This window comes from Tsukamurella sp. DT100 (assembly GCF_049844855.1).
GTDB lineage: Bacteria > Actinomycetota > Actinomycetes > Mycobacteriales > Mycobacteriaceae > Tsukamurella.
Window position 1 is genome coordinate 272,712 of the sequence record NZ_JBNCLV010000004.1, and the last position, 54,126, is coordinate 326,837.

General features: G+C 71.5%; 58 protein-coding genes (2 of these 58 running past the window's edge). 25 read left to right on the plus strand and 33 right to left on the minus strand.

Features of this window, described 5'->3' with window-relative positions; all coding sequences use genetic code 11:
- On the minus strand, positions 1-172 hold the 5' end (the start) of the coding sequence (locus ACLQ3K_RS11520) for a GlcG/HbpS family heme-binding protein (RefSeq protein ID WP_425999389.1). It extends 227 nt beyond the left edge of the window; 172 of the gene's 399 nt are visible here — the first part of the coding sequence; it begins with the start codon at positions 170-172; the stop codon falls past the left edge of the window.
- A complete protein-coding gene (locus tag ACLQ3K_RS11525; protein ID WP_425999391.1) occupies positions 165-941 on the minus strand; it encodes an SDR family oxidoreductase in 777 nt (258 codons plus the stop codon). Before ACLQ3K_RS11525 ends, ACLQ3K_RS11520 begins: the two co-directional genes overlap by 8 nt.
- 119 nt (positions 942-1,060) lie before the next feature.
- Here ACLQ3K_RS11525 and ACLQ3K_RS11530 point away from each other — a divergent pair, with 119 nt between their 5' ends.
- From ACLQ3K_RS11530 to ACLQ3K_RS11555, 6 genes are all read left to right on the plus strand, one after another.
- Entirely contained in the window at positions 1,061-1,621 is a 561-nt protein-coding gene (locus ACLQ3K_RS11530) for a TetR family transcriptional regulator (RefSeq protein ID WP_425999393.1), read from the plus strand.
- 429 nt (positions 1,622-2,050) lie between these two features.
- A complete protein-coding gene (locus ACLQ3K_RS11535) occupies positions 2,051-2,833 on the plus strand; it encodes an LppX_LprAFG lipoprotein (protein ID WP_425999395.1) in 783 nt (260 codons plus the stop codon).
- A 22-nt stretch (positions 2,834-2,855) separates the two neighbouring features.
- Positions 2,856-3,224, plus strand: coding sequence for a DUF4189 domain-containing protein (locus tag ACLQ3K_RS11540; RefSeq protein ID WP_425999397.1), 369 nt, complete (start codon positions 2,856-2,858; stop codon positions 3,222-3,224).
- A 53-nt stretch (positions 3,225-3,277) separates the two neighbouring features.
- Entirely contained in the window at positions 3,278-4,189 is a 912-nt protein-coding gene (locus tag ACLQ3K_RS11545) for an alpha/beta hydrolase family protein (RefSeq protein ID WP_425999399.1), read from the plus strand.
- A gap of 4 nt (positions 4,190-4,193) precedes the next feature.
- Entirely contained in the window at positions 4,194-5,060 is an 867-nt protein-coding gene (locus tag ACLQ3K_RS11550; protein ID WP_425999401.1) for a DUF4436 family protein, read from the plus strand.
- 55 nt (positions 5,061-5,115) lie between these two features.
- Complete coding sequence (locus tag ACLQ3K_RS11555) at positions 5,116-5,631, plus strand: hypothetical protein (protein WP_425999403.1); 516 nt, start codon at positions 5,116-5,118, stop codon at positions 5,629-5,631.
- 16 nt (positions 5,632-5,647) lie between these two features.
- On the opposite strand, the gene ACLQ3K_RS11560 is transcribed toward ACLQ3K_RS11555, so the two are convergent.
- The 3 genes from ACLQ3K_RS11560 to ACLQ3K_RS11570 all read right to left on the minus strand — a co-directional run bounded on the left by ACLQ3K_RS11560 (position 5,648) and on the right by ACLQ3K_RS11570 (position 10,080).
- Positions 5,648-7,414 carry a helix-turn-helix domain-containing protein gene (locus ACLQ3K_RS11560; RefSeq protein WP_425999405.1) on the minus strand — a complete coding sequence of 589 codons (1,767 nt, stop codon included), beginning with the start codon at positions 7,412-7,414 and terminating at the stop codon, positions 5,648-5,650.
- Positions 7,415-7,417: 3 nt separating this feature from the next.
- A complete protein-coding gene (locus tag ACLQ3K_RS11565; protein WP_425999407.1) occupies positions 7,418-8,587 on the minus strand; it encodes a polysaccharide deacetylase in 1,170 nt (389 codons plus the stop codon).
- A 185-nt stretch (positions 8,588-8,772) separates the two neighbouring features.
- Positions 8,773-10,080, minus strand: coding sequence for a phytoene desaturase family protein (locus ACLQ3K_RS11570; protein ID WP_425999409.1), 1,308 nt, complete (start codon positions 10,078-10,080; stop codon positions 8,773-8,775).
- A 38-nt stretch (positions 10,081-10,118) separates the two neighbouring features.
- Here ACLQ3K_RS11570 and ACLQ3K_RS11575 point away from each other — a divergent pair, with 38 nt between their 5' ends.
- Positions 10,119-11,276, plus strand: coding sequence for a pyridoxal phosphate-dependent aminotransferase (locus tag ACLQ3K_RS11575; protein ID WP_425999412.1), 1,158 nt, complete (start codon positions 10,119-10,121; stop codon positions 11,274-11,276).
- Positions 11,277-11,289: 13 nt separating this feature from the next.
- On the opposite strand, the gene ACLQ3K_RS11580 is transcribed toward ACLQ3K_RS11575, so the two are convergent.
- A complete protein-coding gene (locus ACLQ3K_RS11580) occupies positions 11,290-12,276 on the minus strand; it encodes an LLM class F420-dependent oxidoreductase (protein ID WP_425999414.1) in 987 nt (328 codons plus the stop codon).
- A gap of 61 nt (positions 12,277-12,337) precedes the next feature.
- Between ACLQ3K_RS11580 and ACLQ3K_RS11585 the strand changes: the two genes are divergently transcribed.
- Together ACLQ3K_RS11585 and ACLQ3K_RS11590 are read left to right on the plus strand one after the other, a co-directional pair.
- Complete coding sequence (locus tag ACLQ3K_RS11585; RefSeq protein WP_425999416.1) at positions 12,338-12,931, plus strand: alpha-ketoglutarate-dependent dioxygenase AlkB; 594 nt, start codon at positions 12,338-12,340, stop codon at positions 12,929-12,931.
- A 37-nt stretch (positions 12,932-12,968) separates the two neighbouring features.
- On the plus strand, positions 12,969-13,694 hold the full coding sequence (locus tag ACLQ3K_RS11590; protein ID WP_425999418.1) for a GntR family transcriptional regulator: 726 nt from the start codon (positions 12,969-12,971) through the stop codon (positions 13,692-13,694).
- Between the two features lie 9 nt (positions 13,695-13,703).
- On the opposite strand, the gene ACLQ3K_RS11595 is transcribed toward ACLQ3K_RS11590, so the two are convergent.
- Complete coding sequence (locus tag ACLQ3K_RS11595; RefSeq protein ID WP_425999420.1) at positions 13,704-14,408, minus strand: MerR family transcriptional regulator; 705 nt, start codon at positions 14,406-14,408, stop codon at positions 13,704-13,706.
- A 54-nt stretch (positions 14,409-14,462) separates the two neighbouring features.
- Here ACLQ3K_RS11595 and ACLQ3K_RS11600 point away from each other — a divergent pair, with 54 nt between their 5' ends.
- Positions 14,463-15,674 (plus strand): DUF418 domain-containing protein, encoded by a 1,212-nt coding sequence (locus ACLQ3K_RS11600; protein WP_425999422.1) that lies wholly within the window; start codon positions 14,463-14,465, stop codon positions 15,672-15,674.
- A 6-nt stretch (positions 15,675-15,680) separates the two neighbouring features.
- On the opposite strand, the gene ACLQ3K_RS11605 is transcribed toward ACLQ3K_RS11600, so the two are convergent.
- Genes ACLQ3K_RS11605 through murQ form a run of 3 tightly spaced genes read right to left on the minus strand, consistent with a single transcriptional unit; the run spans position 15,681 to position 19,149 of the window.
- Positions 15,681-16,724: a MupG family TIM beta-alpha barrel fold protein gene (locus tag ACLQ3K_RS11605; protein WP_425999424.1), complete on the minus strand. Its 1,044-nt coding sequence runs from the start codon at positions 16,722-16,724 to the stop codon at positions 15,681-15,683.
- A gap of 22 nt (positions 16,725-16,746) precedes the next feature.
- Positions 16,747-18,228, minus strand: a complete 1,482-nt coding sequence (locus ACLQ3K_RS11610; RefSeq protein ID WP_425999426.1) for a PTS transporter subunit EIIC — start codon at positions 18,226-18,228, stop codon at positions 16,747-16,749.
- A gap of 21 nt (positions 18,229-18,249) precedes the next feature.
- A complete protein-coding gene (gene murQ / locus ACLQ3K_RS11615; RefSeq protein WP_425999428.1) occupies positions 18,250-19,149 on the minus strand; it encodes an N-acetylmuramic acid 6-phosphate etherase in 900 nt (299 codons plus the stop codon).
- Between the two features lie 50 nt (positions 19,150-19,199).
- Here murQ and ACLQ3K_RS11620 point away from each other — a divergent pair, with 50 nt between their 5' ends.
- Entirely contained in the window at positions 19,200-20,147 is a 948-nt protein-coding gene (locus ACLQ3K_RS11620) for a MurR/RpiR family transcriptional regulator (RefSeq protein ID WP_425999430.1), read from the plus strand.
- Here the strand turns inward: ACLQ3K_RS11620 and ACLQ3K_RS11625 are convergent.
- From ACLQ3K_RS11625 to ACLQ3K_RS11640, 4 genes are all read right to left on the minus strand, one after another.
- Complete coding sequence (locus tag ACLQ3K_RS11625) at positions 20,144-20,974, minus strand: Abi-alpha family protein (protein ID WP_425999432.1); 831 nt, start codon at positions 20,972-20,974, stop codon at positions 20,144-20,146. The genes ACLQ3K_RS11620 and ACLQ3K_RS11625 overlap by 4 nt on opposite strands.
- Positions 20,971-22,245: a DUF445 domain-containing protein gene (locus ACLQ3K_RS11630; RefSeq protein WP_425999434.1), complete on the minus strand. Its 1,275-nt coding sequence runs from the start codon at positions 22,243-22,245 to the stop codon at positions 20,971-20,973. The genes ACLQ3K_RS11625 and ACLQ3K_RS11630 overlap by 4 nt, the downstream gene beginning before the upstream one ends.
- 159 nt (positions 22,246-22,404) lie before the next feature.
- Positions 22,405-22,860, minus strand: a complete 456-nt coding sequence (locus ACLQ3K_RS11635) for a PTS sugar transporter subunit IIA (RefSeq protein WP_224646869.1) — start codon at positions 22,858-22,860, stop codon at positions 22,405-22,407.
- The gene (locus ACLQ3K_RS11640; protein ID WP_068524062.1) at positions 22,857-23,084 is read right to left on the minus strand and encodes a PTS transporter subunit EIIB; all 228 of its coding nucleotides are present in this window, start codon (positions 23,082-23,084) and stop codon (positions 22,857-22,859) included. The genes ACLQ3K_RS11635 and ACLQ3K_RS11640 overlap by 4 nt, the downstream gene beginning before the upstream one ends.
- 105 nt (positions 23,085-23,189) lie before the next feature.
- On the opposite strand from ACLQ3K_RS11640, the gene ACLQ3K_RS11645 reads away from it, so the two are divergent.
- Genes ACLQ3K_RS11645 through ACLQ3K_RS11660 form a run of 4 tightly spaced genes read left to right on the plus strand, consistent with a single transcriptional unit; the run spans position 23,190 to position 26,285 of the window.
- Positions 23,190-24,425, plus strand: a complete 1,236-nt coding sequence (locus ACLQ3K_RS11645) for a PTS transporter subunit EIIC (protein ID WP_224646868.1) — start codon at positions 23,190-23,192, stop codon at positions 24,423-24,425.
- Positions 24,422-25,576 carry an N-acetylglucosamine-6-phosphate deacetylase gene (locus ACLQ3K_RS11650; protein WP_425999437.1) on the plus strand — a complete coding sequence of 385 codons (1,155 nt, stop codon included), beginning with the start codon at positions 24,422-24,424 and terminating at the stop codon, positions 25,574-25,576. Before ACLQ3K_RS11645 ends, ACLQ3K_RS11650 begins: the two co-directional genes overlap by 4 nt.
- Positions 25,577-25,605: 29 nt before the next feature.
- Positions 25,606-25,875, plus strand: coding sequence for a hypothetical protein (locus ACLQ3K_RS11655; protein ID WP_224646866.1), 270 nt, complete (start codon positions 25,606-25,608; stop codon positions 25,873-25,875).
- Positions 25,863-26,285, plus strand: coding sequence for a type II toxin-antitoxin system VapC family toxin (locus tag ACLQ3K_RS11660; RefSeq protein WP_425999440.1), 423 nt, complete (start codon positions 25,863-25,865; stop codon positions 26,283-26,285). The genes ACLQ3K_RS11655 and ACLQ3K_RS11660 overlap by 13 nt, the downstream gene beginning before the upstream one ends.
- Here ACLQ3K_RS11660 and ACLQ3K_RS11665 read toward each other — a convergent pair whose 3' ends face one another.
- Genes ACLQ3K_RS11665 through ACLQ3K_RS11680 form a run of 4 tightly spaced genes read right to left on the minus strand, consistent with a single transcriptional unit; the run spans position 26,286 to position 30,004 of the window.
- Positions 26,286-27,134, minus strand: coding sequence for a PhzF family phenazine biosynthesis protein (locus ACLQ3K_RS11665; RefSeq protein WP_425999442.1), 849 nt, complete (start codon positions 27,132-27,134; stop codon positions 26,286-26,288).
- On the minus strand, positions 27,121-27,753 hold the full coding sequence (locus tag ACLQ3K_RS11670) for an MSMEG_1061 family FMN-dependent PPOX-type flavoprotein (RefSeq protein WP_425999444.1): 633 nt from the start codon (positions 27,751-27,753) through the stop codon (positions 27,121-27,123). The genes ACLQ3K_RS11665 and ACLQ3K_RS11670 overlap by 14 nt, the downstream gene beginning before the upstream one ends.
- A 50-nt stretch (positions 27,754-27,803) precedes the next feature.
- The gene (locus tag ACLQ3K_RS11675) at positions 27,804-28,559 is read right to left on the minus strand and encodes an amino acid ABC transporter ATP-binding protein (RefSeq protein ID WP_425999446.1); all 756 of its coding nucleotides are present in this window, start codon (positions 28,557-28,559) and stop codon (positions 27,804-27,806) included.
- Complete coding sequence (locus tag ACLQ3K_RS11680) at positions 28,556-30,004, minus strand: ABC transporter substrate-binding protein/permease (protein WP_425999448.1); 1,449 nt, start codon at positions 30,002-30,004, stop codon at positions 28,556-28,558. Before ACLQ3K_RS11680 ends, ACLQ3K_RS11675 begins: the two co-directional genes overlap by 4 nt.
- Before the next feature lie 152 nt (positions 30,005-30,156).
- Between ACLQ3K_RS11680 and ACLQ3K_RS11685 the strand changes: the two genes are divergently transcribed.
- From ACLQ3K_RS11685 to ACLQ3K_RS11700, 4 genes are read left to right on the plus strand one after another with little or no spacing between them, the layout of a single operon-like run.
- Positions 30,157-30,513 carry an ArsR/SmtB family transcription factor gene (locus ACLQ3K_RS11685; protein WP_425999813.1) on the plus strand — a complete coding sequence of 119 codons (357 nt, stop codon included), beginning with the start codon at positions 30,157-30,159 and terminating at the stop codon, positions 30,511-30,513.
- Entirely contained in the window at positions 30,510-30,995 is a 486-nt protein-coding gene (locus tag ACLQ3K_RS11690) for an SRPBCC family protein (protein ID WP_425999450.1), read from the plus strand. The genes ACLQ3K_RS11685 and ACLQ3K_RS11690 overlap by 4 nt, the downstream gene beginning before the upstream one ends.
- A 16-nt stretch (positions 30,996-31,011) precedes the next feature.
- On the plus strand, positions 31,012-31,785 hold the full coding sequence (locus ACLQ3K_RS11695; RefSeq protein ID WP_425999452.1) for an enoyl-CoA hydratase: 774 nt from the start codon (positions 31,012-31,014) through the stop codon (positions 31,783-31,785).
- A gap of 20 nt (positions 31,786-31,805) precedes the next feature.
- The gene (locus ACLQ3K_RS11700; protein WP_425999454.1) at positions 31,806-33,431 is read left to right on the plus strand and encodes an adenylate/guanylate cyclase domain-containing protein; all 1,626 of its coding nucleotides are present in this window, start codon (positions 31,806-31,808) and stop codon (positions 33,429-33,431) included.
- On the opposite strand, the gene ACLQ3K_RS11705 is transcribed toward ACLQ3K_RS11700, so the two are convergent.
- From ACLQ3K_RS11705 to ACLQ3K_RS11715, 3 genes are read right to left on the minus strand one after another with little or no spacing between them, the layout of a single operon-like run.
- A complete protein-coding gene (locus tag ACLQ3K_RS11705) occupies positions 33,326-33,865 on the minus strand; it encodes a GNAT family N-acetyltransferase (RefSeq protein WP_425999456.1) in 540 nt (179 codons plus the stop codon). The genes ACLQ3K_RS11700 and ACLQ3K_RS11705 overlap by 106 nt on opposite strands.
- Entirely contained in the window at positions 33,862-34,218 is a 357-nt protein-coding gene (locus tag ACLQ3K_RS11710; protein WP_224646856.1) for an RNA-binding S4 domain-containing protein, read from the minus strand. Before ACLQ3K_RS11710 ends, ACLQ3K_RS11705 begins: the two co-directional genes overlap by 4 nt.
- A gap of 2 nt (positions 34,219-34,220) precedes the next feature.
- Positions 34,221-34,433, minus strand: a complete 213-nt coding sequence (locus ACLQ3K_RS11715) for a hypothetical protein (RefSeq protein ID WP_068524038.1) — start codon at positions 34,431-34,433, stop codon at positions 34,221-34,223.
- 40 nt (positions 34,434-34,473) lie between these two features.
- Here ACLQ3K_RS11715 and ACLQ3K_RS11720 point away from each other — a divergent pair, with 40 nt between their 5' ends.
- From ACLQ3K_RS11720 to ACLQ3K_RS11730, 3 genes are read left to right on the plus strand one after another with little or no spacing between them, the layout of a single operon-like run.
- On the plus strand, positions 34,474-34,926 hold the full coding sequence (locus ACLQ3K_RS11720; protein WP_425999459.1) for a SixA phosphatase family protein: 453 nt from the start codon (positions 34,474-34,476) through the stop codon (positions 34,924-34,926).
- A gap of 10 nt (positions 34,927-34,936) precedes the next feature.
- The gene (locus tag ACLQ3K_RS11725; RefSeq protein ID WP_224646854.1) at positions 34,937-35,368 is read left to right on the plus strand and encodes a SixA phosphatase family protein; all 432 of its coding nucleotides are present in this window, start codon (positions 34,937-34,939) and stop codon (positions 35,366-35,368) included.
- 9 nt (positions 35,369-35,377) lie between these two features.
- Entirely contained in the window at positions 35,378-37,012 is a 1,635-nt protein-coding gene (locus tag ACLQ3K_RS11730; RefSeq protein ID WP_425999461.1) for a dihydroxyacetone kinase family protein, read from the plus strand.
- A gap of 16 nt (positions 37,013-37,028) precedes the next feature.
- Here the strand turns inward: ACLQ3K_RS11730 and mftG are convergent, their stop codons facing one another.
- Genes mftG through mftA form a run of 7 tightly spaced genes read right to left on the minus strand, consistent with a single transcriptional unit; the run spans position 37,029 to position 43,418 of the window.
- The gene (gene mftG, locus ACLQ3K_RS11735) at positions 37,029-38,309 is read right to left on the minus strand and encodes a mycofactocin system GMC family oxidoreductase MftG (protein WP_425999463.1); all 1,281 of its coding nucleotides are present in this window, start codon (positions 38,307-38,309) and stop codon (positions 37,029-37,031) included.
- A gap of 1 nt (position 38,310) precedes the next feature.
- Positions 38,311-39,723, minus strand: coding sequence for a mycofactocin biosynthesis glycosyltransferase MftF (gene mftF / locus ACLQ3K_RS11740; RefSeq protein WP_425999465.1), 1,413 nt, complete (start codon positions 39,721-39,723; stop codon positions 38,311-38,313).
- Entirely contained in the window at positions 39,720-40,448 is a 729-nt protein-coding gene (mftE, locus tag ACLQ3K_RS11745) for a mycofactocin biosynthesis peptidyl-dipeptidase MftE (RefSeq protein WP_336670138.1), read from the minus strand. The genes mftF and mftE overlap by 4 nt, the downstream gene beginning before the upstream one ends.
- Entirely contained in the window at positions 40,445-41,662 is a 1,218-nt protein-coding gene (gene mftD / locus ACLQ3K_RS11750; protein ID WP_425999467.1) for a pre-mycofactocin synthase MftD, read from the minus strand. Before mftD ends, mftE begins: the two co-directional genes overlap by 4 nt.
- A gap of 18 nt (positions 41,663-41,680) precedes the next feature.
- Positions 41,681-42,979, minus strand: a complete 1,299-nt coding sequence (gene mftC, locus ACLQ3K_RS11755; RefSeq protein WP_425999469.1) for a mycofactocin radical SAM maturase — start codon at positions 42,977-42,979, stop codon at positions 41,681-41,683.
- A gap of 5 nt (positions 42,980-42,984) precedes the next feature.
- Positions 42,985-43,326, minus strand: coding sequence for a mycofactocin biosynthesis chaperone MftB (mftB, locus tag ACLQ3K_RS11760; RefSeq protein ID WP_425999471.1), 342 nt, complete (start codon positions 43,324-43,326; stop codon positions 42,985-42,987).
- Positions 43,326-43,418, minus strand: a complete 93-nt coding sequence (gene mftA, locus ACLQ3K_RS11765) for a mycofactocin precursor MftA (RefSeq protein ID WP_114515824.1) — start codon at positions 43,416-43,418, stop codon at positions 43,326-43,328. The genes mftB and mftA overlap by 1 nt, the downstream gene beginning before the upstream one ends.
- 153 nt (positions 43,419-43,571) lie before the next feature.
- On the opposite strand from mftA, the gene mftR reads away from it, so the two are divergent.
- Positions 43,572-44,198, plus strand: a complete 627-nt coding sequence (mftR, locus tag ACLQ3K_RS11770) for a mycofactocin system transcriptional regulator (protein ID WP_425999474.1) — start codon at positions 43,572-43,574, stop codon at positions 44,196-44,198.
- Here mftR and ACLQ3K_RS11775 read toward each other — a convergent pair.
- From ACLQ3K_RS11775 to ACLQ3K_RS11785, 3 genes are all read right to left on the minus strand, one after another.
- Positions 44,195-45,628: an acyltransferase gene (locus ACLQ3K_RS11775; protein ID WP_425999476.1), complete on the minus strand. Its 1,434-nt coding sequence runs from the start codon at positions 45,626-45,628 to the stop codon at positions 44,195-44,197. The genes mftR and ACLQ3K_RS11775 overlap by 4 nt on opposite strands.
- A 712-nt stretch (positions 45,629-46,340) precedes the next feature.
- Complete coding sequence (locus ACLQ3K_RS11780) at positions 46,341-47,060, minus strand: 3-hydroxybutyrate dehydrogenase (RefSeq protein WP_425999815.1); 720 nt, start codon at positions 47,058-47,060, stop codon at positions 46,341-46,343.
- Between the two features lie 5 nt (positions 47,061-47,065).
- Positions 47,066-48,427, minus strand: a complete 1,362-nt coding sequence (locus ACLQ3K_RS11785) for an MFS transporter (protein ID WP_425999478.1) — start codon at positions 48,425-48,427, stop codon at positions 47,066-47,068.
- A gap of 121 nt (positions 48,428-48,548) precedes the next feature.
- On the opposite strand from ACLQ3K_RS11785, the gene ACLQ3K_RS11790 reads away from it, so the two are divergent.
- Both ACLQ3K_RS11790 and ACLQ3K_RS11795 read left to right on the plus strand, forming a co-directional pair.
- On the plus strand, positions 48,549-49,466 hold the full coding sequence (locus ACLQ3K_RS11790; RefSeq protein ID WP_425999480.1) for a LysR family transcriptional regulator: 918 nt from the start codon (positions 48,549-48,551) through the stop codon (positions 49,464-49,466).
- A 38-nt stretch (positions 49,467-49,504) separates the two neighbouring features.
- A complete protein-coding gene (locus ACLQ3K_RS11795; protein ID WP_425999482.1) occupies positions 49,505-52,738 on the plus strand; it encodes an SNF2-related protein in 3,234 nt (1,077 codons plus the stop codon).
- A 396-nt stretch (positions 52,739-53,134) separates the two neighbouring features.
- Here ACLQ3K_RS11795 and ACLQ3K_RS11800 read toward each other — a convergent pair whose 3' ends face one another.
- Together ACLQ3K_RS11800 and ACLQ3K_RS11805 are read right to left on the minus strand one after the other, a co-directional pair.
- Positions 53,135-53,509, minus strand: coding sequence for a VOC family protein (locus ACLQ3K_RS11800; protein ID WP_224646839.1), 375 nt, complete (start codon positions 53,507-53,509; stop codon positions 53,135-53,137).
- A 68-nt stretch (positions 53,510-53,577) separates the two neighbouring features.
- Positions 53,578-54,126, minus strand: the 3' portion of a protein-coding gene (locus ACLQ3K_RS11805; RefSeq protein ID WP_425999484.1) for a TIGR03086 family metal-binding protein. Its footprint extends 39 nt past the window's final position; 549 of the gene's 588 nt are visible here — the last part of the coding sequence; its start codon lies off the right edge, out of view; its stop codon occupies positions 53,578-53,580.

The following is a 54,126-nucleotide window of genomic DNA, read 5'->3' on the forward strand; positions in this document are numbered from 1 at the left end:
TGGCGACGGCGAGCTCGTTGGACGCGAGCCAGGCACCGTCGGTGCGGGCGAAGGCGACCAGGTTCGCGCCCTTGTCGAGCACGGCGAAGACGGCCTTGACGCCCGCGTCCCGGGCGGCGCGATCGGCGGCCGCGATGAGTTCCTGTGCACGGGCGAGGGTGATGTCAGGCATTCTGCGTCCACTCCGTCTCCTGCCACTGCTTCGCGGCATCGATGGTCGCCAGCGGCCGCATGGTGCGATACAGGTGCTCGTCGGCGGGAATGATCTCGACCATGGCGTCGATCATCTCCTGCGGATCCGCCTGGTCGACGAGGCTGTCACCGAAGTCCGGCATTGGCACCACCGCGGTCTCGGCGTCGTACCACTGCACGTAGCTCTCGGCGCCGGTGTCGTTGAAACCCGTGCCGAAGACGCCGGGGTTGACGGTCGCCACCTGGACGCCGTGCGGCGCCAGCTCCGCCTTCATCGAGCCGGCGATCGCCTCGATAGCGTGCTTGGTGGCGCAGTAGGCGCCGACGAAGGGCACCACCAGGATTCCGCCCATCGAGGACGTCCACACGACCTTGCCGGACTTGCGCGCGACCATCTTCGGCACGATTCCCTGCACCAGGGCCAGGTGACCGAAGACGTTGATCTCGAACGACTCCCGCACGCGGGCGAGGGGCACGTCGACCATCGACCCGCCCTCCATCACGCCGGCGTTGAGCACCAGCACGTCGGGGTCGTAGGTCGCGGCATGCGCGATGTCGATCTCGTCGGTCAGGTTCAGCTTGATCACCTCAAGGCGCACGCCGGCCTCCGCCGCAGCGGCACGCAGGCTCCGCACCTGCGGCCAGGTCTCCGCGGCAGCGACCACCTCGTGCCCCTGCCGCGCCAGCTCGAGGGCTGCGCCGGCACCGAAACCCGAACTGGCCCCGGTGATCAGAATCTTCTTCGGCATCGTCTCTCCTTCGTTCCGCCCACGCGCCGCGGGCGTCATCACCGAGGGTGCAGCACGAGCAACCGTTTGTCAATAACTAGTTAGTTACCTATGGGTCGAAAGAGCGGTACTCTCCTCCTGTGCCACCCGACGCGACGGAGACGAAGCGGCGGATTCTCGACGCCGCGCGCCGGGAGTTCGCCGAGTTCGGGCTGGCCGGGGCACGTATCGACCGCATCGCCGAGCAGGCGTCCGCCAACAAGCGCTCGATCTACGTGCACTTCGGCCCCAAGGAGGACCTGTTCGACCTGATCGTCGTCGACGCCCTCCGGACGATGGCGGACGCGGTCCGGTTCGACGCCGACGACCTGCCCGGCTACGCGGGCCGACTGTACGACTACCTGCTCGCCGAGCCTTCCACCCTCCGGCTCTCGACGTGGGCGAACCTCGAGCGGCCGTCGACCACCGACGACGAGGGCACCACCTACCGGGAGAAAGTCGACGCGCTGCGGCCGCGCTACGGCGACGGCGCCGTCGACGCGCTCGTACTCACGCTCGGCCTGGTCACCGCGTGGCTCGCCGCCTCCCCCGCCCTGACCTCCCTCGCCTCGACGGATGACGCCGCCGGGCGCCGAGCGATGGTCGTAGCGGCTGCCACCGCGGCCACGGCGGCGATTCAGACCGGTTCCGAGTCCTGCTAGACGCTTGTAGTTCCACGGTTCCGACGGTGCCCGCGACGCGACCCGCATGAGCTCGTGTATCCCCACTCCGGGGAGGTAGGCGGCGGTGAGGTCAGGGCGAGGTAGCCGCGCGTGACGAGGACGGTCATCACGGCGACGATCAGAGCCTTCTCCGCGTGACCGGACCCGAAGACGTCGCGCCGTAGGCGAACGGACACTCCACACTCCTTCCGTTCGCCGGCCGGTCGGTCGGACCTCCGGATCTGCACACTGGCGCGATCACGACACAGCTCCGGGTGTCTCGTTCCACCACTCGGGACAGTGAGCGGTGTGACCCCTTCATACTCGCGAAATTTGCAGCAACACAACCTATCTGACGTTCATGGTCGGTCGTTGAAATGTGGTTAGCATGAGGCGGATCCGAGCGGATCCACCAACGAACGGAGCACCATGAGGTCCCTTCCCCGAGCCGCGATCGTCGCAATCACGGCTGCGTCATCCATCGGCCTGAGCGCCTGCGGGAGCGCCGGCGATGGTGCGTCACCGAGCAGCTCCGCGGCGGCTGGCGACGCCGCCACCGCCCTCGTCCGTTCCGCCCTCGACACCGCGACGACGGTCGAGTCCGTGCACTTCACCCTCACCACGTCGGGCAAGCTCGACCGCCAGCAGGTCGTCTCCGCGGCGGGCGACTTGATCGTCCGTCCGAAACCGAGCGCGCAGGGCACCGCCACCGTCCGTGCGAGTGGGGACAAGCCGGCGGCGTTCGTCCTGCTGGACGGCACCATGTATGCGGACGTCGGCGGCTCCGGTTTCGTCGCGCACCGCGCGGGAACGTCGTTCTACGACGTCGGCGCGCTATTCGACCCGAAGGACGGCATCCCGGACATCCTGCGGACTCTGCGGGGTGCCGCGATCGCCGGCGAGGAGCAGATCGACGGTACCGCGAGCACGCGCGTGACCGGAACCGCGAAGTCCTCCGATCTCGCTGAGCTGGCGGGGATCCGAGCCGCACACGGAAGCTCGTCGGCACAAGCGCCGGTGAGCATCTGGATCCAGACGTCCGCTCCCCACAACGTCCTCCGCATCTCAGGGACGCCGCAGGCGGACACCAGGGTGCAGGTCGCGCTGTCGAACTGGGGCAACCGCCCGTCGATTGCCGCCCCCGCCACCCGCTCGGTCCCGTCGGGCGCCCCGTCCACCCCGCCCGGAGTCAGCGCCAAGCCGGCCAAGTGATCGTTCGAGACAAGGACACTCCATGAAGCAACACATCATCACCCTCGCCGTTGCGGCGGCAACCGCCGCGATGGTCGTCGCAGCACCGGCACCGGCGCAGGCGGCCACCCTGTGGGGCGCGATCGCGGTCGACGACGACGGCACTGCGTGGCCCACGGCGAACCTCCCGACCGCCGAGGCTGCCGAGGCCGACGCGAAGGCGTACTGCGGGGGTCGACGTGGATGCGACGTCCTCGTGACGTTCGCAGACGGATGCGGCGCAGTGGCCTGGAGCGACGAGCAGTGGCACGGCGGGCACGGCGCGACCCTCGCGGCCGCGCAGGAGTCGGCCCTGCGTCTCAACGGCGGGGGCACCATCCAGGCATGGGTCTGCACCGACGGCCACGGATGAGAACCACCCGGGACACGTCACCGTCCATGAGCCCCCAACGGTGGGCGGCAGTCATGGTCGTCGCCCTTCTCCTCCTCGCCGCGGCGGTCGTGGCGCTCTTCGGCCGCATGCCCCCCGACCACGAACCCACCCCTTCCGGTTCCGTGATCGAAACGACGCACCAGTACCTCACCGTCCCCGGCGTGGATCCGCAGACGTTGAGCGGCTTCCTGTTCCGGCCGGCCACGCGCCGCGCGGACGGAACGACGCCGACGATCGTGCTGATCCACGGCGGCGGATGGCTCAAGGGCGCGACAGCCGAGTACGTGCGTCCCGCCGCACAAGCGCTCGCGGAGCGCGGTTTCGTGGTGTGGAGCCTCAACTACCGGCGGGTCGGCGACGGCGGCGGCTGGCCGACCACGTTCACCGACCTCGCCGCCGGAGTCGATCACCTCGTCCGCCTGCAGGAATCCGTGCCCGAGATCGACCTGGGTCGGGTTACCGTCGTCGGCCACTCCGCGGGCGGGCAGCTCGCCGCGTGGACCGCGGGGCGCGCGACCCTTCCGGACGGCGCGCCCGGAGCGAAGCCCGCGATCCGGCCCCATGCCGCGGTCTCCCTCGCCGGCGTCCTCGACATGCGGTTGTCACTCACCAAGAACGACCACGTTCTGCGGGTCATGGGCGGTACGCCGGAGCAGTTCCCAGATCGCTACCTATTGGTGGACCCGCTCGAGCGGATGGACCCTAGGGTTCCCGTCGTGGCGATCACCGGCACCGATGACACCGTCGTGCCGCCCGGTGAGGCTGCCGAATACGTCGAGGCCCTCCGTCGCAAAGGCGGCAGCACGGCTCTCATCGAAATCCCTCAGACAGGACACGGCGAAGTCGTCGACGTCCGGAACTCGTGGTGGCCCATGATCGCCAGCGCGATCGCCACGGTGGCGGAACACGGACCACGGGCGGTGCCCGTCGGCACGGGGGCATGAGACCGTGAGCGCTCGACACATCGTCTTGACGGTGGTCGCGTTGCTCGTCATCGTGACCGCGACGACGGGTCTCTTCCTGCTCGATCGGGCGAACAGCGGCGTGGGCGCCGCGGCAGGGCCCACCGAGGAGGAGCTCGCGAGCGTCGACGCGGTGCGGATCACCCTTCTCCTCAAGCGGATCGACACCTCCTCGAGCACCGCCGTCGCCGACGTCCTGGTCGAACCCCTGGGCACTCTCGCGGACCGGAACGGCCGGTTCGCGCGCGCCGCCTCCGTCGACCTGTCGACCTATCGCACTGATCCGATCACTGCGACACCCGGCCGGATCCCGTCCGTGGAGGAACGCCGGATCGCGGTCACGGGAACGGCCATCGACTACCCGTTCGACCGTTACAGAATGAGCGTCGTCGTCGCCGCCAACGACCCGAGCGGGCGGCCGGTCGCGGCGACGATCCTGGTGGAGGACTCTGCCGATTCCTTCGCCGTCAAGCCGATATCCCAGTCGTCCGACGCCGGTGAGCTCGAGGTCGACCTCACGGCCAAGCGCACCGTCCCGTCGATCGTCTTCGCAGGCTTCGTGATGCTGCTGATGTACGGCGTCGCAGCCGCCGCCGTCACGGCGACCTTCTACGTCCTGCACGTCCACCGCGGCCTCCTCTTCCCCGCATGCTCGATGCTCGCTGCGATGCTCTTCGCGCTCCCGCCCCTACGGCACCAGGTACCCGGAGACCCCGAACCACCGATGGGCTCGCTCATCGACTTCATCGCCTTCTTCCCCGCGGAGGCGGTCGTCGCCCTGTCTCTCATCTCAGCTGTCCTCGGAGGCTTCGTCGTTGAGCGGCGGAGCGCCACCTCGGTCGAGGGTGGGTGATCGACGGAACAGTCACGGATCGACCGCAGAGAAGACAACCAGGGAAAGGAACACCATGGTGCGCAAGCACACCACCGCGATGATCGCGAGCATCGCCGCTCTCGCGCTGCTCAGTGCAGGCTGCTCGGACGACTCGAAACCCGCGTCGACCACCTCCTCGACAGCACCGCCGAGCTCCGTCGCCGCGACCCATCATCAGAGCCCCGCCACCACACAGCCCGGCAAGCCGGTGACGGGAAGCGGGGGAAACACCGGACCGACGAAGACCGTCACCCAGGTTCCCGGGCCGACGCGCACCGTCACGAAGCCCGCGCCCGCCACACCGCGGACGCCCGACGACGGCGGTTCGAACGACGTCCAGTGCACCGGTCCGGACCAGGGCACCGTCTGCACGAACCCGAACCACGGCGCGGGCGACGATCCGACGGAGAACGGGACGGCGCCGACCACCACCACTCCGAAGGTCCGCGACGACGACCCGGGCGGGAAGCCGTGCACCACCGGGATGGGCGACGCCGGCACGTACGTGTACTCGGATGACACCAACAGCTGGGTCTGCCAGATCGGCTGACACGCTTCGAGATCGGTTAGTCGATCCCGGTTCCGTGGGCGAGGCCGTGGAGGTTCAGGGCGATCCGGATCGCGAGCGATTCCGGACCGCCCTGCCACCGCGGTCCGAGCAGGTCGGTCACGCGGCGGAGCCGCTTGATGATGGTGTTGGGATGCAGATCTAGCGTCCTCGCGGTCGCTGCGGTGTTCATGTTCTCGGCGAAGAAGACCTGCAACGTTCGCACCAGCTCCGACGACCCGTGGCGGTCGAACTCGACCACCGGCCCGATGGTGTTGTCGAGGAAACGCACCACCGAATCGACCGTCACGGATCGAAGGAGCGGTAGGTGCGCGGGGAACTCGTCGACATCGAACGCGCCGCTGGTCCGGCCGAGCGACTGCAACAGCCCCACCGCGGCGTCCGCCGCCCGGAGGGCGTCCGCGAGCCCCCCTGCCAGCGGATCACGCACAACGGTGGAACAGACCAACAGTGCCACGCCCGCCCGGCGCCGCACCGCCTCCGCCACCGCGTCCGCGTCCGCGACCCCCTGTGCCGCATCGTCCGCCGCGAGGATCACCACCCTGTGGTCGATCACGAGGACGACGTCAGACGCGGGCCGGTCGGCGCGCAGGACGCCGGCGACCTGCTCCGGGTCACTCCGTGGCGGGAGCGCAGCGACCGCGAGGACGCGATCCACCCCGAAGTCGAAGCCCAGACGCACCAAGCGCGCCCGCGCATCGTCCGTCACCGGCCCCACCGCGGTCAGCAGACTGCGGACCTGGTAGGCGTCGATGCCGCGACCTGGGCCTTCGACCGGGTCGAGCCTGCGCACGGCCACGAGCGCGAACAGGGTCACCAGGCGCTGAACCGCGCGGATGTCCGCATCGTCGACGGCGCGCCTGAAGACCGTCAGGACCGTGCCCACGTACTGGCCCGCGGCAGTGGCCGGAACGAACAGCGCGAAGCCGTCGCCGTGCTCGACGAGCACGGTGCCCTCGGTCCGGCGCACGTCCGCGATCCCGTCCAGGATCCACCGGTCGCGCAGCGGATCCAACGCCGAGTCTTCGGGCGCGGTCGCCACTGCCCTGTCGGCGGCATCGACGCCGAGCGCGGCCACGGCACCGTCGCAGGTCCCGACGATCGTGTCGATCACCTCGGCTCTCCCCGCGCCGTGGAGGATCCGCACCAGCAGGTCGTCATGCACGGCTACCGACCGGGTCAGCCGGTTCCGGGTCGCGGCGATGCCGGAGATCGCGGCCTCCACTCGGGCAAGGGAGGCGGCGCGCCGGATCACGGGTGCTGCGGCATAGGCGATCTCGGCGAGCCTGGTCATGTCACCCTCGTCGAACATGTCGACGGCGCGACCGTTCGTGAACACGGCACCGATCGCCGTTCCGCCGACGACGAGTGGTGCGCACATGGCGGAGACCACGCCGTCCGCCCGGCACGCACCGTCGAGGATCTCGTCGTGCTCGAAGGATCGATCCGTCGCGTACTGGCCGGTACGAACCGGTAGTAGTTGCGCCGCCGCCCGTCCCCACAGACCGCGGCCGTGCGGCGCCCGGCCGAACCGGAACTCCGGCGAGATCAGACCCGTCGATGCCGCGACGGCGAGATCGCCCGTCTCCTCCGAGGCGAGCGCGACGAAGAAGATCTCCGCGCACGGCACCGCCCTGGCAGCGGCCTTGACGAGTGCGCGACAGGCCCCTTCGACCCCGTCCGCTGCGCTCACTTCGCGGACCGCGTCGACGACCGCACCCAGCTCTGCGATGCGCCGCGCGGCACTGTCCACCTGCCGTGTCACCACTCATCTCCTCTCGTCGACCGCGGCCAGCGGTGCCCGCGCGAGCGCAGCGAGAACCGCCGGATCCTGGAGCTCGAGCCACGCGACGAGGTCCGTATGCGTGACGCACAGTGTCGCCGCGCGGCCACACACGTCCGCCATGAAATCAGCCGTGGCCGGGTTGAAGGCGTTGCCGTTCCACTCGTTGAAATGGTTCGCGATCACCAGCGGTGCGCGATTGCCCGCGTATGCCCGGTCGTACATGTAACGGTAGGTCTCCCTGACGATTCGCCGCAGTCGATTCGCATCACTCGGCACGTTCTTCGCACCGTTGACCGAGAACCAGAAATTGTAGACGAGAGCAGTCTGTGCGCGTTTCAACGGCGGTGAGTAGGCGTACGGGATCGCGAACTCCCAGATCCCGCCCGTCCGCTGCGGCCAGGCGAGCCCTCTGACCCGCGAGGGCTGGGAGGAATCCCAGGTCATGCAGTGCTCACGCAACGCGAGGAAGAGCCGATTCGGCGATCCCTCGAGGCACTGCGTCCGCCCACCCCGGACGACGCCGGTATCGAATACCAGATCCTCGCCGGCGAATATTCCGGTGTTCTGCCGCCAGTTCTGCATCAGCGCGAAGAACTGATCCAATTCGCGATTCCAATCCGCCGCGGACCACCGTTCTCCTGGATAGCGATCACCGCGACAGAAATGCCCTACGAAATGCGTTCCGAGCTCGTGCCCGGCGAACCAGGTCCGGTTGAGCTGGGCGATCTGCTGCACCACCTCCGCCTTGGTGCCGCCGAATCCGATCGCCGCCTCCCCCGCCGCGTGACCGGGCCCGCGGTAGTGCCGACGCGCCTCGTCGATGAGGAAGTACAGGCCTGTCATCAGCGCGGTGAACCGGGCATTGCTTCGCTCGGCCGTCCGGAGGAACAGACCCCAGTTCGGGCTGGCTCCCACGCCGTCGAAAGAGAACAGAACGAACTGCGGCGGGCGCTCTCCCGGCGCGAGGCGGCGCAGCGGAAGGTTGCTCGCGCGCCGCGCCGGTGGGGACGTCGGCCGCATCGAGCCGACGCCCACCGTCGGCACTACCTCCGGGTGCGCCGCCCCTGGCACGGCGCACCCCGACCCCAGAATCGCGACCGCCAGGACGGCGATGGCGAGCACCTCGGGCACACGCCGACGCCCCAGTTCCACGACGACTCCTACCCCAAACAATCCGCCGGGACGGAGTCCTCCCCCCAGTCCCTCCGCTTCTAAGCCTAGAGCGGAGTTCACTGCAGTGCATCGTCGAACCTCGCCACCGGAGAACGCCTTCGGTGGAGATACTCACCACCGCGAATGAGATCGCAATTTCTTTGTCAGACTATGTTTTTCGGTAGTCACAGCGAGCGCAACGCCGACGCCGCGGCGTGCCATCCGACCATCCCATGCACACCCGGAGCGCCTGCGGCGGAGGAGCACAGATAGACGCGGTCGGTGAGGCGGTACGGGTCCACCAGCTTCGGCCGCCGCACCAACTGCGCGGGCACGGCGGCGCCGGCTGCGATGTCGCCTCCGACGAGGTTGGCGTTCACCGCCTGCAGCCCCGCGGGGCCGACGGACCGCGTCTCGATGATCCGCTCCCGCACCCCGGGCGCGTGCCGCTCCACCTCGGCCACGATCGATTCGGTGAGATCGCCGGGGAAGCCGTTGGGGCAGTGGGCGTACATGGACACCGGCGCCAGCGAACCGGCGCAGCGCGACGGATCCGCCAGGTACTGCTGCGACAGGATGATCACGGGCCGCTCGGGCATCCGCCCGCGATTCACCATGAGCTCCTTACGCGCGATCTCCCGCGGCGTGCCGCCCAGGTGAACGAACGCGGACCGTCGGAGTTCCTCATGGGCCCAGGGAATCCCGCCGTCGACCACGAGGTCCACCTTGAACGCGGCGGGCCCGAACCGCCACTGCCGGGCGCGGCGCCGCAGCCACGCGGGGGCGCGATCGCCGAGCAGGTCCCGCGCCGCGGGCAGGCCGGTGTCGAGCACCACGAGGTCGGCGTCCGGGAGCGTCGTCACGCGCTCCCCCGTGCGGATCCGCCCACCGTGCGACCCGACGACCGCGGCGAGGGCGTCCGAGATCCGCTGGGAGCCGCCGATCGGCACGGGCCAGGGCCGCACACCGGAGAGCAGGTACCCGATCGACGACGTCATCGGCAGGTGCTGTGGGGAGATGGAATGCGCTGCGACCCCGGCGAAGACGGCGCCACCGGTCCGCCCGAGCGCAGCGGCGGTGACCGATGCCGGGAGCGCGAACCGCGGGCCCCACCGCGTCGCGACCACCGGATGCCGCGGCACGTCCGTCATGGGGCCGAAGAACGCCGGCATCACCTCGGGTCCGCAGTCCGGCACGTCCGCCAGGGTCCCGACAGCGTCCGCGGGTTCCGGCGAGAGCGGGTGCCCCACGTCGATCGGCGCGGTCCCCCAGTCGATGTCGACGCCCACGTCCCGCAGCGCGGGCGAGGCGTACGCGAGGGGGTGCCCCGTCGAGAACCGGTCCACGACGGTGCCGCGCAGCGTGTCCGAGCGGCAGCCGCCGCCGAGGGTGGTCTCGGCCTCGAGCACCGTCACGTCGAGGCCCGCGCGGGCCAGGGACGCGGCGGCGGTGAGCCCGTTGGGGCCGGATCCGACGACGACGGCGGAGGTCATGCCCCCACGGTAGCCGCGCGGGCCACTAGGCTGCGGGGATGCGCACCGTCCGACGCCTCCAGCCCTTCACGTCGACGATCTTCGCGGAGATCTCGGCCCTCGCCGTGGCGCACGACGCCGTCAACCTGGGGCAGGGCTTCCCGGACACCGACGGACCCGCCGGCATGCTGCTGGCCGCCAAGGCCGCCATCGACGGCGGCCTCAACCAGTACCCGCCCGGCGACGGCCTGCCCTCCCTCCGCCGGGCGGTAGCGGACCAGGTCGAGCGGGACTACGGCCTGCGCTACGCCCCCGACGGCGAGGTACTGGTCACCGTCGGCGCCTCCGAGGGGATCGCGGCCGCGGTGCTGGGTCTCGTCGAGCCCGGCCGTGAGGTGATCCTCATCGAGCCCTTCTACGACTCCTACGCCGCGACCGTGGCGATGGCGGGGGCGCAGCGGGTCGTCGTGCCGCTCGTCGAAGACGGCGGACGGTACGCCCTCGACCCCGACCTGCTGCGCGCCGCGGTCACGGAGCGGACCGCTGCGATCATCGTGAACTCGCCCCACAACCCCACCGGCACGGTGCTCTCCGACGCGGACCTGCAGCTCATCGCCGACGTCTGCGTCGAGCGGGACCTGCTCTGCTTCACCGACGAGGTCTACGAGTACCTGCTCTTCGACGGCCGCGCGCATCGGCCGCTCGCCGCCTTCGACGGCATGCGGGAGCGCACGGTCCGGATCTCCGGCGCCGCCAAGGCCTTCAACGTGACGGGCTGGAAGGTCGGCTGGATCACCGCGCCGCGCGAGCTGGCCGACGCCTGCCGCGCCGCGAAGCAGTGGCTCACCTTCACGGGCGCCGCGCCGCTGCAGCACGCGGTGGCGCACGCGCTGGAGCACGAGTCGTCGTGGCTCGAGAAGCTCGCACCTGACCTGCAGGCCAAGCGGGACCTGCTCACCGACGCCCTGGTGGAGACGGGGTTCACCGTGCACCCGTCGGAGGGCACCTACTTCGTCGTCGCCGACGCCCGGGGTCTGGGCTTCGACGACGCCGGCGCCCTCTGCCGGGAGATGCCCGCCCGGATCGGCGTGGCCGCGGTGCCCGTCAGCGCCCTCGCCGACGATCAGGCGCGGTGGGGGCACCTCCTGCGCTTCGCCTTCAGCAAGGAGGAGTCGGTACTGGTCGAGGGTGCACGGAGGCTCGCCGGATTGCGATGACTCCGCGGCGGGCTCAGGAGAACGCCGGGATCACCTCGCGCTCGAAGAGCTCGAGTCCCGAGGTGTCGTAGGCGATCTCGGGGAAGTAGCACACGGCGTAGGTCATGCCCTCGGCCTCGAGTCGCTTGAGGTTGGCGACGATGTCGCCCGGCGTGCCCACGCCCGGCATGCCGAGGTAGGCGCCCATCTCGGCGTCGACCCCCGCCTCCGGCACGTGCTCGAGCAGCCGGTTGCGGGTCTCATCGAGGCGGGTCTGCACGTCGCGGGCGGCCTCGCCGATCACGATGTTGTAGTTGGCCGAGCGGGTGATGGCGTCGAAGTCGGTGCCCACGTCGGCGCAGTGCTTGCGGAGCACGTCCGACTTGTGGGCGAAGCCCTCGAAGGTGCCGTCGAAGTTGGTGTACTGCGCGTACTTCGCCGCGATCCGCAGCGTCTTCTTCTCGCCGCCGCCCGCGACCCACAGCGGGATGCCACCGTCCTGCAGCGGCCGGGGCTCGCAGATGGCCCCGTCGACCTGGTAGTACTTCCCGTCGAGCGTGGCCGAGCCCTCGGTCCACGCCTGCTTGAGGATCTGCACGCCCTCGTCGAGGCGGCCCAGCCGCTCCCCGGCCGACGGGAAGCCGTAGCCGTAGGCCCGCCACTCGTGCTCGTACCAACCGCCGCCGATGCCCATCTGCGTGCGGCCGCCGGAGATCAGGTCGACGGTGGCCGCGACCTTGGCCAGGTAGGCCGGGTTGCGGTAGCCCATGGCGGTGCACATCTGGCCCAGCTTCACCCGGCTCGTGGTCGCGGCGAGGGCGGACATCAGCGTCCACGCCTCGTGCGTGGCCTCGCGGCTCGGGACCGGGGTGGTGTGGAAGTGGTCGTACACCCACACCGAGTCCCAGGGGCCGGCGTCGGCCCGCTGGGCGAGGCCGTTCATGACGGACCAGTGGTCCGCCGGATCGATGCCGACGAGGTCGAAGCGCCAGCCTTGCGGGAGGAAGAGTCCGAATCGCACGCCTCCAACCCTACGGAGACCGCGCCGAACTTGTCAGTCGGTCCTCGTATCGTCGCGGGCGATGCAGGATTCGCTGTTCGACGATGCCGCACCGCTCGCCCCGCACCGCCGGGAGCTGTCCGACGGTGCGTGGCTCGACGTGCGCGCGGGGTGGCAATCCGGCGCGGACGAGCTGTTCGCCGCGCTGGCGCGCGACGTGCCGTGGGTCGAGGAGCGCCGCCGCATGTACGAACGCACGCTGCCCGTGCCGCGGCTGCTGCGCTACTACGGCGACGGCGCCGCCCTCCCGCACCCCGCGCTGGGCGCGGCGATGGCCGAGCTCACGGAGCTGTACTGGCCGGACCTGCGCGAGCCCTTCACCTCGGTGGGGCTGTGCCTGTACCGGGACGGCGCGGACTCGGTGGCCTGGCACGGCGACACCATCGGCCGCGGCGGCACGCACGACACGATCGTCGCCATCGTCTCCCTCGGCGCCGCCCGTCCGTTCCTGATGCGCCCGCGCGGCGGCGGCGCGTCCACGAAGCTCACGGTGGGCCATGGCGATCTGCTCGCGATGGGCGGCTCCGCGCAACGCACCTGGGAGCACGCGGTGCCGAAGGTGCCGCACGCCGGTCCGCGGATCAGCGTGCAGTTCCGCGCCTCCGGGGTCCGATAGCCCCACTGGTCATGACCTGGTGTGACAAGATGGGTCGATGATCGCGGACGGCCCGATTCCGAAACACGAGCAGCTGCGGGCGCTCCTCGAGCAGCGCTGTACGGACGGGCTCGAGCCCGGTTCTGCGCTTCCCAGTGAGCGGCAGCTCTGCGAGGAGTACGGCGTCTCCCGCATCACGGTGCGCGAGGCCCTGCGCCAGCTCGTCGCCGAGGGCACGCTCGTACGGATCCGCGGCAAGGGCACCTTCGTCGCCGACCGGCCCGCCCGATCGCGGCTGCACCTCGCCTCGTTCCACGAGGACATGCGGCGCCTGGGCCGCAACCCGTCGACCGTGGTCCTGCAGACGGAGCTGCGGGTGCCGCCACCGTCGACCACCTCGGCCCTGCAGATCCGCGCGGCCGACAAGGCCTACCACGTCAAGCGGCTGCGGCTCGCCGACGGCGTGCCGATCTCCGTCGACGACGCCTGGTACCCGCAGGCGATCGCGCCCGGCCTGGACGCGCACGACCTGACGCAGTCGATCTACACCCTGCTCCGCACCGAGTACGGACAGGCCATCGACCGGGCCGAGCAGTCCATCGGCGCCATCTCCTCCGACGGCGAGCTGGCCCGCGTGCTCGGCATCGCCCCCGGCACGCCGATTCTCGCCTTCGACCGCGTCGCCTTCGCAGCAGGCACGCGCGTCGAACACAGCTACTCCTGGTACCGCTCCGACCGCTACCAGGTGCAGATGACGGTCACCGAGACCGGCGACGCGCCGTAGCCGCGCGGGTCACTCGTCCAGCAGCGCCGCGGCGCGGGCCAGGGCGCGCATCTGCGCCGGGTTGTACAGCTCGAGGAACGCGGCGCCCAGGGCGCGCTCCGCGGCGTTCCGCCCGCGGACCGACGCCGCATTCGGGTCGGCCATCCACGGGAAGCGCGCGTGCTGCTCGCGGATCGTCGCCGCGAGCCGGCCGGCCAAGTCCTCGATCGCCGCCTCGTCGGCGTCGGGCGGCAGCGCGTCGAAGAGCTCGTCGGCGTCGGACGACTCCGCCATGAGCGCGCCGAGGTCGCCGAGGGCGGCGTCGTCGAAGACACCGCCGAGCACCGTCGCGAGGGCGCGGTCGCGATCGGAGAAGGACTCGGCCACGGCGTGGAAGGCCGCGGGGGTGTCGAGCGGGGCGTTGTGCTCCAGGGCCGTCGCGAGCTCCGCCCGGGTGCGCTGCAGCCGCGCGATCCGCTCCGCGAGTTCGCCGTCCAGGGCGCGGATCGCGGTCGGCAGGTCCTCCGCGACGTCGGTGTGCATCGCGGCGAGCGGGACGCCGAGCTCCTTGAGGCGGGTGATCCGCAGCAGCCGGACGAGGTGCGCGACGCCGTACTGCTTGTAGCCGTTGGACCGGCGTTCGGGCTCGTCGAGCAGGCCGATCGCGTGGTAGTGGCGGACCGCCTTGACCGTGGTCCCGGCCAGTTCGGCCAGCTCACGCGTGCTCCAGGGCATGCGCTCGAGCGTACGGCTTGACCGTGCCCTTGGGGCAACGTTTACGGTCGCATCATGACCACGTCCCCGGGCACCGACTCCCCCTCGCCCGTCGCCGCTCCCACCTCCGTCACCGGCCGCCGGAGCATCGCTCCCGACCTCGCACGCGGCGTCATGCTGGTCCTCATCGCCGTCGCGAACGTGCCGTACTTCCTGTGGGGCCGGCCGACGGGCACCGGTGCGCACAGCGCCGACGGTTCAGTCGCCGATCGCGTCGTACAGACCGTCGCGATCACCGGCATCGACAGCCGCGTGTACCCGATGTTCGCCTTCCTCTTCGGCTACGGCATCGTCCAGCTGTACACCCGCCAGCTCGCGGCGGGCACGGAGCAGCGCGTCGCCCGCCGGATCCTGCGGCGGCGGCACTGGTGGATGCTGGCGTTCGGCTTCGTCCACGCCGCGCTGCTCTGGTACGGCGACATCCTCGGCTCCTACGCGATCACCGGCCTCGTCCTCGTGTGGCTGTTCCTCCGACGATCGGACCGGGCCCTCGCGATCTGGGCGTCCGTCCTGGTCCTGCTCTCCGGCGCATTCTCCGTTCTCACAGTGGTAGCTGCGGCATCGGTGGATTCGGGCGGCACGGCGGCCGCGACCACCGACGCGAACGCGATCCCGGAGTACGGAGCTGCGATGGCCGAGCGCGTCACGACGTGGGCCGAGATCATGATCCCGACGGTGGTGTTCGGATTCATCGTGCCCGCCGCGGTCCTGCTCGGCATGCTGGCCGCCCGGCACCGCGTCCTCGACGCCCCCGCCGCGCATGCCGCCCTCCTCCGGCGGTGCGCCGTGGTGGGCCTCGCGATCGGCTGGGGCACGGGACTCCTCCTCGCCCTGCAGAACCTGGACGCCCTTCCGTTCGGCCCGACGGCGGACTGGGTCCTGCTGGCCCTGCACACGCTGGGCGGGCTGTTCGGCGGGCTCGGGTACGTGGCAGTGTTCGGCCTGCTCGCGATCCGCCTGGAACGGGGCGGCGCCGGGGCGTTCGCGACCGCGGTGCAGGCCCTGGGCAAGCGGTCGATGAGCGGCTACCTCGCGCAGTCGGTCGTCTTCTCGCCACTCCTCGCGGCGTGGGGGCTGGGCCTCGGCCAGTACCTGTCCAGTTGGTCGGCGACGCTGCTGGCGGTCGCCATCTGGGCCGCGACCGTCATGATCGCCGTGCGGCTCGAACGCGCGGGCAGGCGCGGCCCCGCCGAGACCCTGCTCCGGCGCCTGGCGTACCCGCGGTAGGCGCGATCACTCCTCCGCGGGCGCGACGACGAAGCGGATGGTCTGACCGGGCCGCAGCAGGTCGACGAGATCGGTGTAGGGCCCGGCGATCTCGGCGACCCGGACCTGTGCGGCGGTCAGCGGCAGGTCCTCTCGCATCAGGTGCACCTCGCCGCGGTACCGCCCCATGGACGCGACGTCCACCTGAAGACTGCCGCGCGATCGCCGCGTCCCGTTGACCGCGTCCGGCGGGACGGGGCCGCCGCGCGTGCCCTCGATGCGATGGGATGCCGCGGTCCCCTCCGGCCGGAGACGCAGCGGACCGTCGAGCAGGTGCCGCATCGCCCCGGGGACCGAAGCGAGCGGCACCACGATCTCGCCGTGCCGCTCACGGCGTTCGATCCACTCCTCGTGCTGCGGCAGCACCGTCCCCTCGGCGCAGGCCACCTCGGTGTCCGGGCAGGCCGCGAGCACCCGCGCGTGGTTGACGTAGGCGTTGGCGTGCCGGTGCGATTCGAGCGTCGGCAGCCCCAGGTGCAGCGGCGCCCGGAACTCGCGCTCCCCCGGGATGAACGTCACCACGTCGTGACCCCGCCCGCGCAGCAGCGCGTTCTGGCCGGCGAAGAAGTCCTCGGCGAGGCCGGTCTCCGGACGCGGGTAGTAGTTGTGCCAGCCCACCGGGTCGAGGCCGGCGAGCTCATCCAATTCCTCCGGCGTCACCGTGCTGGCGTTGACGGCGATCCGGAAGGGCCCGGCGGCCGCGATGGCGCGCACCTCGTCCGGGGAGAAGCCGAAGTCGATGCGGACCGTCGTGACGCCCCAGGCCCGGAGCATCCCCAGCCCCGCGAGATCCACCCCGAGCAGAGCGAGGGCCTTCGGCGAGACGTCGGCGCAGAACTCGATGCCGAGCTCGCGGTGCAAGCCCGTGAGCTCCGCGCCGAACGCCCGCAACCCCGAGCTCTCGGGGATGTGCAGAGAGGTGAACACGAGCCCCCGGCCGGCGCGGGCGGCGGCCACGGCCACGCTCCGGCGCAGCGCGGGATCGTCCGTGGGATAGAGCGAGTGCAACATGATCGTCCCTCCGGTGCGCGGCTCAGGCCAGGCGCGATTCCATCGACTCCTTGAAGCCGAACAGGTAGGTGAGCACGAAGCCGGCCAGCGCTCCGACAGCGATGCCCCCGAGGTACCAGAGCCACCCGCCCGCCGAGATCACGCCCGTCATCAGAACCCCCGACAGCCCGATGGTCTGGGCACCGAATCCGCCGCTGACCTCCATCCCCCAGGCCACGAAGGCACCACCGAAACCGGCACCGAGACAGGCCGTGATGAAGGGATAGAACAGCGGGAGCGAGACGCCGTAGATGAGCGGCTCGCCGATGCCGACCAGGCCGAGCGGCAACGCGCCCTTGATGATCCGCTTGAGCTTCGGGTTGCGGGTCTTGAGCCAGATCGCAATCGCCGCGCCGTCCTGCCCGGCGCCGGCCATGGCCAGGATGGGCAGCAGCGGCGTGTAGCCGAGGTCCGCGATCAGCTGCACGTGCACCGGCGTCAGCCCGTGGTGCAGGCCGAGCATCACCAGCGGCAGGAACAGCGCCGACATCAGGAAGCCGCCGAAGACGCCGCCCTGCTCGAGCGCGAAGTCGACGAGGAACCAGGTGACCCCGCGCATCACGAGCGCCGCGATCGGCATGATCACGAACAGGCTCACCACCGCGCCCACCAGCACGGTGAACACGGGCACCACGAACAGGTCCAGGCTTGCGGGAACGCGTGCGCGCAGCCGCTTCTCGATCGCCGCGAACAGCCACGCCGTGGCCATCACGCCGATCACGCCGCCGAGACCGGGGCTCAGCTGGCCGACCACGGGGATCGTCAGCGGGACCGCTTCGCCGCCGGTCTTGGGGTTCGCCGCGATGCCCGCGAGCGCGGGCAGGTAGGGCAGGCCGCCGGCGACGAAGCCGAGCACCGGCGAGCCCCCGAACTCCTTGGCCGTGTTCAGGCCGACGATCAGGTTCAGACTGCCGATGAGGAGCGTTCCCATGGCCGCGAACACCAGGAACCACGGATTGCCCGTCACCGAGGGGTCGATCAGCTTCCAGATGTTGGCGATCGCCGCGATGATGCCGCAGGCGATGAAGCCCGGGAAGAGCGGGATGAAGATGTTGCCGACGTGCTTGAGCGCGACCTGCAGGCGGCTCGTCTGCCGTGCCTTCACCTTCGCCTGCGTGCGGGTCGCCAGGGAGTCCAGCTCGGCCTCGCGCACGTCGTCGGCCACCTTGTCGAGCGCCACGACGACGTCGGACTCCGAACCGGACTCCGCGGCCCGAGCCGCGGCGAGCACGTCCCCGAAGCCCTCCCGCAGGCGTTCGGCGTGGCCCGGGCCCACGACGATCTGCAGCTGGGGGCCGTCGACGACGCCCTGCACGCCGTCGAGGGCGCGGATGCCGGCGACGTCGACGGCCGCCTGGTCCTCGACGTTGATCCGCAGGCGCGTCATGCAATTGGTGTGCGAGGCGACATTGCCGGTTCCGCCGACGAGCCGCAGAACCTTCTCGCCGAGTTCGGTGTAGTCCATCAGAGCAGTCCTCCCTACGGATCAGGATTCGGTGGCGCGGATGGCGACGCGGACGAGGCCGTCCGCGTCGACGAGGCGCCGGCGGGCGGTCGGGGCGTCGACGTCGGCGAGGATCATCACGATCGCGGTCTTGGCGTGTCCGTCCGCCGCGGCGGAGGCCGCGCGGGCGGCGGCCTCGTCGGCGCCCGTGGCCTCGCGGATGATGCGGACCACGCGGCCCGCCAGCTTGACGTTGCTGGGCGCCACGTCGACCATCAGGTTCGAATAGGCCTTGCCCGTCCGCACCATCGCGGCCGTCGAGATCATGTTGAGGATCAGCTTCTGGCTGGTACCGGCCTTGAGGCGGGTGGAGCCGGTGAGCACCTCGGGGCCGTTGTCGACCTCGATGGCGACCTGCGCGTGCGCGGAGATCGCGGCACCGGGGTTGCAGGAGAGGGCCACCGTCGACGCCCCGACCGCCCGCGCGTGGTCCAGGCCCCCGATGACGTACGGCGTTCGGCCGGACGCCGCGATGCCGATCACGACGTCGGCGGGGGTCACGCCGAGCGCGACGAGATCGTCCCGGCCGCGTTCGGCGGAGTCCTCGGCGCCCTCCTCTGACCGGAACATCGCCGCGTCGCCGCCGGCGAGGACCCCGACGACCACGCCCGGCGGGACGCCGAACGTCGGGGGGCACTCCGCCGCGTCGAGCACGCCGAGCCGGCCGCTGGTGCCGGCGCCCTGGTAGATGAGCCTGCCGCCGGACCGCAGCGCCGTCACCGCGAGCTCGACGGCGCGCTCGACCTCCGGGAGGACGCGGCGCACCGCGTCGGGGACGAGCCGGTCCTCGTCGTTCATGGCCGTGAGCAGCTGTTCGACCGTGAACTCGTCGAGCTCCATGGTCCGGCTGTTCCGGCTCTCCGTCGTGGCGATCTCGTGCACGGCATCCCTTCCGCTCCGGCGATGACGAAAGATTACACACGAACGAGCTCATGCGAAGATTATTTTCAGAACTGCTGTGGAATACTCGCCGAGACGCTGGAGGGGGAGCTGTGGACGGCACCATCGACCGCATACGATCCGTCGTTCCGACCTTGCGCCCGGCAGAGGCCAAGGTCGCCGCGACGGTGATCGGCGACCCCGAGCGCGCGGTCGCCGCGACGATCACCGAGCTGGCGGAGGCCGCCGGCGCATCGCAGGCCAGCGTCGTCCGGTTCGCCCGCGCGCTGGGGTTCGGCGGCTACCCCGATCTGCGGATCGCCCTGGCGCAGGAGCTGTCCCGCCGCCAAGTCGAACTCGAACGGTCCGACATCGCCGAGGGCGCCATCAACGACGCGGACGACCTCGCCACCGTCGTCGCCAAGATCGCCTTCCACGAGGCCCGCTCCCTCGAGCAGACCGCCCGCCTGATCGACCACGACGCCCTCGAGACCGTGGCACAGGCGATCGCCGAGCACGGACGGTGCCACGCCTTCGGCGTCGGGGCCAGCGGCCTCGCGGCGCTCGACCTCTCCCAGAAGCTGCAGCGCATCGGCCTGTCCTGCCAGTACTCGCCGGACACGCACATGCAGCTCGTCCACGCGGCACTCGCCACGCCGGACTCCGTCGCCGTCGCCGTCTCGTTCAGCGGGACCACCGTCGAGGTGCACCGCGCCCTGCAGCTCGCGACCCAGCGCGGAGCCCTCGGCGTCGCCGTGACCAACGCCCCCGAGTCCCCCTTGGGGCGGGCGGCCGACCGCCTCCTGCTCACCGTCGCGCAGGAGTCACCGCTGCGGGCGGCGGCCCTCGCCAGCCGTCTGACGCAGCTCGCCGTGGTCGACTTCCTGTTCGTCCGCGTCGCCCAACTGCGCTACGGCGACCTCGAATCGGCTCTCGCGATCACCCGGGAGGCCGTCCATCCCCAGCACCTGCCGCCGACGAGCGGAGCCCGCGCGACCTAGTCCGCGAAGCCGGACGACGGGGAGAAGCAGGTGCTGTAGAAGGCGCGGCCGAAGGGCGTGATCTCGATCCGGCGGCGAACGGTCTTCGCGTACCGGCCCGCGCTGCTCATCGCGTCGATCAGCTGGGGCTGCACCTGCAGCAGCTCGTAGCGCCGCACGTCGACCTGCTCCTTGGAGAACCAGATCAGGCCCAGGCGGTGCAGGTTGCCGAGGTACTCGGCGATCCGGTCGGGGTTCCGGCAGCCGGCGACCTCGGGGATCATCGACACGCCGGCGGCCACCGTCTCGGCGCCCACGCCGAACGGGCGGTTCGTGCGCACGTCGATGGCGGGCTGGGCACCGTCGTTGAACAGCAGCCGCAGGATGCGGGCCTCGTCCGGGCACAGCTCCTGCAGGAGGTGCTCGTACGCGGGGTGCGGCGTCTGCGCGCCCGCGGGCTCGGCGGACTGCGCGAGGAGCCGATCGCCCGTGCGGCGGAGCTCGTCGGGAGTGGCGACGGGCTCGGGGGCCTGCTCGAGCAGCTCGTCCACGACCTCCCCGTGCACGACGATGCGCGGCGCGACCTCGGTGGTCAGCGCGACGTCCACGAGATGGCCGGCCTCGCTCACGAACTGCTGCGTGAGGCGCTGCGCCGAGCCGCCGAGCTCGCGGGTCACGCTGAAGGCGGAGTTCGAGACGCGCCCCAGCCGGCCGAGGAGCCCGCCGGACTCCTGCTTCTCCGCCGCGGCGACCTCGCCGCCGTCGCGGACCGCGAGCTCACGGTTCTCGTCGACGACCTCGTCGCCGGAGGCCGCGGAGGAACGGGACTTCTCACTCACGTCTGTCACACCCCGAATATCGCTAGATGGAGGAACCCGGCGAACGAGCCGAGCACCGCGCCGTGCAGGAACAGCAGCCACTCATCCTGCTTGATCGCCGATCGGAGCAGCTCACTGAGGTCCTCCGGGCTGAGCTTGCTCATCCGCTCGATCACGAACTCGCGCACCTTCGACTGCTGCTCGGCGACGAACTTCGGCTCGCTGACCGTCGCCTGCGCGACCTTGAGCGCCTCGGCGCCCACCAGTTGCGGCACCCGGTCGTAGGCCTCGGACCCCACCGACAGCTTGACGAAGCCGCGGGCCCACCCGGCCGCGTTGTCGATCGAATCGCGGAGCACCGTCTCGACGGTGGCGCGCGTCCGGTCGGACCGCGGGCCGTGCAGCAACTCGTCGCAGATGTTCTCGATCGTGATGACCTTGTCCGCCATGACGATGGCGTACTGCTCGCCGATCTCCTTCTTCCGCTTGAGGAACAGGCCCTGCTTCCACGGCACCCACCAGGTGGGGTGGATCGGCTCGAAGATCATCAGAATGCCGATGTAGTTCACCACGTAGCCGATCACGATCCCGCCCAGCGGCAGCAGCCACCAATACGGGAAGAAGTGCAGCAGCGCCACGAGCAGGAAGCCCATCGGGAAGCCGAAGTAGAAGCCGAAGTTCTGCATGAACTTCAGCTCCTTGCGGCCCATGTTGTAGAAGATGTCCTTCAGCACCGACGGGTTGTTCGTCAGGTACCGGATCACCAGCAGCTTGGCGTCGATGTAGTCATCGATGTTCTCGCCGATGGTCGACGTGATCTTCCGGACGTCCTTCGGCAGCGACGCGGAGACCCGGCGGAAGACCAGGAGCTTGACGTCCTCCGGGAGCGAGTACCACAGGCGCGGGTTCTCGCGCTGCATCACGGATTCCACGATCGACGGGATCATCGGCAGCGACGCCCGGGTGAGCACCTCGGAGACGTGTTCCGGATCCATCACCTCGTAGAACTCGGCGATGCTGCCCACCTTGTTGAGCGACTTGTCGACGGCGATGCTCGCCATCTTCTCCGCCCGCGAGGGCACGATCCCCTGCCAGCCGACGCGACCGTCGGGCTGGATGGCCGGGATCACCTGCACGCGCCGCGGCAGCAGCGGGTACAGGGTCGCCATGCCGGGCACCTTGACGCCGTAGAACTTCTTCGGCTCGAACAGCATCAGGATGCCGGTCCAGTTGGTGATGTAGCCGATGATGCCGGTGAACAGCGGAACGGTGATGAGGTGCTGGATCAGGTTCGCATCCATCGCACGCCTCCCTCAGCGAGGCGTCCCGTCGAGCTCACCACAGGCCATCCACCTTTCCCCAACCGACAACATTCGCGCTCACGGTACTCAAGATAGTGAGAGGATTACGCCTCCATTCGATCACTGTGACCAGATGAACACGCCCGAGCGACGTGTCATTCACACAGTAAAGATCCAATCCCCCGCGGCCACATCACGTTCTTCAAGATTCGCAATGGACCCGGGTTGGGAATCCATCACCACGACGGGGCAGATCGCACTCAGCCCTCGGTCGCGAATACCCGACGGGGAGAACGAAATCAACGGATCCCCGGCTGCCACCTTGGCCTTCTCCGCAGCCAGCAGCGTGAATCCCTCACCATTCAGATTCACGGTGTCGATTCCGACATGCACCAGAACGCCGATACCCCCGTCCGCGAGCACGATCGCGGCATGCGGATGCAGCTTGAGCACCGTCCCCGCCACCGGCGAGACGACGACGGCCTCGGCACCGTCGGCGGGCACGGCCGGTTCGATGGCGACCCCCGAGCCCACCATCTCGCCGGCGAAGACCTGATCCGGCACGGCCGAGAGCGGCACGAGCCGCCCGGCGACCGGTGCCAGCACCTCGGTCACAGGAGGTCCTGCACTTCCTCGGCGAGCGCGTCCGCGGTCGGGCCCACGACGACCTGCACGGCCGAGCCGGCGACCATCACGCCGTGCGAGAGCTTCTTGAGCGCGGCCTGGTCCACGAGGCCGGTGTCCTTGACCTCACAGCGGAGGCGGGTGATGCAGCCCTCCACCTCTTCGATGTTGTCGGCCCCGCCGAGCCCGTTCACGATGTCCTGCGCCTTCGACATTCCTGCCGCCTTTCGGAGAGGTTCGGGGAAACCGACTCACGCCGGGCCGAACTGGTTATAACCTGTCGTCAGCCTAGTGGACTCGTCCCTCGACAGGAGCGAAAAATGAGTTCCTCATCCGGATCCGGTATATCAGCACGACGGCTCGATCTGAGCGGTCTCCAGAAACTCGGGCGCAGCCTCATGCTGCCCATCGCGGTGCTGCCCGCGGCGGGCATCCTGCTGCGCCTCGGCCAGGACGACCTCCTCGGCAGATTCGACTCCATGAAGACCGTCGCCGCGGTCATCGGCGGCGCGGGCAACGCGCTGTTCGCCAACCTCGGCATGTTGTTCGCGGTCGGCATCGCGATCGGCTGGGCCAAGAAGGCCGACGGTTCCACCGCGCTCGCCGCACTCGTCGGATACCTGTCGTTCCAGGCCGTCGAGAAGGCCATGTCGCCCGTGGTGCTCGCGGGCAAGCTCGACAAGGACGGCAAGCAGGCCCTCGTCGAGTACGGCGTGCTGGGCGGCATCGTCATCGGCATCATGTCGGCGATGCTCTGGCAGAAGTACTACAAGACGAAGCTGCCCGACTACATCGGCTTCTTCTCCGGCCGCCGCCTGGTCCCGATCCTCACCGCCTCGGGCGCGATCGTCGTCGGCGTGCTCATGTCCTTCGCCTACCCGCTGTTCAACGCCGGCCTGACCAGTCTCGCCAACTGGGTCGCCGAACACTCCGTGGTCGGCGGCGGCGTGTACGGCACCGTCAACCGCCTGCTGCTGCCGCTCGGCCTGCACCACATCATCAACTCCGTGGTCTGGTTCGTCCTCGGCGACTACCAGGGCGCGAACGGCACCGTGGTGCACGGCGACATCGCCCGGTTCATGCAGGGCGATCCCACCGCGGGCACGTTCATGACCGGCTTCTTCCCCATCATGATGTTCGGCCTGCCCGCCGCGGCGTTCGCCATCTACCGCTGCGCCAAGCCCGAGAACCGCAAGGTGGTCGGCGGCATCATGCTGTCCGTCGCGCTCACCAGCTTCATCACCGGCATCACCGAGCCGCTCGAGTTCTCCTTCATCTTCGTGGCCTGGCCGCTGCTGCTGCTCCACGCGCTGCTCACCGGCAGTTCGCTCCTCATCGCGAACTGGCTGGACATCCACCACGGCTTCACGTTCTCCGCCGGCGCCATCGACTACGTGCTCAACTTCGGGCTGGCGAACAAACCGCTGCTGCTCATCCCGATGGGCCTGGTCTACGCCGTGATCTACTACTTCTCGTTCAGCTTCATCATCAAGCGGCGCAACCTCAAGACCCCCGGTCGCGAGGACGAGGACATGGAAGCGGAGGCCACGGCTTGAGCGAGCTCCTGCGCGGCACCGTCGTCACCCCCTCCGGGGAGATCGACGACGGTGTCCTGGCCCTCGCGGACGGCCGGATCGCGGAGGTCGGACCCGCGTCCGCCTTCCCGGCCGCGACGCTGCCGGCACCGTCGGAGCGCGTCTACCTGCCCGGCATGATCGACGTGCACTGCCACGGGGGCGGGGGCTTCGGCTTCCCGGACTCCGATGCCGACGGTGCCCGCGCGGCCGCCGCGCACCACCTCGGCCGCGGCACGACGACGCTGCTGGCCTCGCTGGTCTCCGCAGCGCCGGAGAAGCTGCTCGAGCGGATCGCGACACTCGCGCCGCTCGTGGACGACGGCACCGTCGCCGGGCTGCACCTGGAGGGCCCCTTCCTCGCGCAGGAGGTGTGCGGCGCGCAGGACCCGCGGTACATCATCGACGGCGACCCGGCGCTGCTCGCGGCGCTGCTCGACGCCGCGGGCGGCCGGATCTCCTCGATGACCGTCGCCGCCGAGACCGCGCACTTCGCCGACTTGGCGCGGCAGCTCTCCGCGGCCGGCGCCGTCGTGTCCGTCGGGCACACCGCCGGCGACTACGACACCGTGGCCGCCGCGCTCGGCACCCCGGACGGCCCGGTCAGCATCACGCACCTGTTCAACGGCATGCACCCGATGCACCACCGGCACCCCGGCGCCGTGGGTGCCGCGCTGCAGGCGGCGGGCGAGGGCCACGCGGTCGCGGAGATCATCGGCGACGGGGTGCACCTCGCCGCCGGCACCGTCGCGATGGTCTTCGCGACCGTCGGGCCGGACCACATCGCGCTGGTCTCCGACGCCATGCAGGCCGCCGGGATGCCCGACGGCCAGTACTCGCTCGGGCCGCTGGAGGTCACCGTCGGGGGTGGCGTCGCGCGCCTGACCACGCCCGACGGGACACCGGGCGCCATCGCCGGCGGCACCTCGTCGGTGCTCGACGTGGTGGTGCGCGCCGTCCGGCACTCGGGGGTGTCGCTCGCCGACGCCGCGCGCGCCGGGGCGACCACGCCCGCCCGGCTGCTGGGCCTGAAGGACCGCGGTGAGCTCGCCGCCGGCCTGCGTGCCGACGTGGTGGAGCTGTCCGCCGATCTGGAGCTCCTCCGGGTGCTCCGCGGCGGCGAGCAGGTGTAACACCTCGTTCTCCGGTGTTACACTCGGGTATGCCCACGACCCGGCCGCGCCACGCGATCACGGAGACCCCCGAGGTCACGCGCGCGCTGGAGATCGCCCGACGGCGGTGGCCGGCGCACGCCGAGAGCCCGTCGCGCCTGCTGCGCGAACTGATCGCCGCAGGTGCGGAGGCCGTCGAGGAGTCGTCGGACAGCGAGATCGAGCGGCGCCTCGCGGTCGCGACGCGACTCGCGGGCAGTCGCACGAAATGGTTCCCGGACGGCTACCTCGAGGAGCTGAGGTCCGAGTGGCCGGAGTAGTCGTCCTCGACGCGAGCGTGCTCATCGCGTTCTTCAAGGACGACGATCCTTTCCACGGCAAGGCATCCGCTGTGGTGCTCGGCGCGATCGGCCGGGGCGACGAGATCGCCGCGAGCGAGTTGACCGTGGCCGAGTACCTCATGGGCGCAGTCGGCAGCGGCGAGGTGGGCAGCGCCGAAACGGAACTCGCGGATCTCGGTCTCCGACGACGTGACCTTCCCCCGTCCTTCGCCCCGCGCCTGGCGCGGATCCGGCACGACGCGCGCGTGAAACTCCCCGACGCCGCGGTGATCCTCACCGCCGTCGACGCGGCAGAGGACGGGACCGGCGCGGTGGCCGTGGCGACCTTCGATGCCCGGCTGCGCGCCGGGGCGGCGACGTACGGCATCGCCTCGGCGATCGAGGATTGATCACGCCGGAGTGAGCTCACCGCGGATCGTGGTGCTCGTGGCGCCGCCGATCCAGATCGTGTCGCCGTCCCGTTCGACGTGGACGCGGCCGCGGCGGCCGAGCGCGGTGCCCTGGGACGCCGTGTAGCGCTCCGGCAGCTCACCGGTGCCGATCAGCCACTGGGCCAGACCGGCGTTGAGCGAGCCCGTCACCGGATCCTCCGGCACCGCGAGCGACGGGCAGAAGGCGCGGACCCCGACGTCCGCGTCGCCGCCCGCCGGATACCGGCCCACCACACCGACGTTGAGCTCCCCCATCGCCGCGAAGTCGGGCCGCACGGCGAGGACCGCGTCCGCGTTCCGCAGCCGCGCGGCCACCCAGCCGGGGCCGTTGTCCACCCATTCGGCGGCGAGGATCTCTCCGGCCGGGACTCGCAGGCCCGCGGCGATCCGGTCGACGGTGTCCGCGTCCGCGGGGCCGCTGCGGACGAGCGGCGGCGCGGCGAAGGCGAGCGTCGACCCGCGGCGCAGGCGCACCAGGCCGGCGCCGCACTCCTGCACGACGGTGCCGGCCGTCGCCGGGACGCCGCCGTCCTCCAGCCACGCGTGGGCACTGCCCAGCGTCGGGTGCCCGGCGAAGGGCAGCTCGCCGCCGGGTGTGAAGATCCGGAGCCGGTAGTCGGCCGCCGGGTCCGTCGGGCGGAGCAGGAAGGTGGTCTCGCTGAGGTTCGTCCAACGCGCGAACGCCGCCATCTGTTCGTCGGTGAGGTCGTCGGCGGCGTGCACCACCGCCACCGGATTTCCGCGCAGCGGTTCGGAGGAGAAGACATCGACCTGGCGGAAGCGGTGCACCGTCTCAGTAGAGCTCACGCCCGTACCCCTCTCCGTAGTAGCGGTCCAGTTCTTCGAGCGAGTCCTCCGGCCGCTCCAACGTTTTGGCGATGACGGCGCGCCTGGGCACGCCGCGGTCGTCGTCCGTCGTCGCCCAGGACGACGGTTCCCACGCCTCCGAGCGGAGGAAGGCCTTGCTGCAGTGGAAGAAGACCTCGTCGACCGCGACCTCGACGATGAGCTGGGGCAGCTTCTCCCCCACCGCCATCCGGGGTGCGTAGGGCGCGTCGGCGAGCACCGCCGCGGTCCCGTTGACGCGCAGCGTGTCGCCGCGTCCGGGGATGACGAACTCGAGCGCGATGCGCGGATCGACGAGGAGGTTCCGCAGGCCGTCCACGCGACGGTTCCCCGGCCGGTCGGGCAGCGCGATCGTCCGGTCGTTCAACACGAGGACGCCGCCCGCCGGATCGCCCTTCGGCGAGACGTCGAGCCCACTCGGGCCCGACGTGGCGACGAAGTAGAGCCGCGCGGCCGCGAGGAACAGCCGGTGCACCTCGTGCAGTTCGGGGCGGGCCTTGTCGCGGATCCGCGGGATCGGCTCGGGCACCACCGCCCGGAGCTCCGCCTCGGTGGTCACCGGTCTGCGTGCATGCGCCATGTCGTCGAGCGTAGAGACCCGCGCGGTGCGCCCGCGACCCGGTTTCCGCCCTACAGCGGGCGCAGGATGCGGTCGAGGAACTCCCGCGTGCGCGCGTGCTGCGGGGCGCCGATCACGTCGGCGGGGCGGCCCGCCTCGAGGACGGTGCCGCGGTCGACGAACAGCACCTGGTCGGCGACCTCGCGAGCGAAGGTCATCTCGTGCGTCACCACCACCATCGTGCGGCCCTCGGTCGCCAGGTCGCGCATCACGGTGAGGACGTCGCCGACCAGCTCGGGGTCGAGCGCCGAGGTGGGCTCGTCGAACAGCACGACCCGTGGCCGCAGCGCGAGGGCCCGCGCGATCCCGACGCGCTGCTGCTGCCCGCCCGAGAGTTGGTGCGGGTACTTGTCGGCGTGGTCCTTCAGCCCGACCCGCGCGAGCAGCTCCCGTGCCTCCGCCTCGACCTCGGCCGCCGGGCGCTTCTGCACGACGACGGGCCCCTCGGTCACGTTCCGCAGCGCGGTGAAGTGCGGGAAGAGGTTGTGCGACTGGAAGACCATCGCGCTCTGCGCGCGGTAGCGCGACAGTTCGGCCTTGCCGGGCGTGCCGGCCCCGAAGTCCACCGTCGCATCGCCGACGGTGACGGTGCCCCCGTCCGGCAACTCGAGCGCGTTGAGCGAGCGGAGCACCGTCGTCTTCCCGGATCCGGACGGCCCGATGATGACCGTGACCGTGCCCTCCGGGACGGCGAAGTCGATGCCACGCAGCACCTCCACCTCGCCGAAGGACTTGGTCAGACCGCGCACCGAGATCAGGTCGGTCATCGCGCCACGTACCTTTCGAATCGGTTCTCGAGGTGCGACTGCAGCACGCTCAGCAGCTGGCAGACCACCCAGTAGTAGCAGGCGGCGACCACGTACATGACGAGGAAGTCGAACGTGGGTGCCGCGGCGATCTGCGCCTGCCGGAACACCTCGGTCACGAGGATGGTGGACGCCAGCGAGGTGTCCTTGACGAGCGAGAGCAGCGTGTTCGCGAGCGGCGGGGTCGCGGTGCGGGCGGCCTGCGGCAGGATGATCCGGCGCAGCGCGGTGCTGTAGTCCATACCGATCGTGGTGGCCGCCTCCCACTGCCCGCGCGGCACCGCGCCGATCGCGGCGCGGATGATCTCCGCCGCGTAGCCGCCCACGTTGAGCGAGAAGGCGATCACCGCCGCGAAGAAGGGATCGAAGACCAGGCCGAGCGCGGGCAGGCCGTAGAAGATGATCACCAGCTGCACCAGCAGCGGCGTGCCACGGATCACCGAGATGTAGACCATCGCCAGCGCGCGGAGCAGGCGCCGGGCGGACATCCGCGCGAGCGCGACGGCCAGCGCGAGGACGAGTCCGATCGCGAAGCTGATCGCGGTGAGCGGCAGGGTCTTCGTGACCATGGCCTCCAGCAGCGGAACCAGGCTGCGCCGCACCAGGTCCCAGGTGGTGGACTGCTTCGGCGCGGCACTGTCCGCGCCGAAGTACTTCTGCGAGATCCGTTCGGCGGTGCCGTCGGCTCGGATCTCGGCGAGGCCGCGGTTGATCGCCGGCAAGAGCCCGGATCCCTTGCGGGCCGCGAACACCGACTCGGACTTGTCGGGGGTCTCGGCGGCGATCTTCACCGGCGCCGTGTGGTTGACCGCGAGGTAGTTGCGGATCACGCCAGTGTCGTTGACCACCACGTCCACGCGGCCCTGCGCGAGCAACGTCGCCGCTTCGGTGAATCCCGCGACCGGCTCGATCCGCGCGCCCGCCTTCTCCGCGACGCCGGACCAGCTGCTCGTGGAGCTCTGGGCGGCGAGCCTGCCGCGGATGTCGTCCAGGGACTTCACCGCATCGTCGTCCTTGCGGACCAGGATCGATCCGCTCGCCGTGCTGTACGAGTCGGACAGGTCGTACTTGGCGGCGCGGGCGGGACTCGCGGCGACCTGGTTCGCCACCAGGTCCAGCCGGTTCGCCTCCAGCGCGGAGAACATCGAGTCCCAGGGCGTCTCCACGAACTCCACCCGCATCCCGGCCTTATCGGCGATGGCGGTGATCATCTCGACGTCGTAGCCCGTGAGCTTCCCGGCATCGTCGTGGTAGCTGTACACCTGGTAGACGCCCTCGGTGCCCACCCGCAGCACCCCGCCCGACGGCGGCACCGGGTCGGCCTGCGCCGGCAGCGGCGCAACGACGAGCAGCATCGCGAGCAGCACGAGGAGGACGCGGGGCGCGGTGCGGACGGCTGATCGCATGCGTCGTTCTTAGCACCGGCATCGGCCCGGCGCGCCGCGGACCGTCATGTCGAACCTTTTTCAACTCAGGGGTTGAACAACGGGAGGAGAGGGCGTACCGTCGTATTCAACAGATTGGTTGAACACGAAGGAGGTGCACCACGAACGACGACATCGACGACCTGTCCAAGGCGTTCGCGGCACTCGCGGACCCCACGCGCCGCGACATCGTCGCCCGCCTCTCGGACGGCGACGCCACGCTCACGGAGATCGCGGAGCGCTACGACGTGAGCATCCAGGCCGTCTCGAAACACCTCACCGTGCTCGAGAACGCCGGCCTGATCAGCAGGACCCGCCGCGCCCAGGCGCGGCCCGCCCACCTGGAGGCGGAGATCTTCGACCTCATGAACGGGTGGATCGAGCGGTACCGGCGCCGCGCCGAACAGCGCTACCAGCGCCTCGACGCGGTGCTGGCCGAATTGAACGCACAAGAGAACCCCAACCCCACCGAAGAAGGAGCAGCATCATGACCAACGTCCACGCCGAGGCCGCCATCGAGGCCTCCGCCACCCTGCCCAGCATCACCATCACCCGCGACTTCCAGGCGACCCCCGCGCAGTTGTTCCGCGCGCACACCGACCCCGAGCTCTACGCGCGCTGGGTGGGACCGTCGGACATCGCCACCGAGATCGTGCACTGGGACGCGCGCACCGGCGGCAGCTGGGCGTACAACAACACCCGTGGCGACGAGCGCTACTCGTTCCACGGCAGCTTCCACGACGTTCGAGAGGACCGGATCGTGCAGACCTTCACCTTCGACGAGTGGCCCGACGCGGTGTCGCTCGAGACCATGACCTTCGAGGACCTCGGCGACGGCCGCACGCGGATGCACTCGGTCTCGCTGCTCGACAGCTTCGAGAGCCGCGACGGCATGCTGGCCAGCGGCATGGAGAAGGGCGTCAACGACGGCTACGCCAAGCTCGACGAACTTCTCGCGTCCGGCGAGGTGTAGTCGTTACCGTCGAGGGATGACGGACGCCGCACCGCTTCGCACGCACGTCGCCGACGGCCTGGGGGTCCTCACCCTCGGGGCCGCCGGGCGGCGCAACCCCCTCTCGCTCGCCACGATGCGGGCGGCCACCGCCGCGCTCGACGGCTTCGACGCCGACCCCGCGGTGCGGGTCATCGTGATCCGTGCCGAGGGGCCGGCGTTCTCGGCGGGCCACGACCTGAGCGAGATGGTCGGCCGCACCCTCGACGAGGAGCGCGAGATCTTCGCCGCCTGCACCGACCTCATGGCCGCGGTGCACCGCGTGCGGCAGCCCGTGATCGCGCAGGTGCAGGGCATGGCGCTGGCCGCCGGCTGCCAGCTCGTGGCGACCTGCGACCTGGCGATCGCGACCTCCGACGCGCGGTTCTCGACGCCCGGCGTGAAGATCGGGCTGTTCTGCTCGACGCCGATGATCCCGCTCACCCGGGCCGTCGGCCGCAAGCGCGCGATGCAGATGCTGCTGACCGGCGAGATGATCAACGCCGAGACCGCGGTCGAGTGGGGCCTGATCAACGCCGCCGTCCCCGCCGACCAGCTCGAGGCGACCGTCACCGGCCTAGCGCACCGCATCGCGGAATCCAGCGGCGCAACGCTGGCGATCGGCAAGCGCGCCTTCTACGACCAGATCGATCGGACCGAGCCGGACGCCTACGCCGCCATGTCCGAGGTGATGGCGACCAACGCGATGATCCCGGACGCGCAGGAGGGTATGACGGCGTTCCTGGAGAAACGGTCCCCCGTCTGGCGGTGATGACCCGGTAACTTAGCAGCATGAAGCTGCCCCGGCTCCGCGCCGACTACGGTTCGATCCTCCTGGGGTCGGCCGACGACAGCTCCCGCCTGACCCGCGTCCGGGTGCAGCTGGTGATCACCATCGGCGTGGTCGTCGCCAACCTCATCGGCGTCGGCCTGGCCATCGCGCTGGCCACCGTCGGCATCCCGGAGCCGTCGATCCCGTGGGACGCCTGGTGGATGAACTACCTGGTGGTGCCGCTGTACATCGGGATCGCCTTCGTGCTCGGCGCGACGATCGGCACGGTCCGGCTGGTCCGGTCGCTGCGCTGGTCGATCCGCCGCGAGGAGCCGAACGCGGCGCAGGCGAAGGCGGCGATCGTCGGGCCGTGGCGCCTGACCGCCCTGGAGGCGCTGCTGTGGGGCGTCGGCACCGTCGTGATGACCGTCGGCTACGGCGCCATCAACCCCGACCTGATTCCCAAGATCGCGCTGGTCACGGGCCTGTCCGGGGTCGTCGTGTGCGCCATCTCGTACCAGATCACGGAGTTCGCGCTGCGCCCCGCGGCCGCGGCGGCGCTGGAGGCCGGGTACCGCGCACCGCGCAAGGGCCGGCTGCGGATGCGGGCCGCCACCGCCTGGGCGATCGGCTCGGGCGTGCCGATCCTGGGCATCTTCCTCGTGGTGCTGTTCGGCACCTTCCGCGACGACACCACCAAGCTCGACATCTTCGTCGCCGTCGCGGCACTGGCCGCGATCGCGCTGCTCACCGGGCCGCTCATCAGCCTGCTCAACATCGACGCCCTGATCGCGCCCCTGCGCGTCCTCGGCGGCGCGATCCGCCGCGTCCGCGACGGCGAGACCGACGTGGCCGTGCGCATCTTCGACGGCTCCGACATGGGCGAGCTGCAGGCCGGGTTCAACGAGATGACCACCGGCCTCGCCGAGCGGGAGCGGCTGCGGGACCTGTTCGGCCGGCACGTGGGCCGCGACGTCGCGGAAGCGGCGCTCGGCTGGGGCGTCCAGCTCGGCGGTTCCGAGGAGGTCGTCGGCGTGCTCTTCATCGACGTCGTGGGCTCGACGACGCTGGCCCGGCAGCGCCCGGCGACCGAGGTGGTCGAGCTGCTCAACCGGTTCTTCGAGGTCATCGTGACCGCCGTCGAGGAGAACGACGGCCTGGTCAACAAGTTCGAGGGCGACGCGGTGCTCGCGGTCTTCGGCGCGCCGCTGCCGCACCCGGATCCGGCGGGCGGGGCCCTGCGCACCTCGCGGCTCATCGCGGACCGCCTGCCCGCGGCGGTGCCGGACCTGCGGGCCGGGATCGGGGTCTCCTACGGCGTGGTCGTGGCGGGCAACGTCGGCGCGATCGAGCGCTACGAGTACACCGTGATCGGCGACCCGGTCAACGAGTCGGCGCGCCTGTCCGAGGTCGCCAAGCGCGACACCTCGCTGCCGGTGGCGTCCGAGCCGGCGATCATGGGCGCCCGCGAGGCCGAGTCGCAGCACTGGCGGTTCACCGACGAGCTGGAGCTGCGCGGCCGCGACGAGTACACCCGCCTCTACTCCCCCGCGGTGTCGGCGAGGACGAGCACGTCGTCGACGAAGGTCGTGCCGCCGACGGTGAACTCGCGCACCCCCGCCGTCACGAACCCCGACTTGGCGTAGAACCGCTTGGCCCGGGCGTTGTCGGCGTTCACGCCGAGCCACACGGGCAGGCCCGCCGCGTCGGCGCGGACCGCGTCGAGCAGGGCGCGGGCGACCCCGCCGCCGTGGTGGTCCGGGTCCACGTAGAGCTTTGACAGGTAGGCCGACGGTGCGCCGCGCAGCGCCGCGGGCCCCTCGTCGTGCGCGCCGTGCAGCACCAGGGCGTACCCGACGGGGCCGTCCGCCCCGTCGACCACGAGGACCCGGTGGTCGGGATCGGCGAGGTGCCGGTCGAACTCGGCCTCGCTGAGGTGCGTCGCCACGAAGGCCGCGACGTGCTCGCGCGCCAGCGACGGCGGGCACGCCAGGGGGAAGGTGCGGGCGGCGAGCGCGGCCACAGCGCCGGCGTCGCCGGGCGCCGCGCGACGCACCCGCGCCTGCATCGGCGCCGTCATTCGCGCCCCAGCAGCCGGTCGGTCTCGCGCCGCTCGCGCTTGGTGGGGCGCCCCGCGCCCCGGTCGCGCTGCGGCATGGACAGCACGATCTCCCGCGGCGGGGGCGGCGGGCTGTGGTCGAGGTAGCAGGTGGCGGCGACGGGCGCGCCGACCCGCTTGGGGATGAGGGTGGCGACCTCGACGATCCGCTCCCGGCCGGCGAGCCGCAGCCGCACCTCGTCGCCCACCACGATGTGCTGAGCCGGTTTGGCGGTGGCGCCGTTGACGCGCACGTGCCCGCCACGGCAAGCCGTGGCGGCGGCCGACCGAGTCTTGGTCAGCCGCACCGCCCACAGCCAGGCGTCGACCCGCACGACTACCGGGCGCGCAGCAGCCGCGACAGGCCGACGGCGCCGAGCACGCCGAACGCCACCAGCAGGAGCAGGCCGAGGCCCGCACCACCGATGAACCAGCCGACGGCGACGACCACCAGCGCGGGCGCGGCCATCGCCGCGACCATCCCCGGGTGCTGCTTCACGACGTCCAGCGCGGCCTTCTTGCGCGCGGGATCGAGCTCTTTTCCAGCCATGTCACCAATGTACGCATTCCCGGCAGGGCAAGATCGGGGCATGACGGTGCTGGCGCTCATGCGACACGGCGAGTCGGGCATGTCGATCCCCGACGAGGCCCGCCCGATCAGCGCGAACGGTCGCGACCAGGCCCGACGGTCCGCGGCCTGGCTCGCCGAGCAGGGCCTCGAACCCGGTCACGCGCTCGTCTCGTCCGCGCGGCGCACCGTCGAGACCTTCCACGCGATGGACCTGCGCTGCCCGATGACGGCGACCGAGGAGCTCTACGAGTGCCCGGGCCGCCGCGTGCTGGACGAGATCAACGGCGTCCCCGGCGACGTCGACGTGCTGCTGGTGGTGGCGCACTTCCCCGGCCTCCCCGAGGCGGCGGCGCAACTCGACCCGGGCGCGGAGCTCCCCGGCTTCGCGCCGGGCACCGTCGTGCTGCTGGACCTCGACGACGGCCCGGCGGCGCCCGGTTCGGGACGGATGCTGTCCTGGTTCACCCCGTAGGGTGTCCGATATGGACACCCTGATCCTGCTGCGGCACGGCAAGTCCGCCTACCCCGACAAGGTGAAGGATCACGACCGCCCGCTGGCGCCGCGCGGCGTCCGGCAGGCCGGGCTCGCCGGCAAGGCGATCCGCCGGTACGGGCACGACGTGGACCTGGTGCTGTGCTCGACCGCCGAGCGCGCGCAGGCGACGCTGGAGCGGGCCGCCGTCGACGCGCCGGTGCGCCACCTGCCCGCGCTGTACGGGGCGACGGGCGCCGAGATCCTCGACATCGTGGAGGCGGAACGGGGCGACGCGACGACGGTGCTCGTGGTGGGCCACGACCCCGGGCTCGCCGAGGCGGCGCAGATCCTCGACCCCACCTTCACCTTCGCCAAGTTCCCCACGTCGGCGTTCACGGTCATCCGGGAAGGCCACGCGGAGTTGCACATACCTCGCTAACGTGAAGCCGTGACCCATCGCGCGCGCTTCGAGAACTCCGCCGGATCCCTCTTCACCGACGGGCTGCGCGGCGTCCTCGCGGCCCACCCCGACGCGGCCTGGCACGACGCGGGCTTCGTCGCCCGCCGCACGCCCCGGGCCTCCGGCGTCGCCGTCGTCTCCGGCGGCGGCTCCGGGCACGAGCCGATGCACGTCGGGCTGATCGGCGCGGGCATGCTCGACGCGGCCTGCCCGGGCCTGATCTTCACCTCCCCCAACGCCGTGCAGGTGGCGGCCGCGACCCGCGCGGTGGACACCGGCGCCGGCGTCGTGCACGTGGTGAAGAACTACACCGGCGACGTGATGAACTTCGCCGTCGCCCGCCGCCTCGTCGGCGCCCCCGACGGCGACGCGCCGGCCGTCGCCACCGAGTTCGTGCTGGTCGACGACGACGTCGCGACCGAGGACACCTCCGGCCCCGGGCGGCGCGGCACCGCGGCCACGGTCATCGTGGAGAAGATCTGCGGCGCGGCCGCCGACCGGGGATCGTCGCTCGCGGAGGTGGCCGCGGTCGGCCGCCGGGCCGCGGCCCGCGCCCGCTCCATGGCCGTCTCCTTCTCCGCCTGCAACGTGCCGGGCTCCGACGCCCCGTCGTTCGACCTGCCCGCCGGGCACATGGCCTTCGGCGTCGGCATCCACGGCGAGCGCGCCCGCGACGAGCGGCCCGCGACCGCCGCCGAGGAGATCGTCACCGACCTGCTGGCGCGGATCCTGCCCGGCACCGGCCTCGGCTCCGGCGACCGCGCGCTGGTCGTGGTCAACAACCTGGGCGCGGTCACCGACCTGGAGACCGGCGTGATCTTCGCCGAGGCGGTCAAACAGCTCGGCGAGCGCGGGATCGAGGTCGCGCGCTCGCTGGTCGGGCGCCTCGTCACCGCCCTCGACATGGCCGGCGCCTCCCTCACGGTGGTCCCCCTCGACGACGAGCTCGTCGCGCTGTGGGACGCGCCCACGTCCGCGCCGGGCTGGCCGAACGCGGCCACGGCGCCGTCGTACCTGGACCCGCTCGCGCAGTCCCGGCCGGACGACTCCGCCGACACCGGCGAGCCGAACGTCTGGCTGTCGGACTTCGTCGGCCGCGTGCAGCGGTCGGTGGACGAGCTGACGGAGCTGGACCGCAAGGCCGGCGACGGCGACTTCGGCACCAACATGGCCGCCGCGCTCGGCCACTTCCCGCTCCCCCTGCGCGGTACCGACGGCGAGGTCCTCGACGCCATGTCCACGTCGTACCTGGTGCGTGCGGGCGGCACCTCGGGCGCCGTCTTCGGGACCTTCTTCACCGAGCTCGGCCGGGCCCTGCAGGCCGACGGTGCCGGCTTCGCGCGCGGCGTGCGCGCCGGGCTCGACGCGGTGGTCGAACTGGGCGGCGCACGGGTCGGCGACAAGACGGTGGTGGATGCGATCTCCCCCGCCGCCGATGTCCTCGACGCCGGCGGCTCGCTCGCCGACGCGGCGGCCGCGGCGGCGCAGGGCGTGGCGGCGACGGCGGACAGCACCGCCTCGCGCGGCCGGGCCAGCTACCTCGGCGACGCCGTGATCGGCGTGCCGGATCCCGGTGCGCTGGTGATGTCCTGGCTGTTCGAGGCGGCGGCCGCCGGCCGGTAGCTTCCCCGCTCCTTGATCATTCGGCGCGGATCGTCTCGGCGATCAGCGACGCCGCGGCGAGGATGCTCGCGTGCGGGCCGCTCCGCAGGAGCTCGGGCAGGACCGAGCCGTCGACGACCCGCACCCCGTCGACGCCGTCGATCCGTCCCCCGGCATCGACGCGCTCCCCGAGCGGCAGCGTTCCCCAGGCGTGCGAGGACACGCCGACGACCGGATCGACGACGATCGAGCCCGGCGCCACGACGTCCGCGAACGCGGGCGAGCCGAGCATGGCGACGACCTGGTCCACGCCGCGCGCCATCCGCGCCCGGGACTCCGCGTCGGGCTCGCCGAGGTCGAGGACGCCGCTCGGCGCGAGCACGCCGCGGGTCGGGCTGCTCATGTCAGCGATCCCGATCGGCACCCCGCGACGCCCCACGCCCGGGATGTAGGACGCGAAGTCGTCGCCGTAGCAGCGGAGTTCGAGTCCGTCCGCGGTGTGGAGGACAGTCTGGAGGAGCGGGACCCGCCGCAGGGGCGCACGCGGGGTGAACCGGACGATGCGCTCGGGATGCTCGAACGTTCCCAGGGGCCCCGTCCACGGCGACAGCAGGGCGCCGGACCCCAGCGTGCCCGCCGCGAGAACGATCTCGGCGGCATCGATCCGCCCCGCCGTCGTGTGCACGCCCACGATCGCACCGCGGGCTTCGATCAGCGCGGTCGCGGTGGCGCGAAGGAGGGTGGTGCCGCTCGCCGACGGCGGCAGCGCGTCGGCCGCGGTCCAGCGCCCGCCGTCGTGCCGGTTGGACCGGACGCGGTTGAGCCCGGTCCCCGGCCACGGCGCAGCCGACGACGAATCGAGACCCTCCGCGCGCCAGTAGGATTCGAAGCGCTTCGCCACCGCTCCCAGTTCGGCGTCCGCGAACTCCGAGACCCGCATGAAGCCGCCTCCGGCGGCGCCGCCGTCGACGCGGTCGAACGCCGCGGCGATCCCCTCCTGCGGCCACGGCCACGCCGCGTAGTCGCTCCGGTGACCGCGCAGGAAGTAGCCGCCGTTGACGACGGCCGAACCACCCAGCCCCCTGCCGCGCACCACGTCCCGACCGCGGGACTCGCGGGACTCGCGGTACCGCCGGACGCGGTCACCGCCGAGGGGCAGGGCGGTGAGACGCCGCGTGGCGGCGGCTGGCGCGGCGATCGGCCCGCCCTCGAGCAACACGACATCCCGGTCGCCGCTCAGGGCCTGCGCGATCACCAGGCCGGCGCTGCCCGCCCCCACGACGACCGTGTCCGCGGTGAGCCGCGCGCCGCCGGCCATGTCAGCGCGTGATCCTGGGCCGCAGGGCCCCGATCTCGCCGCGCGCCACGGCCCCCTGCCAGACGCCGAGTCCGTAGGCGAGGTCGTCGAGGCGGTGCAGCACGGCCCACGTGACGGGGTCCGGGTGCGGGGCCGACGGTTCCCGGCGCACCGCGGCCGCCCACGTCACGACGGGTTCCACCGCGGCCGCGATCAGCACTCGCCGCCGGAACCGCCGCGAGAGGAGCGCCGCCGCCGCGGTCGCCGGCCAGTAGTGCCGGAGCAGCGCCGCGAGCCCCTGCTGGGCGCCGAAGTACGCGGCGCGGGCGGTGATCCGTGCGGCGACCGCGTCGGCGCGGGGGACCTCGCGCAAGCGACCGCGCAGGCGCACGAAGGTCCAGCCGTGGATCGCCGCGGCGCCCGCGAGCCCCGTCCGGGTCCCCGACAGGACGCCGACGGCCGCGAGCGCCGCCGGGACCGAGGTGACCACCGGCGCGGCGTGCGCGCCGTGCCTGCGGGCCAGCTCCGCGGCGCCGGTGCCGTAGAAGCGGCGCCGGCCGAGCAGCGCCCGCGCCGTGGTCCGGTGGTCGTGCCCCACCCGCGCGGCGGGCTCGTACCGCACCGTCCACCCGGCGGCGGCGAGGCGCCAGCACAGGTCCACGTCCTCGGCGACCCGGAGGTCGTCGTCGAACCCGCCGACGGCCTCGAAGGCGGTGCGCCGGACCAGCATCGCTGCCGACGGCACGTAGGCGACGGGGTTCCCCGGCCGTGCCGCGCCGGGCCGCGGCCCCATGTCCAGGCTGGAGTGCAGGCCCGCGTACCGCGCGACGGGTCGCGTCCACGGCGCACGCTCGAGGCCGACGACGCGGGGCGCGGCCACGGCCACCGTCGGGTCGGCGAGCCGGGCGCGGAGCACGTCGGCCCAGCCGGGCCGGGGCACGGTGTCGGCGTCGAGGAAGGCGACGAGGTCGGTGGCGACGAGTGCGGCGCCGCGGTTGCGGGCGTGCGCGGGTCCGCGGTTCTCCTCGAGGCGGAGGAGCCGCACGGCGGGGTCGCCGGGCACGCGGATCGGGACCGTGGAGCCGTCGTCGACGACCACGACCGGCAGGCCGGGGAGTGCGCGCAGCAGGCGGTCGACGCCGGCCTGATCGTCGCGGACGGGGACCACGACGGTGATCTCCGCGGCCCCCTCCTCGGCGGCGGCGATCGGCGCGGCGACACCGGAATCCAGCAGCCGCCGGGCCAGACCCGCGGTCGCGGCGTCGCCGACGGTGACGGTGCCGTCGTCGTCGATCAACCCGGCGGCGGCGGACGACAGAGTCAGCAGCCGCATCGGCGAACCGCCGAGCAGGTGCCGCGGGCCGGGGCGCAGGCACGCCGGGTCGAGGCGGACGGCGAATCCTCCCGGCAGGAGCGCGGATCCGGGGCCGATCACCGCAACCGCCCGTCGTCGCCGACGGTCCACCGGCCGAGTGCGCCGACGAGGCGGTCGACCGCGCCGGCGAGCAGCTCCGTGCCGCGCGCGGCGGTGGCCGCGGTCGGGTCGCCGAGCACACCGTTCGGCGCGACCGCCGCCACGCCGCCGGCGCGCAGCCGGTCCAGGAGCTCACCGATCGGCGCCGTCTCCCCCGGCTCGATCCGGTCCCCGTGCACCGTCGCCGGGGCGTGCGCGAGCAGCACCGAGGTCTCCGTCTCCCCCGCGTGGGCGTCGCCGCCCGGGAAGACGCACGGGAACCACGCGGCGTCGCGGCCCTCGTAGCGCAGCAGCGCCGTCGCGGCGCGCAGCGCGTCGAGGTTCCCGCCGTGCCCGTTGACGAAGGCGATACGCGCCGCCCAGCGGGACGCGCTGCGCCCCAGCTCCACCAGCACGAGTTCCAGTGCGGCCGTGCCGATCGAGACCGTGCCCGGGAAGTCCTCGTGCTCGCCGGACGCGCCGTAGGGCAGCGCGGGGGCGAGGACGACGGCACCGTCGGGCCCGGGTGCGGAGGCGAGCCTCTCGACGGCGCGCCGCGCGATCACGGCGGCGACGCGGGTGTCGGTGTCGAGCGGCAGGTGCGGCCCGTGCTGCTCGACGGAGCCGACCGGGACGACGAGCACCGACCCGGCCGGCGGAACCTCCGGCCAGGTCAGCGAATTCAGCTCGGTCGCCACGGGTCTCAGCCGCCGAAGGAGCGCTCGAAGCCCTCGGGGATGATGAGATCGTCGCGGCTGAGCTCGGCGACGTCGGCGCGGCCGAGCCCCATCATCGTCGAGTCGACGCCCATACGGAGCAGGTCGAGCACGTTCTCGACGCCCGCCTGGCCGTTGGCCGCGAGGCCGAACAGGTAGGCGCGGCCGATCATCACGGCCTTGGCGCCGAGGGCGAGGGCCTTGACCACGTCGGCGCCGCGGCGGATGCCGCCGTCGAGCAGCACGTCGACGTCGCCCCCGACGGCGTCGGCGATCGGGCCGAGCACGCGGATGGTGGCGGGCGTGCCGTCGAGGTTGTTGCCGCCGTGATTGGAGACGGAGATGGCGGTGGCGCCGATGTCGACGGCGCGCTTCGCGTCGTCGAGCCGGGTGATGCCCTTGACCATGAACTCGCCGCCCCACTGCTCGCGCAGCCACTCCAGGTCCTCCCAGGTGGGCGGCGGGGTGTTCATCCACTGGTAGTAGGCGCCGAAGAAGGTGGGGCCGGTCTCGCCGCGATCGACCAGGTTGGGCGCGGTGAGGTCGGGCACGATGATCCGGCCGTCGCGGATCCAGTCGAGGGCGTAGCGCGGCCTCGCGGCGATCTCGGGGGCGAGCCGCGCGAGCGCCTTGAGGTCCACCTTCTCGGGGATCTCGGGGCTGCCCCAGTCCCGCCCGATGTTGAACACCCAGTCGGTGGTGACGATGAGCCCCTGGCAGCCCGCCTCCTTGGCCCGCTGCGCGCGGGCGAGGATGTCGTCGCGGCTGCCGAGCCAGTAGATCTGGAAGAAGATCTGCCCGTTGACCTCCGTCACCTCCTCCACCGGCTTGCTGGCGAAGCTGGACAGGCCCATCGCGGTGCCACGGGCGGCGGCGGCGCGGGCCACGGCGACCTCGCCGTCGGGGTCGACGGCCTGGACGCCCGTCGGGGAGATCATCACCGGGAAGGACAGCTCCTGCCCCATCACCTTGGTGGTGAGGTTGCGCTCGGCCTTGGCCCCCACGACGTGCGGGGCGAAGCCCAGTTTCTCGAAGGCCTCGGTGTTGTCGGTGACGGTGACGCCGCCCTGGGTGCCCGCCACGAGGGACGAGTAGACGGTGCGCGGCAGGCGCTTGCGGGCGCGGTTCTGCGCCTCGTGGACGGTCTCGAACCAGGGATTGCGGCGCCACGGGTTGCGCTCGGCGAGTGCGGAGAGTCGGGACATGATGGTGTTCCTCGGGTTTCAGGAGCAGCCGGATGTGGACCGGGCGGTGGCGGGGAGTAGAACGGGGCTCGGCGCGCCAGGCGCCACGAGCGACGACGATGGCCGCGGAGAGCTTGTGGGGGCGAATCCGGCGAGCGGGTTCTCGTCGCAGTCGCGCGACGGCGGCCGGGTCATCAGCGTGAGCGGCACGCCGCGCGAGTGGTCCTTGTTGGCAGTGGGTTTCGTGCGCTCCCCCGCCAGCAGCGATTCGCCGTAGCCCTGCACGCATTCCGGGTCCGGCCCGTCCATCGGCAGGCCGGTGAAGAACTTCGCGGCCATGCAGCCGCCGCGGCAGGAGTCGAAGAAGCTGCACTGCGTGCACGCGCCGGCGCTCTGCGGCTCGCGCAGGGAGCGGAACAGCTCGGAGCGCTGCCACACCTCCTGGAAGCCGCCGTCGCCGGTGACGTTGCCCGCCAGGAAGTTCTCGTGGATCGCGAAGGGGCAGGCGTAGACGTCTCCGACGGGATCGATGAGGCACACGACGCGGCCCGCGCCGCAGAGGTTGAGGCCGGACAGGGCACCGGCACCGTCGTTCCCGCCGAACGCCGAGAGATGGAAGAAGGAGTCCCCGGTGAGCACGCCGTCGCCGTGCGCGACGAGCCAGTCGTACAGCTCGCGCTGCTGCTCGGGCAGGGGGTGCAGGTCGTCCCAGACGTCGGCGCCGCGGCCCGACGGGCGCAGGCGCGTGATGCGCAGGGTGGCGCCGTACCGGTCGGCGAGGGCCTTGAACTCGTCGAGCTGCGCCACGTTCTGCCGGGTCATCACGACGCTGATCTTCGCGTCGCGGAAGCCCGCCGCGGAGAGGTTCTCGAGGGCCGTGATCGCCATGGCGAAGGAGCCGGCGCCGCGCACGGCGTCGTTCACCTCGGCGGTGGCGCCGTCGAGCGAGATCTGCACGTCGACGTAGTCGGAGGCCGCGAGGCGCTGGGCGACCTCCGCGTTGATCCGTAGGCCGTTGGTGGAGAACTTCACGCCCACCTGGTGCGCGGTCGCGTAGTCCACGAGCTCCCAGAAGTCGGGGCGCACCGTGGGCTCGCCGCCGCCGATGTTGACGTAGAAGACCTGCATGCGCTGCAGCTCGTCGATGATGGCCTTGCACTGCTCGGTGCTGAGCTCGCGGGGGTCGCGCTTGCCGGAGCTGGAAAGGCAGTGCACGCAGGCGAGGTTGCACGCGTAGGTGAGCTCCCACGTCAGGCAGATGGGGGCGTCGAGGCCGCGTTCGAACTGGTCGACGAGGCGCCCGACCGGGGCGGGGCGGGGCCGTTCGAGGGTGGTCATGTCTCTCACTCCTGGTCGGTGGCCGGGACGATCATCCCGGAGCGGGCGAGCGCGCCGAGCGCGTGGAGGTACAGGGGGCGGTCGTCGGCGGCGATGCCCGCGGCGTCGAGCGCGGCTGCGGCGCTCGGGTGCTCGTGCAGGGACCGCACCACGTCGACGACGACGAGGTTCTTGAGGAAGGACAGCTTCCGGGTGCCGAAGTGGTAGAGCAGCGCGCCGAAGGGCTCGGGTCGGACCGCGACGCGGGGGTTGATCGCCCAGGGGGCGCCGGGATCGAAGGACACGGTGGGGGCGTCGGCCCCGGCGGCCGTGAGGCCGCCGGGAGCCGGCGCGTGCGCGGTGGTCATCAGTACACGCCGCACATGCCGTCGATGGATACTTCCTCCACCAACGATTCCGTCACGAGCTCGTCCTGCGTCGCAGTCTCCTTGTCGGACATGTGAACCAACCTCCTCATGCTTGCCGTTGTGGTTCCCGTCACACAGTAATGGCACTCGGTGCAAAATCATAGGGATTCGACGGAATCGGTCCTGACGTACGATCGCGCACAGCCCCCGACCGGCGGGAACTCACGAGAAGAAGGCAGGCGACGATGCCCCCTCGCGGACGCAGCGGACCGCTCGGCGGGCGCCCCTCCGCGACCACCCGGGGCCACCTGAGCGGCGTCGCGATCGACCTGTTCATCGAGAACGGCTTCGACGAGACCAGCGTCGACGACATCGCCGCCGCGGCGGGCATCGCCCGGCGCACGCTCTTCCGCTACTACCCGTCGAAGAACTCGCTCGCCTGGGGCGAGTTCGACGACCATCTGGAGGGCTTGCGCGGGCTGCTGGACGAGGCGGCCGGCACGGGCACGCTCGGCACCGAGCTGCGCGACGCCATCGTCGCCTTCAACCAGGTGCCGGAGTCCGAGCGCGAGCACCATCGCCGCCGGATGCACCTGCTGCTGACCGTGCCCGCGCTGCAGGCGCATTCGATGATCATGTACGCCGACTGGCGGCAGGTGATCGCGGAGCACGCTGCACGGCGACTCGGCCTGTCCCCCGGAGACCACACGCCGCAGACCATCGCGTGGATGGCGCTCGGCGTCGCGCTCGCCGCCTATGACCAGTGGCTGCAGCGGCCCGACGCCGATCTCGAAGCGCTCCTGCGCACGGGCGGCGAGCTGCTCATCGTCGCCGCCGATTCCTCAGCGGGAACCGGCGGGGCCGAGCGCTAGACCTTCGCGGGCAGCGGTCGCGCACCCGCGGGGCCGGCGAAGACCGTGCGGCCGAGGCCCTGCCAGACCAGCAGCACCGCGCCCAGGGTCACCGAGACGGCGCCGGCGGGCACGTCGAGCGGCCAGTAGAAGAGCGCGCCGATCACGATCATCGCGACGCCGATGCCGATCGAGACGTTCAGGCTCTGCTTCGCCATCGGGATCATCTTGCGCCCCGTGGTCCACAGGCTGACGGGCGTGCGGCGCAGCACCTCGCTGATCGCGACGGTGAAGAACGCGGTCACGATGAACGTGCAGATGGTGAGGATCGGCGCGTAGACGTCGAACCGGAAGCGCTGGATCGTGGGCGCCAGCTCCTGTAGCGCGAAGGCGTGCACCAGGAAGATGCCGAAGGACCGGTCGGAGGCGGTCTTGAGGAACTTGTCCCAGAAGGAGCCCGCGGTCCGGTAGTCGGACCAGTAGGTGCCGGCCGCGTAGAGAGCCAGGATGATCATCACGAACATCACCGCGGCGTAGGGGCGGAAGACGTTCGCCGCGTCGGTGGGGAACATCCCCTCCATGCTGGTCTTGTAGCCGTACGCGATCAGCGTGACGATGACGACGCCGATCGCGATCGTGATGACGCGACCGCGGAAGCGCGAGAACCAGGCCCGCACCTCCTCGATGTGCATGGCCGCGATGCAGCCGAGCAGCGTGAAGAACTGGTACGGGAAGATCGTCGCCGGCAGGTGGTTCCACAGCTTCGCGAGCAGCCCGAAGTTGAACATCTCCGGGCGCGCGGTGGTCATGTAGTGCAGCAGGATCAGGTGGAAGACGAAGCTCGCCGCGAGGACGTACTTGTGATAGCCCATGGTCCAGCGCAGGAACTTCAGCAGGAACGGGAAGATCAGGTACACCTGCATCGTCACGAAGACGAAGTAGAGGTGGTACCAGGCGTCGCCGGTGAACAGGTCGTACGCCAGCACCTTGAGCGCGGCCTTCGTCGACTCCCAGGTCTCGAAGGTGCGCGAGATGTTCGAGAACGCCGGCGGCCACATCACGTACATGTGATAGAGCCAGTAGAAGATGCTCCAGGTCAGGAAGGGCAGGCCCACCGCCTTGTACCGGCGGCGCCAGAAGTCGATCGGGTCCAGCTTGCGGTCGCGGTACTGGTACACCAGCACGAAGCCGGTGAGCGCGAAGAAGGCGTTGCGGGTGTAGTGGAAGATCGTCTGGACCGCGTTCGAGGCGACGCTGAACGGGAACGTCGTGCCCGAGACGCAGTGGTCGAAGATGACGCCCGCGAAGGTCACGATGCGCACGATGTCGAGCTCGAAGAGGTGCCCGCCGGCGCGCTTGGGCTTCGACGGTGCCGCTGGGGGCTCGGACCGCTCGGGCGCGGGCGTCGCCGCCACGGGCTCAGGCGTCGGCTCGACGCCGCGTTCGCTCATCGTCTGGTCCACACCCACTGATCAACAATCCTGACTACACCACAGCAATACCTGGTCACAGGCCCTTCGTACGGTAGCCGTTGCGACTGCGCCACTCCAACTCGAGGAGCGCACTCCCAGGAGACTGCCAGAACCGCCCGGGCGGCGACCGGGTCGGCCCGGCCGAAGAGCACCGAATCCGCCGGGTCACCACGCGACGGCCATGCGTCCGACGCATGGCCGTCGTTTTCGCTGGTCAGTGGCTATTCACGAAGCCAAGGTCATGCGGATCGTGCATAACCGGGCACGCGGCGGCGTCCGATGGTGCCGCGCGTGCCGTGCAGCGGGGCGCCGTGGCGTTCGAAGGGGGACCGAACGCCGCGCGGGGGTAGGTCGAACCCTCACTGGACGAACGGCTTCTGATGGGGGCTCGAACGCGGGAGCCGCGAATGGGTGCCGCAGACCGACCGGCTGCCTCTCGCGGGTCTCGCGCACGGGCAGTCAGTAGTCGCCGAGGCGGATCGCCATGCGCCCGGCGCATGGCCCAGCGCGCTAGATACGTCACTGACCTGCGGTTTCAGGAGCCATGCGTGGTACGCATAGCTGTCCAGGCGAGACCTGCCGCATTCAGCCCGGCACCATCTCAGCGCGACAAAACCGAATTGGCGAACGGAGCTGAGGTGTCCTGGATCGCTGCGTGGGCCGGCACCTCGCTCGCGGCCGCGGCCGCGACTCAGTTCGCGGTCCAGCCGCCGTCCATCGTGTAGGCGGCGCCGGTGACCATGGCGGCGCCGGGCGAGCACAGCCACGCGACCAGGCCCGCTACCTCGGCGGGCTCGATGAGCCGCTTGATCGCGGGGCGCGCGAGGAAGACCTCGTCGGTGACCTGCTGCTCGGTGATGCCGTGCGCGGCGGCCTGCTCGGCGATCTGCTTCGCGACCAGTGCGGTGCGCACGTAGCCCGGGTTCACACAGTTGCTGGTGACGCCGTGCTCGCCGCCCTCGAGCGCAGTGACCTTGGACAGGCCCTCCACGCCGTGCTTGGCCGCGACGTAGGCCGCCTTGTACTTCGAGGCCCGCAGCCCGTGCACCGAGGAGACGTGCACGATCCGGCCGAAGCCGCGCTCGTACATGCCCGGCAGCGCCGCGCGGGTCAGCAGGAAGGGCGCCTCCAGCATCAGCGTGAGGATCCGGTGGAACCAGGCCGGGTCGAAGTCCTCGATCGGCGCGACGTGCTGCACGCCCGCGTTGTTGACGAGCACGTCGACGTCCAGGCTCAGGTCCGCGAGGGCGGCCGTGTCGGTGAGGTCGAGCTCGAGCGCGGTGCCGCCGATCTCCGCGGCCAGCGCCGCCGCGGCGGCGCCGTCGCGATCGACGACGGTGACGGCGGCACCGTCGGCGGCGAGGCGGCGCGCGACGGCGGCCCCGATCCCCGCCGCGCCGCCGGTCACCATCGCCTTCACGCGCGGGCCCCGGTGGCCTGCTCGGCCTGCAGGGCCGCCCGGTCCTCCTCGTCGATCGTGGCGAGGTCGATGCCCTTGGTCTCCCGGACGAAGAAGACGGCAAGGAAGGTGATGCCGCAGGCGACGGCGAGGTAGACCGCGACCGGCACCGACGAGCCGAAGTCCTTGAGCAGCTTGGTCGCGATGATCGGCGCCAGCGAGCCGGCGACGACCGAGGTGACCTGCGCGGCGACCGAGACGCCCGAGTAGCGCATGCGGGTCGGGAAGGACTCCGCCATGATCGCGGGCTGCGGCGCGTACATCAGCGCGTGGAACATCAGGCCGATCGTCACCGCGGCGACCACCACGACGCCGTGGCCGGTGTCGAACATCGGGAAGGCGAAGAAGCCCCACGTCGCGGCGAGCGCGGCGCCCAGCCAGTAGACGGGGCGGCGGCCGACGCGGTCGGTGAGCGCACCCGCCAGCGGCATGACCGCGAAGTGCACGGCGTGCGCGATGAGCAGCCACATCAGGATGTCGGAGGTGTCCATCTTCACGACGGTCTTGAGGTACGTGATCGAGAAGGTGACCACGAGGTAGTAGAAGATGTTCTCGCCGAAGCGCAGGCCCATCGCCGAGAGCACGCCGCGGGGGTAACGCTTGACGACCTCGACGACGCCGTACGAGACGGCCTTCTCCTTCGCGATCTCCTGCTGGGCCTCCTTGAACAGCGGCGACTCGTCGACCTGCGTGCGGATGTAGTAGCCCACCAGCACGATCACGGCTGACAGCCAGAACGCGACGCGCCAGCCCCACGCGAGGAAGTCCGCCTCGGACAGCGCGTTGGTCAGGATCAGCAGCACGACGGTGGCGGCCAGGTTGCCGCCCGGAACGCCGGCCTGCGGCCACGACGCCCAGAAGCCGCGGGACTTGTTCGGGCTGTGCTCCGCGACGAGCAGCACCGCGCCGCCCCACTCGCCGCCGACCGCGAAGCCCTGGATGAAGCGCAGGACCACGAGCAGGAAGGGCGCCCAGTAGCCGATCTGGTCGAAGGTGGGCAGGCAGCCCATGAGGAAGGTCGCGACGCCGACCATGAGGATCGAGACCTGCAGGAGCTTCTTGCGGCCCAGCTTGTCGCCGAGGTGGCCGAAGACGATGCCGCCGACCGGGCGGGCCGCGAAGCCCACGGCGTAGGTGACGAAGGCGGCGATGATCGCGTCGTACTCGCTCGCGCCGGCCTTGAAGAAGATCTTGTTGAACACCACCGTGGCGGCGATGCCGTAGAGGAAGAACTCGTACCACTCGACGACCGTGCCGGCCATCGACGCGGCGACGATCTTCCGGAGCCCGCGCGGCTGCTCCAGGTCGGTCTGCGTCATATCCACTCCTTGTGCGACGGATCACGGCGCCGAACGGATGTGATGCACGCCATGCTCAACGCAGTATGTATGGATAAAATCGCACACACAATGCCCACATCCGCGGATCGGATCTGCATCCATGCACACTCCTGAGCCGAGCGCCGACGGCCTGCTCACCCTGCTGGCCGTCGCGCGGACCGGCCGTTACACCGCCGCGGCCGACCTGCTGGGCATCAACCACACCACCGCCTCGCGCCGGGTCGCGTCCCTCGAGCAGGCACTCGGCGGGCCGCTGCTCGCCCGCGGCGCCGCCGGCTGGGAGCTCACCGAACTGGGCCGCGCCGGCGTCACCGCCGCCGAGCGGATCGAGGCGGTGCTGCACGGCCTCGACGCCGACACCGCCGACGACCTGCACGGCAAGGTCCGCATCGCCGCGACCGACGGCTTCAGCGCGCGCGTCGTGGCGCCCGCGATCGCGCAGCTGGGGCGCGCGCACCCGCGGCTGTCCGTCGACCTGCTGACGGTGACGCGCCGCGCACCGTCGACCCGCTCGGGCGTGGACGTCGAGGTCGTCGTGGGACGGCCCGAGACCTACCGGGTGGAACCCGAGCTGCTCGCGCCCTACCGGCTCGGCCTGTACGGCTCGCGGGAGTACCTCGCCGCCGACGGGGCGCCGCAGCGGCCCCGCGACCTGGCCGGGCGGCCGCTCGTCTACTTCATCGACTCGATGCTCACCGTCGACGATCTGGACCTCGCGCGGGTGCTGGTACCCGACATGACCGACCGGCTCAGCTCGACGAACGTGCTCGTCCACGTCGAGGCCACCTGCGCCGGCGCCGGGCTGGGCCTGCTCCCCTGCTTCCTCGCCGACGCCCGGCCCGACCTGGTGCGGGTGCTGCCCGACGACGTCTCCGTGCAGCTGGAGTACTGGATGGTGGTGCGGCCCGAGGCCGCGCAGCGGCGGGAGGTGGCTGCGGTCGTCACGGCGCTGCGCGCGCAGGTGGACTCGATGCGCGGCGTCCTCCTGGGCGTTCCCGGACCCGGCGCACGACCCTGACGGCGTTCACCGAGCCGCGCTAGACTGTCCGCTTGACCATGAGCGCATCGACTGCCGGCGGAGGGCCCTCGTTCACCCCCGAGGACCTGATCGGCTTCTTCGGGGGGCCGACCGTGCGTCGCGCGGGCGAGTACGTGGGCACCGGCCTCATCGGCGACCTCGAGTGGGACGACGAGAAGCGCCTCGTCACGGGCGTCGTCGCCGGATCCCGCGAGTACGACACGCAGGTGTGGATCGAGCCGGGCGGCTCCGGCTGGCGGCCCGTGCGCAGCCTGTGCACCTGCCCCGTCGCCCTCAACTGCAAGCACGGCGCGGCCCTGCTGCTCGAGCTCACCGCGGAGGACATCGAGGAGAGCGACGCCCCGCAGCCGGACCCGTGGGAGCGGCAGCTCGCCGCCCTGCTGCCGGAGGCCCCGCGGGCGAGCGCCGCCGTGCTGCCCGTGGCGCTGCAGTTCGAGGTCGACGAGCGCGGCGTCGTCTCCGGACAGCGCCTGCAGGTGCGACTCGCGACGCCCGGCATGCGCGACGGCTCGTGGGTCGCGGGCGACGTGCGGTGGCGCACCATCGCCACCGCGCCGCGGGTCGCGCCCGCGCAGCGCGACGTCCTGGCGCCGCTGGCGCAGCTCATCACCTGGTCGCTGTACGGCGTGGACGCCTGGGCCGATCTCGGGATGGTGGACACCCCGCTGTTGTGGGACCAGTTGCGCGCCGTCCGCGACGCGGGCGTGCCGCTGCTGAGCAAGAAGGCGCGCGGCACCGTGGTCCTCGGCCCGCCGACGCGACTCGGGCTCGTCACCCGCTCGGTGGACGGGAGCGTGGAGCTGGACCGGGAGGTCGATTTCGGCGACGGTCCGCGGACCTTCACCGGCGGGCTGCTCGGCGCGCACCGCGCCCTCGGTGTCTTCCAGCAGGACGGCGACGTGCTGCGCCTCGCGCCGCTCGATCCGCCGCTGTCCGCGCAGCACACCACCGCGCTGCGCCGGTTCACCCCGGTGCAGGTGCCCGCCGAGGCGGTGCCCGAGCTGCGCGAGAAGTACCTGCCCTACCTGGCGGCCGTCGCGCCCGTCCGCGACCCGGACCAGCTGGTCGGCGAGGTCGAGGTGCTGGGCCCCGAGCTGCTGTGCACCGCCCGCTACTTCCCCGAGGCCGCCGAGCTCGAGGTCGACTGGAAGTGGCGCTACACCGTGGGCGGCGAGACCCGCGACTTCGTCCTGGGCCGCGAGCCCGCCGGGCTCGCGGACGCCGTCGGGCAGCAGCGGGTCACCCGCGCGATGGCCGTGGCGCTGCGCGAGGCGGCCGTCGGCGTGGACCACTCGCAGGGCTTCTACCGGGGCACCGAGGCCGCGGTGTGGCTGGCCGAGGTCGCGCCCGTGCTGCGGTCGGTGCCGTCGGTCGTCGTGGAGGTCACCGACGATCCCGGTTTCCGCTGGGCGCAGGGCTCGGCGTCGGTGTCCGTGCGGGTGCGCGGCGACTCCGACAACCCGTCGACGGACTGGTTCGACCTCGAGGTCGCCGTGGAGGTCGACGGCGAGGAGGTCCCGTTCCGGGACGTCTTCACGGCCGTCGCCGCGGGCCACGACACCCTCGTCACGCCCGGCGGCGTGTTGGCCCGCATCGACGGCGAGCGCTTCGACCGGCTGCGGGAACTGATCGGCGAGGCGCGGGACCTGCCGGCGCGGGGCGCGCGCCGCGCGGCACGGACCGGCGCAGGCTCCGACGACCGCGGGCTGCGGATCAGTCGGTTCCAGGCGGGCCTGGTCGACGACCTCGCCGACCTCGCGGACGCCACCGACTTCGACGGTGACTGGTCCCGCCGGGTCGGCGCCCTGACGGCGGGCGACCTGGCGCGGCAGGAGGCACCGTCGACCCTGCGCGCCGAGCTCCGGCCCTACCAGCGCGACGGCCTGGACTGGCTGTCCTTCCTGTACGACAACGACTTCGGCGGCATCCTCGCCGACGACATGGGCCTCGGCAAGACGGTGCAGACGCTCGCGCTGATCTGCCGGGCGCACGAGCGCGCGCCGGGGCGGCCCGGGCCGTTCCTGGTGGTGGCGCCGACGTCGGTGGTGGGCAACTGGGCCGCCGAGTGCAAGCGGTTCGCGCCGCACCTGTCGGTGGCGGTGGTCTCCGAGACCTCGCGGAAGTCGGGCACCTCGATCAGCTCGGTGGTCGCCGGCGCGGACCTGGTGCTGACCTCGTACACGCTGCTGCGGCTGGACGCCGAGGAGTACGCCGCCGTGTCGTGGGCGGGCGTGATCCTCGACGAGGCGCAGTTCGTGAAGAACCCGCGGTCGAAGGCCTTCGCCGCGGTGACGCTGCTGGACCGGCCGTTCACCCTGGCCGTGACCGGCACCCCGATGGAGAACCACCTCGAGGAGCTGTGGGCGCTCACCGCGCTGACGGTCCCGGGGCTGTTCCCCGGGCGGTCGTGGTTCGCGGAGGAGTACCGGCGGCCCATCGAGCGCGGCGGCGACGACGACCGCCTGGCCCGGCTGCGGCGCCGCGTGCGGCCGTTCATGCTGCGGCGCACCAAGGACCTGGTCGCGAAGGACCTGCCGGAGAAGACGGAATCCGTGGTGCAGGTGGAGCTCTCGGACGAGCACCGGCACACCTACGACCGCGTGCTCGCCGATCAGCGGGCGAAGTTGCTGGGCCTGCTGGACGACTTCGAGGGCAACCGGTTCGAGATCCTGCGGTCGCTGACCATGCTGCGGCGCCTCGCGCTCGACCCGTCGCTCGTGGACGAGGAGCTGGCCGTCGAGGACGTCGCCAAGCTCGACTTCCTGGTGGAGAAGCTCGACGAGCTGCTCGAGGAGAAGCACGCCGTGCTGGTGTTCAGCCAGTTCACCGGCTTCCTGCGCAAGGCCGCCGAGCGGCTCGACGAGGAGGGCGTCGAGTACTCCTACCTCGACGGATCGACCACGGACCGGCCCGCGGCGATCGAGAAGTTCACCTCCGGCGAGGTCCAGGTCTTCCTCATCTCGCTCAAGGCCGGCGGCTTCGGCCTCAACCTGGTGCAGGCCGACTACTGCTTCCTGCTGGACCCGTGGTGGAACCCGGCCGCCGAGGCGCAGGCCATCGACCGCGCGCACCGCATCGGGCAGACCCGCAGCGTGATGGTCTACCGGCTGGTGTCCGCCGACACCATCGAGGACAAGGTGATGGCGCTCAAGGAGCGCAAGGCCGCGCTGTTCGAGTCCGTCGTCGGTGGCGAGGGCGGCTTCGACGCGCGCCTGGCCGCCTCCGACATCCGCGCGCTGTTCGACGACTGAGCGGCTGCGGTTGCGGCTGCGGTTGCGGTTGCGGCTGCGGCTGCGGCTGCGGCTGCGGCTGCGGCTGCGGCTGCGGCTGCGGCTGCGGGGCGATCTTCGCTCCGAACAGCCATGCGTGGCACGCATACCCATGAACACGCAGGTCAGAGGCAATATTCGAGCGATCGCCCATGCAAGAACCGCATACCCCGAGCTCGCGCGGCGGCGGGGCTCGCGACCACATGTGAGCGTTCGTCCCCCGCGCCGCCCCGAACCGCGGCTCCGGCGTTCGCTCCCCCACGGGACGCCGTGCTCCTCATGAGGGCTCGGTCGTCCCCCGCGCGGCGCCGAATCCCCCACCAGACACCGATTCCCCCATGGGGCGCGGACGGCGGCGGGCAACGGATTTCCTCGAGGTCAGGCGGCGGTGAGGGCCTCGAGGGCGTGGCCGTCGGGCGAGCGGAAGTAGACGCCGCGCCCGCCGAAGCGGTGGTTGATCTCCCCGACGCCGGAGCCGTCGGGCTGGGCGTAGAAGCCGAGGCCGCGCGCGGTGATGCGCGCAAAGATCTCGTCGAACTCCTGCTCGGAGACGAGGAAGGCGTAGTGCTGCGGGTGGACGGGCCCGGGCACGGTCATGACGTCGAGCACCACGGCGTTGGCCAGGCGGACCTGCTGGAAGTGGCCGCCGCCCACGTCCACCGGAGCCTCGAGACCGAGCAGTTCGGTGAGGAACCGCGCGGTCTCGAGGTTGTCGGTGGCGGCGACGATGGTGTGGTTCAGTTCGATGCTCATTTTTCGACGGTAGGACCTCAACCGGCGTTCATGTCAATGGCTCACGACCCACGCGTCGCCGACGGTGCTCATGCGCCCCAGCCGATCGCGCTGCGGCCGTTCCAGTTGGCGAGGCGTTCGGTGGGGCCCGCGCCTTCGCGGGGCTCCACGACGGGGCCGAACGGAAACTCCGGCATCGCACGCAGTTCCGCCGGGACCGCGACCCGCGCCACCTCGAAGGCGGCCACGGCGACCGCACCGTCGGGGATCTCGGCCGGCTGCCCGGTGGCGACGGCGATGTCCCACCCGTGCACCAGCGCTTCGTTGACGTAGGTGGCGAGGGCCTCGGAGCCGGACGCCTCGCCCCACGGCGCGGTCACCACCCCGTCGAGCGGGGCGCCGGCCCAGGCCGCGAGACCCCGCGCGCGGGCGTCGGCGTAGGTCGCGCCGTCGTGCTCGGGCACGAGGTTCGGTAGGCCGGCGACGGTGCCGCTCTCCGCGAGCGCGATCACCTGCAGGCAATGAGCGGTCAGGTGCCCGGCCAACGCGCGGACGTCGAGCTCGCCGGACGGCGTGGGCCGCCCGAACTGGTCGGCGGTGAGACCTTCCAGCAGGGACTGCACCCACGCCGTGGCGGC

Excerpts from the sequence above, each read along its gene's own strand:
- ACLQ3K_RS11525 (WP_425999391.1), bottom strand. The coding sequence starts at position 941 with ATGCCGAAGAAGATTCTGATCACCGGGGCCAGTTCGGGTTTCGGTGCC.
- ACLQ3K_RS11535 (WP_425999395.1), top strand. The coding sequence starts at position 2,051 with ATGAGGTCCCTTCCCCGAGCCGCGATCGTCGCAATCACGGCTGCGTCA.
- ACLQ3K_RS11540 (WP_425999397.1), top strand. The coding sequence starts at position 2,856 with ATGAAGCAACACATCATCACCCTCGCCGTTGCGGCGGCAACCGCCGCG.
- ACLQ3K_RS11545 (WP_425999399.1), top strand. The coding sequence starts at position 3,278 with ATGGTCGTCGCCCTTCTCCTCCTCGCCGCGGCGGTCGTGGCGCTCTTC.
- ACLQ3K_RS11555 (WP_425999403.1), top strand. The coding sequence starts at position 5,116 with ATGGTGCGCAAGCACACCACCGCGATGATCGCGAGCATCGCCGCTCTC.
- ACLQ3K_RS11570 (WP_425999409.1), bottom strand. The coding sequence starts at position 10,080 with ATGACCTCCGCCGTCGTCGTCGGATCCGGCCCCAACGGGCTCACCGCC.
- ACLQ3K_RS11575 (WP_425999412.1), top strand. The coding sequence starts at position 10,119 with ATGCGCACCGTCCGACGCCTCCAGCCCTTCACGTCGACGATCTTCGCG.
- ACLQ3K_RS11585 (WP_425999416.1), top strand. The coding sequence starts at position 12,338 with ATGCAGGATTCGCTGTTCGACGATGCCGCACCGCTCGCCCCGCACCGC.
- ACLQ3K_RS11590 (WP_425999418.1), top strand. The coding sequence starts at position 12,969 with ATGATCGCGGACGGCCCGATTCCGAAACACGAGCAGCTGCGGGCGCTC.
- ACLQ3K_RS11595 (WP_425999420.1), bottom strand. The coding sequence starts at position 14,408 with ATGCCCTGGAGCACGCGTGAGCTGGCCGAACTGGCCGGGACCACGGTC.
- ACLQ3K_RS11600 (WP_425999422.1), top strand. The coding sequence starts at position 14,463 with ATGACCACGTCCCCGGGCACCGACTCCCCCTCGCCCGTCGCCGCTCCC.
- ACLQ3K_RS11605 (WP_425999424.1), bottom strand. The coding sequence starts at position 16,724 with ATGTTGCACTCGCTCTATCCCACGGACGATCCCGCGCTGCGCCGGAGC.
- ACLQ3K_RS11610 (WP_425999426.1), bottom strand. The coding sequence starts at position 18,228 with ATGGACTACACCGAACTCGGCGAGAAGGTTCTGCGGCTCGTCGGCGGA.
- ACLQ3K_RS11620 (WP_425999430.1), top strand. The coding sequence starts at position 19,200 with ATGCGAAGATTATTTTCAGAACTGCTGTGGAATACTCGCCGAGACGCT.
- ACLQ3K_RS11630 (WP_425999434.1), bottom strand. The coding sequence starts at position 22,245 with ATGGATGCGAACCTGATCCAGCACCTCATCACCGTTCCGCTGTTCACC.
- ACLQ3K_RS11640 (WP_068524062.1), bottom strand. The coding sequence starts at position 23,084 with ATGTCGAAGGCGCAGGACATCGTGAACGGGCTCGGCGGGGCCGACAAC.
- ACLQ3K_RS11645 (WP_224646868.1), top strand. The coding sequence starts at position 23,190 with ATGAGTTCCTCATCCGGATCCGGTATATCAGCACGACGGCTCGATCTG.
- ACLQ3K_RS11655 (WP_224646866.1), top strand. The coding sequence starts at position 25,606 with ATGCCCACGACCCGGCCGCGCCACGCGATCACGGAGACCCCCGAGGTC.
- ACLQ3K_RS11670 (WP_425999444.1), bottom strand. The coding sequence starts at position 27,753 with ATGGCGCATGCACGCAGACCGGTGACCACCGAGGCGGAGCTCCGGGCG.
- ACLQ3K_RS11675 (WP_425999446.1), bottom strand. The coding sequence starts at position 28,559 with ATGACCGACCTGATCTCGGTGCGCGGTCTGACCAAGTCCTTCGGCGAG.
- ACLQ3K_RS11680 (WP_425999448.1), bottom strand. The coding sequence starts at position 30,004 with ATGCGATCAGCCGTCCGCACCGCGCCCCGCGTCCTCCTCGTGCTGCTC.
- ACLQ3K_RS11690 (WP_425999450.1), top strand. The coding sequence starts at position 30,510 with ATGACCAACGTCCACGCCGAGGCCGCCATCGAGGCCTCCGCCACCCTG.
- ACLQ3K_RS11695 (WP_425999452.1), top strand. The coding sequence starts at position 31,012 with ATGACGGACGCCGCACCGCTTCGCACGCACGTCGCCGACGGCCTGGGG.
- ACLQ3K_RS11700 (WP_425999454.1), top strand. The coding sequence starts at position 31,806 with ATGAAGCTGCCCCGGCTCCGCGCCGACTACGGTTCGATCCTCCTGGGG.
- ACLQ3K_RS11705 (WP_425999456.1), bottom strand. The coding sequence starts at position 33,865 with ATGACGGCGCCGATGCAGGCGCGGGTGCGTCGCGCGGCGCCCGGCGAC.
- ACLQ3K_RS11715 (WP_068524038.1), bottom strand. The coding sequence starts at position 34,433 with ATGGCTGGAAAAGAGCTCGATCCCGCGCGCAAGAAGGCCGCGCTGGAC.
- ACLQ3K_RS11720 (WP_425999459.1), top strand. The coding sequence starts at position 34,474 with ATGACGGTGCTGGCGCTCATGCGACACGGCGAGTCGGGCATGTCGATC.
- ACLQ3K_RS11725 (WP_224646854.1), top strand. The coding sequence starts at position 34,937 with ATGGACACCCTGATCCTGCTGCGGCACGGCAAGTCCGCCTACCCCGAC.
- mftG (WP_425999463.1), bottom strand. The coding sequence starts at position 38,309 with ATGGCCGGCGGCGCGCGGCTCACCGCGGACACGGTCGTCGTGGGGGCG.
- mftD (WP_425999467.1), bottom strand. The coding sequence starts at position 41,662 with ATGTCCCGACTCTCCGCACTCGCCGAGCGCAACCCGTGGCGCCGCAAT.
- mftC (WP_425999469.1), bottom strand. The coding sequence starts at position 42,979 with ATGACCACCCTCGAACGGCCCCGCCCCGCCCCGGTCGGGCGCCTCGTC.
- mftB (WP_425999471.1), bottom strand. The coding sequence starts at position 43,326 with ATGACCACCGCGCACGCGCCGGCTCCCGGCGGCCTCACGGCCGCCGGG.
- mftA (WP_114515824.1), bottom strand. The coding sequence starts at position 43,418 with ATGTCCGACAAGGAGACTGCGACGCAGGACGAGCTCGTGACGGAATCG.
- mftR (WP_425999474.1), top strand. The coding sequence starts at position 43,572 with ATGCCCCCTCGCGGACGCAGCGGACCGCTCGGCGGGCGCCCCTCCGCG.
- ACLQ3K_RS11775 (WP_425999476.1), bottom strand. The coding sequence starts at position 45,628 with ATGAGCGAACGCGGCGTCGAGCCGACGCCTGAGCCCGTGGCGGCGACG.
- ACLQ3K_RS11780 (WP_425999815.1), bottom strand. The coding sequence starts at position 47,060 with ATGGTGACCGGCGGCGCGGCGGGGATCGGGGCCGCCGTCGCGCGCCGC.
- ACLQ3K_RS11785 (WP_425999478.1), bottom strand. The coding sequence starts at position 48,427 with ATGACGCAGACCGACCTGGAGCAGCCGCGCGGGCTCCGGAAGATCGTC.
- ACLQ3K_RS11790 (WP_425999480.1), top strand. The coding sequence starts at position 48,549 with ATGCACACTCCTGAGCCGAGCGCCGACGGCCTGCTCACCCTGCTGGCC.
- ACLQ3K_RS11795 (WP_425999482.1), top strand. The coding sequence starts at position 49,505 with ATGAGCGCATCGACTGCCGGCGGAGGGCCCTCGTTCACCCCCGAGGAC.
- ACLQ3K_RS11800 (WP_224646839.1), bottom strand. The coding sequence starts at position 53,509 with ATGAGCATCGAACTGAACCACACCATCGTCGCCGCCACCGACAACCTC.